44 protein-coding genes, 2 pseudogenes and 1 riboswitch are annotated in these 56,579 nt (G+C 35.7%); of the genes and pseudogenes, 25 read left to right on the top strand and 21 right to left on the bottom strand.

The features are described from left to right. Window positions 1-191: 191 nt before the first annotated feature. The 6 genes from JUJ52_RS10440 to JUJ52_RS23705 all read right to left on the bottom strand — a co-directional run bounded on the left by JUJ52_RS10440 (window position 192) and on the right by JUJ52_RS23705 (window position 8,250). On the bottom strand, window positions 192-2,930 hold the full coding sequence (locus JUJ52_RS10440) for a coiled-coil domain-containing protein (RefSeq protein ID WP_205389325.1): 2,739 nt from the start codon (window positions 2,928-2,930) through the stop codon (window positions 192-194). A gap of 15 nt (window positions 2,931-2,945) precedes the next feature. Further along, the gene (locus JUJ52_RS10445; RefSeq protein WP_205389324.1) at window positions 2,946-4,589 is read right to left on the bottom strand and encodes a coiled-coil domain-containing protein; all 1,644 of its coding nucleotides are present in this window, start codon (window positions 4,587-4,589) and stop codon (window positions 2,946-2,948) included. Next, window positions 4,576-5,316 carry a DUF6063 family protein gene (locus JUJ52_RS10450; RefSeq protein ID WP_205389323.1) on the bottom strand — a complete coding sequence of 247 codons (741 nt, stop codon included), beginning with the start codon at window positions 5,314-5,316 and terminating at the stop codon, window positions 4,576-4,578. Before JUJ52_RS10450 ends, JUJ52_RS10445 begins: the two co-directional genes overlap by 14 nt. After that, window positions 5,316-6,818 (bottom strand): replicative DNA helicase, encoded by a 1,503-nt coding sequence (locus JUJ52_RS10455; RefSeq protein WP_205389321.1) that lies wholly within the window; start codon window positions 6,816-6,818, stop codon window positions 5,316-5,318. Before JUJ52_RS10455 ends, JUJ52_RS10450 begins: the two co-directional genes overlap by 1 nt. Further along, a complete protein-coding gene (locus JUJ52_RS10460; RefSeq protein ID WP_205389320.1) occupies window positions 6,800-7,822 on the bottom strand; it encodes a Wadjet anti-phage system protein JetD domain-containing protein in 1,023 nt (340 codons plus the stop codon). Before JUJ52_RS10460 ends, JUJ52_RS10455 begins: the two co-directional genes overlap by 19 nt. A 281-nt stretch (window positions 7,823-8,103) precedes the next feature. Then, window positions 8,104-8,250 carry a transposase gene (locus JUJ52_RS23705; protein WP_228088945.1) on the bottom strand — a complete coding sequence of 49 codons (147 nt, stop codon included), beginning with the start codon at window positions 8,248-8,250 and terminating at the stop codon, window positions 8,104-8,106. Window positions 8,251-9,036: 786 nt separating this feature from the next. On the opposite strand from JUJ52_RS23705, the gene JUJ52_RS10470 reads away from it, so the two are divergent. The 7 genes from JUJ52_RS10470 to dltD all read left to right on the top strand — a co-directional run bounded on the left by JUJ52_RS10470 (window position 9,037) and on the right by dltD (window position 15,779). Next, window positions 9,037-10,779: a sensor histidine kinase gene (locus tag JUJ52_RS10470; protein WP_121604159.1), complete on the top strand. Its 1,743-nt coding sequence runs from the start codon at window positions 9,037-9,039 to the stop codon at window positions 10,777-10,779. An 81-nt stretch (window positions 10,780-10,860) separates the two neighbouring features. Beyond that, window positions 10,861-11,532 (top strand): response regulator transcription factor, encoded by a 672-nt coding sequence (locus JUJ52_RS10475; RefSeq protein ID WP_121604158.1) that lies wholly within the window; start codon window positions 10,861-10,863, stop codon window positions 11,530-11,532. A gap of 14 nt (window positions 11,533-11,546) precedes the next feature. Beyond that, window positions 11,547-11,693, top strand: a complete 147-nt coding sequence (locus JUJ52_RS10480) for a teichoic acid D-Ala incorporation-associated protein DltX (RefSeq protein ID WP_080668743.1) — start codon at window positions 11,547-11,549, stop codon at window positions 11,691-11,693. Between the two features lie 17 nt (window positions 11,694-11,710). Continuing rightward, entirely contained in the window at window positions 11,711-13,213 is a 1,503-nt protein-coding gene (dltA, locus tag JUJ52_RS10485; RefSeq protein ID WP_121604157.1) for a D-alanine--poly(phosphoribitol) ligase subunit DltA, read from the top strand. Next, window positions 13,210-14,367, top strand: coding sequence for a D-alanyl-lipoteichoic acid biosynthesis protein DltB (gene dltB / locus JUJ52_RS10490; RefSeq protein ID WP_205389318.1), 1,158 nt, complete (start codon window positions 13,210-13,212; stop codon window positions 14,365-14,367). Before dltA ends, dltB begins: the two co-directional genes overlap by 4 nt. A 15-nt stretch (window positions 14,368-14,382) precedes the next feature. Further along, a complete protein-coding gene (dltC, locus tag JUJ52_RS10495; protein ID WP_026682562.1) occupies window positions 14,383-14,619 on the top strand; it encodes a D-alanine--poly(phosphoribitol) ligase subunit DltC in 237 nt (78 codons plus the stop codon). Next, the gene (gene dltD / locus JUJ52_RS10500) at window positions 14,619-15,779 is read left to right on the top strand and encodes a D-alanyl-lipoteichoic acid biosynthesis protein DltD (protein WP_205389316.1); all 1,161 of its coding nucleotides are present in this window, start codon (window positions 14,619-14,621) and stop codon (window positions 15,777-15,779) included. The genes dltC and dltD overlap by 1 nt, the downstream gene beginning before the upstream one ends. A gap of 275 nt (window positions 15,780-16,054) precedes the next feature. On the opposite strand, the pseudogene JUJ52_RS10505 reads toward dltD, so the two are convergent. Continuing rightward, window positions 16,055-16,162 (bottom strand): annotated as a pseudogene (locus JUJ52_RS10505) (IS3 family transposase); the annotation flags it as partial. A gap of 724 nt (window positions 16,163-16,886) precedes the next feature. Between JUJ52_RS10505 and JUJ52_RS23380 the strand changes: the two are divergent. Next, a complete protein-coding gene (locus JUJ52_RS23380) occupies window positions 16,887-17,015 on the top strand; it encodes a hypothetical protein (RefSeq protein ID WP_255637620.1) in 129 nt (42 codons plus the stop codon). Window positions 17,016-17,571: 556 nt separating this feature from the next. Here JUJ52_RS23380 and JUJ52_RS23710 read toward each other — a convergent pair. Then, complete coding sequence (locus tag JUJ52_RS23710; RefSeq protein ID WP_374488420.1) at window positions 17,572-17,652, bottom strand: MFS transporter; 81 nt, start codon at window positions 17,650-17,652, stop codon at window positions 17,572-17,574. A gap of 178 nt (window positions 17,653-17,830) precedes the next feature. On the opposite strand from JUJ52_RS23710, the gene JUJ52_RS10510 reads away from it, so the two are divergent. The 5 genes and pseudogenes from JUJ52_RS10510 (at window position 17,831) to JUJ52_RS10530 (ending at window position 28,167) form a co-directional block, all read left to right on the top strand. Beyond that, entirely contained in the window at window positions 17,831-19,777 is a 1,947-nt protein-coding gene (locus JUJ52_RS10510; RefSeq protein WP_228088927.1) for a DUF2075 domain-containing protein, read from the top strand. Between the two features lie 139 nt (window positions 19,778-19,916). Beyond that, on the top strand, window positions 19,917-20,303 hold the full coding sequence (locus JUJ52_RS10515; protein ID WP_228088946.1) for a (deoxy)nucleoside triphosphate pyrophosphohydrolase: 387 nt from the start codon (window positions 19,917-19,919) through the stop codon (window positions 20,301-20,303). Window positions 20,304-20,331: 28 nt separating this feature from the next. Further along, complete coding sequence (locus JUJ52_RS10520) at window positions 20,332-23,229, top strand: DEAD/DEAH box helicase (RefSeq protein WP_228088928.1); 2,898 nt, start codon at window positions 20,332-20,334, stop codon at window positions 23,227-23,229. Between the two features lie 282 nt (window positions 23,230-23,511). Further along, window positions 23,512-24,862, top strand: a pseudogene (locus JUJ52_RS10525) (IS4 family transposase). Window positions 24,863-25,080: 218 nt separating this feature from the next. Then, complete coding sequence (locus tag JUJ52_RS10530; RefSeq protein ID WP_228088929.1) at window positions 25,081-28,167, top strand: AAA domain-containing protein; 3,087 nt, start codon at window positions 25,081-25,083, stop codon at window positions 28,165-28,167. A 783-nt stretch (window positions 28,168-28,950) separates the two neighbouring features. Here the strand turns inward: JUJ52_RS10530 and iolG are convergent. The 9 genes from iolG to JUJ52_RS10575 form a co-directional block, all read right to left on the bottom strand. Continuing rightward, window positions 28,951-29,961 carry an inositol 2-dehydrogenase gene (gene iolG, locus JUJ52_RS10535; RefSeq protein ID WP_228088930.1) on the bottom strand — a complete coding sequence of 337 codons (1,011 nt, stop codon included), beginning with the start codon at window positions 29,959-29,961 and terminating at the stop codon, window positions 28,951-28,953. A gap of 70 nt (window positions 29,962-30,031) precedes the next feature. After that, the gene (gene fba, locus JUJ52_RS10540; RefSeq protein WP_228088931.1) at window positions 30,032-30,895 is read right to left on the bottom strand and encodes a class II fructose-1,6-bisphosphate aldolase; all 864 of its coding nucleotides are present in this window, start codon (window positions 30,893-30,895) and stop codon (window positions 30,032-30,034) included. A gap of 90 nt (window positions 30,896-30,985) precedes the next feature. Next, the gene (iolE, locus tag JUJ52_RS10545; protein WP_228088932.1) at window positions 30,986-31,873 is read right to left on the bottom strand and encodes a myo-inosose-2 dehydratase; all 888 of its coding nucleotides are present in this window, start codon (window positions 31,871-31,873) and stop codon (window positions 30,986-30,988) included. 22 nt (window positions 31,874-31,895) lie between these two features. Further along, entirely contained in the window at window positions 31,896-33,812 is a 1,917-nt protein-coding gene (iolD, locus tag JUJ52_RS10550) for a 3D-(3,5/4)-trihydroxycyclohexane-1,2-dione acylhydrolase (decyclizing) (RefSeq protein ID WP_228088933.1), read from the bottom strand. A gap of 27 nt (window positions 33,813-33,839) precedes the next feature. Beyond that, a complete protein-coding gene (gene iolC / locus JUJ52_RS10555) occupies window positions 33,840-34,820 on the bottom strand; it encodes a 5-dehydro-2-deoxygluconokinase (RefSeq protein WP_228088934.1) in 981 nt (326 codons plus the stop codon). Window positions 34,821-35,001: 181 nt separating this feature from the next. Further along, the gene (iolB, locus tag JUJ52_RS10560; RefSeq protein WP_026682281.1) at window positions 35,002-35,820 is read right to left on the bottom strand and encodes a 5-deoxy-glucuronate isomerase; all 819 of its coding nucleotides are present in this window, start codon (window positions 35,818-35,820) and stop codon (window positions 35,002-35,004) included. A 90-nt stretch (window positions 35,821-35,910) separates the two neighbouring features. Further along, entirely contained in the window at window positions 35,911-37,368 is a 1,458-nt protein-coding gene (locus JUJ52_RS10565) for a CoA-acylating methylmalonate-semialdehyde dehydrogenase (RefSeq protein ID WP_228088935.1), read from the bottom strand. Between the two features lie 74 nt (window positions 37,369-37,442). Continuing rightward, window positions 37,443-37,832 (bottom strand): tautomerase family protein, encoded by a 390-nt coding sequence (locus JUJ52_RS10570; RefSeq protein ID WP_228088936.1) that lies wholly within the window; start codon window positions 37,830-37,832, stop codon window positions 37,443-37,445. Further along, the gene (locus JUJ52_RS10575; RefSeq protein ID WP_228088937.1) at window positions 37,823-38,647 is read right to left on the bottom strand and encodes a DeoR/GlpR family DNA-binding transcription regulator; all 825 of its coding nucleotides are present in this window, start codon (window positions 38,645-38,647) and stop codon (window positions 37,823-37,825) included. Before JUJ52_RS10575 ends, JUJ52_RS10570 begins: the two co-directional genes overlap by 10 nt. A gap of 481 nt (window positions 38,648-39,128) precedes the next feature. On the opposite strand from JUJ52_RS10575, the gene JUJ52_RS10580 reads away from it, so the two are divergent. The 5 genes from JUJ52_RS10580 to JUJ52_RS10600 all read left to right on the top strand — a co-directional run bounded on the left by JUJ52_RS10580 (window position 39,129) and on the right by JUJ52_RS10600 (window position 43,754). Further along, a complete protein-coding gene (locus tag JUJ52_RS10580; RefSeq protein WP_166530273.1) occupies window positions 39,129-39,896 on the top strand; it encodes a DeoR/GlpR family DNA-binding transcription regulator in 768 nt (255 codons plus the stop codon). A 118-nt stretch (window positions 39,897-40,014) separates the two neighbouring features. Continuing rightward, on the top strand, window positions 40,015-40,311 hold the full coding sequence (locus JUJ52_RS10585; protein ID WP_051388394.1) for a PTS sugar transporter subunit IIB: 297 nt from the start codon (window positions 40,015-40,017) through the stop codon (window positions 40,309-40,311). Window positions 40,312-40,325: 14 nt separating this feature from the next. Continuing rightward, complete coding sequence (locus JUJ52_RS10590; RefSeq protein WP_228088938.1) at window positions 40,326-40,631, top strand: PTS sugar transporter subunit IIA; 306 nt, start codon at window positions 40,326-40,328, stop codon at window positions 40,629-40,631. Window positions 40,632-41,103: 472 nt separating this feature from the next. Next, complete coding sequence (locus JUJ52_RS10595) at window positions 41,104-42,123, top strand: Gfo/Idh/MocA family oxidoreductase (RefSeq protein ID WP_026682386.1); 1,020 nt, start codon at window positions 41,104-41,106, stop codon at window positions 42,121-42,123. Window positions 42,124-42,161: 38 nt separating this feature from the next. After that, on the top strand, window positions 42,162-43,754 hold the full coding sequence (locus JUJ52_RS10600) for a solute:sodium symporter family transporter (RefSeq protein WP_026682385.1): 1,593 nt from the start codon (window positions 42,162-42,164) through the stop codon (window positions 43,752-43,754). A gap of 477 nt (window positions 43,755-44,231) precedes the next feature. Here JUJ52_RS10600 and JUJ52_RS10605 read toward each other — a convergent pair whose 3' ends face one another. Then, window positions 44,232-45,422: an MFS transporter gene (locus JUJ52_RS10605; RefSeq protein ID WP_228088939.1), complete on the bottom strand. Its 1,191-nt coding sequence runs from the start codon at window positions 45,420-45,422 to the stop codon at window positions 44,232-44,234. 64 nt (window positions 45,423-45,486) lie between these two features. Beyond that, window positions 45,487-45,586, bottom strand: a riboswitch (purine riboswitch). 247 nt (window positions 45,587-45,833) lie between these two features. Between JUJ52_RS10605 and JUJ52_RS10610 the strand changes: the two genes are divergently transcribed. The 4 genes from JUJ52_RS10610 (at window position 45,834) to JUJ52_RS10625 (ending at window position 51,343) form a co-directional block, all read left to right on the top strand. Beyond that, entirely contained in the window at window positions 45,834-46,127 is a 294-nt protein-coding gene (locus JUJ52_RS10610) for a PDDEXK family nuclease (RefSeq protein ID WP_228088940.1), read from the top strand. 45 nt (window positions 46,128-46,172) lie between these two features. Next, a complete protein-coding gene (locus JUJ52_RS10615) occupies window positions 46,173-46,835 on the top strand; it encodes a hypothetical protein (RefSeq protein WP_228088941.1) in 663 nt (220 codons plus the stop codon). A gap of 589 nt (window positions 46,836-47,424) precedes the next feature. Next, window positions 47,425-48,120 (top strand): ABC transporter ATP-binding protein, encoded by a 696-nt coding sequence (locus JUJ52_RS10620; RefSeq protein ID WP_166530268.1) that lies wholly within the window; start codon window positions 47,425-47,427, stop codon window positions 48,118-48,120. After that, a complete protein-coding gene (locus tag JUJ52_RS10625) occupies window positions 48,113-51,343 on the top strand; it encodes an ABC transporter permease (RefSeq protein WP_228088942.1) in 3,231 nt (1,076 codons plus the stop codon). Before JUJ52_RS10620 ends, JUJ52_RS10625 begins: the two co-directional genes overlap by 8 nt. 93 nt (window positions 51,344-51,436) lie before the next feature. Here JUJ52_RS10625 and JUJ52_RS10630 read toward each other — a convergent pair whose 3' ends face one another. From JUJ52_RS10630 to JUJ52_RS10640, 3 genes are all read right to left on the bottom strand, one after another. Next, window positions 51,437-52,387 carry a hypothetical protein gene (locus JUJ52_RS10630; protein ID WP_228088943.1) on the bottom strand — a complete coding sequence of 317 codons (951 nt, stop codon included), beginning with the start codon at window positions 52,385-52,387 and terminating at the stop codon, window positions 51,437-51,439. Window positions 52,388-52,508: 121 nt separating this feature from the next. Further along, complete coding sequence (locus JUJ52_RS10635; RefSeq protein WP_166530265.1) at window positions 52,509-52,832, bottom strand: hypothetical protein; 324 nt, start codon at window positions 52,830-52,832, stop codon at window positions 52,509-52,511. Between the two features lie 174 nt (window positions 52,833-53,006). Continuing rightward, a complete protein-coding gene (locus JUJ52_RS10640) occupies window positions 53,007-53,549 on the bottom strand; it encodes a hypothetical protein (protein ID WP_228088944.1) in 543 nt (180 codons plus the stop codon). 103 nt (window positions 53,550-53,652) lie between these two features. On the opposite strand from JUJ52_RS10640, the gene JUJ52_RS10645 reads away from it, so the two are divergent. From JUJ52_RS10645 to traF, 3 genes are read left to right on the top strand one after another with little or no spacing between them, the layout of a single operon-like run. After that, window positions 53,653-55,452, top strand: a complete 1,800-nt coding sequence (locus JUJ52_RS10645; protein WP_166530263.1) for an ABC transporter ATP-binding protein — start codon at window positions 53,653-53,655, stop codon at window positions 55,450-55,452. Further along, complete coding sequence (locus tag JUJ52_RS10650; RefSeq protein WP_166530262.1) at window positions 55,445-55,999, top strand: MauE/DoxX family redox-associated membrane protein; 555 nt, start codon at window positions 55,445-55,447, stop codon at window positions 55,997-55,999. Before JUJ52_RS10645 ends, JUJ52_RS10650 begins: the two co-directional genes overlap by 8 nt. A gap of 14 nt (window positions 56,000-56,013) precedes the next feature. After that, window positions 56,014-56,562: a conjugal transfer protein TraF gene (gene traF / locus JUJ52_RS10655; RefSeq protein WP_166530261.1), complete on the top strand. Its 549-nt coding sequence runs from the start codon at window positions 56,014-56,016 to the stop codon at window positions 56,560-56,562. The last annotated feature ends 17 nt before the right edge of the window (window positions 56,563-56,579 follow it).

The following is a 56,579-nucleotide window of genomic DNA, read 5'->3' on the forward strand; positions in this document are numbered from 1 at the left end:
TATCAAACTCACATTGCTTTTGTCCAATGACAAACAATACACGTAGTAACTTACAACACAAGGCAATGAGTGACTGTTGCTTTTTCAATCCTGTCATTCTTTGGTACACTTTTTGTCTTTTAGTGGTCTTTAGTATGTCAGAAGTGGGTCATTTCAATGGCTGTATCACCACATAACCCTATCAAACCCTATCATTCAAACAAATCTAACTGCTCTGCCTGCCCTAACCGATCAATAACAGCTGGCTCATGGTCCTGAAAATAAGCATGATGCAGCCATTTATCTGTTGTCATGACTTTTTTGCTTTCATCCTTTGACGCGCGTAATCGACAGCTATAAATAATCGGGAAGTAATCCTGCAGAAACTTGCCTTCTGCATGAGCTGTTAACGCAATGATTTGGAAGCCTAACTGCTCGGCGATGAAAAAGACTGGACTTAGAACATGATCACTTGATGCTTTGCCAAATGGATTATCTAAAATAACAGCACGGTCGGTTAAGTTGGCTTTTTTCTTTTCTGCTACATATTTTAATATGCCTAAGAAGAGCGTCATGTTTTTACTCCACTTTTCTCCTCCTGACCAGACATTGCTTTGCTCCCAGGAATAAGAGCGTGTAGAAATTTGATTATCATTGGTTACTTTACGGCAATGCACCTTCATCACATCGCGATCCATGACAACCTTGAGTAATTGCTTGGATTCCAGCCATTTTTCTAAATCCACACGAATCTTATTCATATCCTGATGCCCTTGCTCATTGTGGTATTTCTCACCATCTAATTGGTTAATGATCCACTCAGTATGATCACGAATGCGTAACTTACCGTCTTCTGGCTCCCATTTTGGAATCGAAAAGCTATAGATTGGCTTCCAGTTATCTACTTTCACTCTCGTTTTCTTTGGGATTTGCTCGAGTTCTTCAACTAATGTTTGCAAATGGGTATGAATTTGATTGATAAAAAGTTGAAGCTCTTCATCACTTTTGCGAATATGCTCATTGGCATATTTAGTGATTCGTTGAATGCTTGCGAACATATTCTGTTTAAAGGTGACGACTTCCTGATAGTCACGCTTCTGTTCGATTCCTTGAATCGTCATTTGTTGTAATTTTTTATCGGTAATTTTTGTTCGACAAAAGATACGGAACTGATCCCTAGCAAGACGGACAAGCTCGCTTTCGTCATCGACTAGCTGCTTCATTTCTTTTAGCTTATCTGTCGCTTGTTTGGCAAAACGGTTGCGCTGGTATTGAAAATCAGTTGCTTCTTGTTCCGTTAACGTAATACTCGCAATTCCTGGTGCGTTAAAGTGATACCCTTCTATAAAATTCTCCAATAGCCTCTCCGCTTCATCAAGACTAGCTAACTCCTTGTTCACACGCTTGAACTCTTGATCGAGATAAGCTTTTTGCTTTTTTAGCTCGTTTTGTTCTTGTTGTAACTGTTCGTTAACAACGTTTAAGTCTTGCTCAAATCGCACTACTTCGTCATCAGGGAATCGTTTATAAAAGTCTTTATATGCTTCATTTAGTAACTCTTGTTTGACATGTAAATCTCGTTCAGTCGTTTGATAGGTTGCTCTAATTTCGGTTAATTCACTTTTTGCTGTCTGTAATTGTCCGTGTAATCGGTCAATATACTGGTCACCATCAGCTGGGAATACTTCTGTTTTATCAACGGATGGGAAAGCTTGTTCAATTTCGTCCATCCGTTCTGTAGTCGTCTCGATCCGCTGCTGTTCGGTTTCTTGTTTCGCTTCCCATTCACCGGTTTGACGTGTGATCTTTTCTTTCTGTAGCTGTAATTCTTTGCGTTTTGATTTCAGACTGGTGATCCTTTCATCTGTGAACGTTGCTGGTAATGTTGCTACTTCCTGATATTGCTCTTCACTGGTGATTACTTCTTGTTTCATCTCTAGATCACGAATACGGTCGTTTAACAGATCGACATCTTCTTGATAACGAGTCATCGATCGTTTCGTCTGCTTGATTTTCTGCGCTAGTTCCTGTTGTTGTTCTTGGTATGTGTCAACTTCCTGCTGATGCTGGGAGATTTCCTTTTGGAAGCTTACATATTGCTGGCCATCTCGCAGTTTTGATTCGATTCCGGTGCGCTCAGCCTCTGCTTCTTCTGCTCTGTTATGATATTTATCGATGGTTGCTTGATGATCCGTAATTTGTTTGTCTGTTTGCTCGATCTTGGCTGCTAGATTTTCCTGCTCTGTTTGCAGACTGTGTAACTGCTCTTGCCAGTCTTCTACCTGCTGAAAAGGATATTTCCTTAAAAACTGGCGGAATTGTGTCAACGCTTGCTCCCAGCTTTTCAGCTCGATCTCAACGTTTTCTCTTGTTGTTGTGATCTCGCCAGCATGACGTTTTAATTGCTGTTTCCACGCGATAAACGTTTCGGAGTCTATGTTGTCACGCCAATGATTCGGGACGATCCAGTTGCCTTTTTCGATATCCGTTATAGCGGTTGCTTCTTCTGTCGTCACCACCATCACCGGCAAGATAAAGCGATCGGAAACCTGTTCTAAACGCTTGATTAATCGGGGCTTTGCCTTTGTCGTTGTCACCAAAATACTCGGCCATAACGTCGCCTGCTTTAACAATGCCTGCTGCTCTTCTGGTAGCTGATTGAGATAACTCACACCTGTTTCCAGATAATCGAGTTGATTCTTCCATAGTTCGATTTGTTCGGAGAGGAATGGATCACTGAAGAAAGTCTCTTGCTCCCCGTAGTCATCAACATAGCGTAACGCAACCCGCTCCTTATCCAACCATTTCTTGCGCTCGATTCGTTGTTTTTCAATATAGTTTTCGAGTTGACCTTCGATCGATTGTTGCTGTAAGTGAATACCTGCAACATCCTGCCAAGCACTTCTTAACATCGCCAGAGACTCGACCAATTGTTGCTCTTCATCTGACATCGCCTGTAACTGTTGTTAGACACGCTGTATTTGTAAAGCTTGTTCTTGGAAATCCTTTTGTAAGTGATTTCTTTCTTGCTGCTCTTCGTCTATTTCACGCGCCAATCGTTTTCTTTCTGTTTTCAAGTGAACCAATTCATCATCTAACACTTGGTAACGAGCTTGCCATTTTGGTAATAGCTCTTCAATTGTTTCCTGTTCTGGATTCGCGAGCAGTGCTTGACGCAAGCGATCACTATCTTTTTCACGAGTTTCGATAAAAGATTGAAGCTTGTTTACCTCGTTACTCCACTGTTGCTCCGTTTGCTCATGGTTGGTGAGTTGTTTCTCTAAGGTTTTGATTTGCTCTTGTAATGGATTCCTTTCCCGTTGTAAGTCTTGTTGTTGCTTGTTAATGTCATCGATTTGATCTTGATAGGCACCATGTAAGGCTTGCTCTACTTCTATCAGCTGATCCTTTAACATCTCGATATCTGCTTCCTTTTCGAACGAAGCAATTTGATCTTGGATAAAGGATAAGGATTCATTTGCTGCTTGTTGTTGTTCGGCAAATTTGGCATACCGTAATGCTGCGTGACGCCCTTCGATATCAGCTACCGTTGTTTTTTGTTCTTGCAAAAGAAGCTTAGCGTTTTGAAATTCTTTGTTCATTTGCTCTTTTTCTGCTTCTTTTGCGGCAACTTCGCTGGAAGCGATCTTCGCTTTATGTTGGTGCGTGTCATCCTGCCAGTTAGTTATTTTTGCTTCAATCGCTTCTTTTTCTGTTAAAAAGGTCTGTTTGTCTGCTTTGGTTTGTTCCCAGATTCCTTTGGTTCGTTGCTTCGCCTCGAGCAATTGTTGCTCTTTCGTATGGAGACGCTCAAAAGCAGTCGTATAGCCAACTAATTCATCCTGGATCTTCTGGTTTTCAGCAATCGTTTCTTTTAACTTTTGATAATTTTTAAAGCTTTCATACCGTTGCTCAAACAAATCAGCAAAAAGGGTAGGATTATGACCAGCCATCGCGCTTTCAACGGTTGGAATTAGCAAGCGATCAAACAGCTGATTCGTCGTTCTACACGCTTCAAAGAAGGCTTCAACACCACCTTCTGAACTATTGATTTTGACAATGTTCTCCCACTCGCTGGCAATAATCTGATAGTTGTCTTCAATGTATTGGCGATACTCTTTAATCGTGGCAAAGGTATTCGCTGACAATGATTTATCCTTCATCATACTATAGTAATCTTGCATTTCCCCGCGCTCAGTAGGACGCTTACCACCTTGCACCTCACGGACGAAAGGGATCTCCTCAATCGCATGGGGATCACCATGCTGATATTCGTAGACATAACGGAGCGAATCGACGCCATGCTTATTCATAAAAAGGGTGACAGCTGTCACGACGTAACGCCTTGGTTTGTCATTAATGATCCATTCGACCGCAATATGGGCAGGCGCGCTTTCTAATGTTAATGTTTTGCCGATTTTGCGACTAGCGAGCTCTGTGTGTGGTAGCATTGCCTGTAGTGCTGTTTGAATCAACACCGTTTTACCGCCACCATTTTCTAATAGAATTGCCCCATTGTAGCCATCAAATAAAAATAATTCATCATTATAACGTTTATTGCCTTCCTCATAGATGACATTGGCTAAGCGAATTTTACTAATCGTTGGCATCTGTATTCTCTCCCTCCATCTCATAGATAAATGTAAGGATTCCTTTGTTATATTCCACTTCCATAAAATAGCGCTGGATAATGGTTTGCGCTTTATCAGTTAAGGTTATTTCTTGATTTCCAAGGGCTTTGACTAAATCTTGATCAAGTAAAAAACGCTTCACAGTATCGATAAAGCTATAGCGACTAATCGTATTACCTGTTTGACGTTTGGCACTCTCTTTCACATCATTCATATCATTCCATTTATCGACTATTTGGCGCCAGTGATAGGAGAATTCACGCTCTTTTTCCTTTAAAACTTCTTCTTCTAAGGCCTGCAATTGCTCAATCCGTTCCTGAATCTGGTGCATCCACTCCTCGATCCGTAAGAAATCACGTGTCGGGCGTGCGCTTTGATAAGAATTATAGAAGCTACCAAACAAAATGATCGTCGTAAAATACAGTAAGTAAATATCTGCATTAGTAGCGCCAGAACGCAAATAATGGCGTTTAATCCAGTCATTACTAACATGAAAGCTCGACAATTTCGTCTCAGGAATTAAATATAAATGTTCACTCGTATTAACGATAACAGCATCTACTTCTTTTGCATATAAATCTAGTAAACTACGAATATCATCGTCGGCTCGATATAACTGGACCGCTTCTTGATCTGTAACAGACGTACGCGCTAATTTCGTATAAATACGAAAGGCTTCGATTACCTTTTCCTCACTGTAATGCACTATGACTCCTCCAATCGGATCACCATCTCTTGAATGGAATAACGTTTATAACGATTTAAAATGGCTTTCTCTTCGGTAATAACTAAACGATTATCACCAAGGATGTACAATGCTTCGGTTAATAGCGATTTACCATCCTCGTCATGCTCCATATCTCCACGCGTTATCGGTGAACGCTGATGTAAGATTAACCAAAATTCATAAAAAGACCTTGATGCGTACAGTTGGGCTTGATTGGTCTCGGTTAAATAGTCAAAAAAGGTAGATAGTCTGATTTCTCGCATCTTACTTAAAACAGATAATAATTCTTCCATTAGTTTTTTATATAGTTTTCTTAACGCTTTTGCTCTAGCATCGATTTCCTCATCACTTTCCGCTTCAGGCATTGTCGTCGTTTGATCTGCTTGTTGATCTTCGACAATAGTTTGATCAGCAAAAAGTGTTAGTGGTGACCAGGTTCGTTCTTCCTCTACTTTTAAGAACGGATGGAGCACACCTTTCATCGTTTCCAGTGGCAACGGCACCGAAATAATATGCGAGGTAATTTCATGATCGAAATTAAACGCTTCAATTCCCGTGTAATACAACGACTCTTGCGCTGTAATTAAGGTCGTATTTTTTAATGATAAGGTCTGTTCTAGTAGTCTCGAATGATCGTAGTGAACCGCCTCTAGCTCTCTAGTGATCGTCAAAATTAAATCATACGTTTTTTGTTCTTTGCGATGAATATCTTTCGCATAGAGCCTGTCCTTCGTTTCTTTCACAAATTGGCGCAACTCTTTAAATTCATCATCTTCACGCTGCAAACGACTGTAACTATCATTTAATAACTCTTTATAACGATCAAACGTTTCTTCTGAAACAATACTGCGTTGAATTTCCTGTTTGAGTGCCAGCATCCGCTCATCAATACTTTCCACTGCGACACGCATTTCATTGACTTGTCTTAATGCCCCATTGAACTCGCCGCGCTCTAATTGTTTACGAAGCATCAATTGATTAATCGATAATTGAAATTCACTATAGAACTCTTTTGTAGCAAAGACAAGTTCCAAGCCATCATCGTCTAACGCATAAAACTGTTCATTTGTCGTTGGATTAAAATTATTCGTTTTGAGAATCGAATATTCGAGCTGTTCGTCTTGACCTGTTTCCCAGTTATAGAAGGAATAGGTTCGCTTGACCCCTGTCCCTGGACGAAAATTATCGATCAGACTACTAGCAAGACGAGAATAATCACTTGCTTGTAACTGATACTGTTCTGCCGTCACTTCTTGAATAAAGGCAGCTAACTGCTTGACCCCTGTTTTATAGTGACGCATCACTTTTTGTTCAAAGAAAAATAGTAACGTTAATAGTCCTAAACCTTTCATATCAATTAACTTACCATTCTCATCCTTTTCCCGTTTACGTTCTAAATCCGTTAAGGGATCAAATAACGCCAGACGACGAATCCGTTCCTGATAGCCTGCTGTAATCGTTGCTATATCATGTCGTTCCAATTTGATCCCTCCCATATTTGTTGTAATTCCTTTGTTCTTAATGTTTCTTGTGGGTAATAATAGCCTTCAGCGAGTAATCGCTTGATTTGACGCTGCTCTTGTTGATCGAACCACTGTAAAAAGGCATCCTCTGCTCCCTCACGCTTTCTTTGATAGGCTTTACCTTGCGCAGGCTGTTTTGCCAAGCAAGCTCGGTAAAAAGGAAACGCTAAACGTAGTTCGATTTTGTTCGCCAAACTATGCCAGATCGATATCCCCTCACGGTCGATATCACCAAAATAAAAGAAGTGGTGGTCAGCAGTGATTGGATATTGCTGATTAAATTGCTCGATACTCTGTATGATCGTTTTGCCACTTCCATAAATCAAGGTGGCAAAGGCTGTTTGTTTGATGGCTGGCAATAGACCTTGATAGGTGGTTTTATTCTCAACAATTAAATGGAGTTGTTTGGGCTCTTGTACTTGATTGGGATTAATCGCATATTTTAATGGTTCTGATACAGGCATTATTTTCATTTTATCGAATAGGTGAACCCGTTCTAATAATTCTTTACCTTTTTTCTCAGTTATCCATTTCTCATCACCAGCAATCTCATAGCTTCTTTCTGGTGTTGGAATCGCTTCTGTAGGAAAACCATTTGTTCGTATATATTGATCTATTTGTCGTAAGTAGGGTAAATCCTTCTGCCACTGTTTCGGATCATGTTGATAGTAATAGTCAAGGTTTATTTCACGATGGAATTGAATACGGTACTGTTGTAAGAGGTGATGATGCGCTTGTTTTAACTTCGCTTTTTGAATACGATAATGCAAGGCGACAGAAGGTTTTCTAGGTGAACGCCCTTTGCTTTTCACCATCGCTAAAATGCCCGCTTCTTCTAAAGCAAGCACTTCTTCAGCAAAAGCTTCATAGCTATCGAAAAAAGGTGATGATAATTCTTGTAGTTGATTAATATCGATTGTTTTCTTTGGATATAAAGCAAGTGCTTCTTTTAGTTCTTTCATATTTTTCATCCTATGTGTTGAGATATGTCTTATTTTATCATATCGGGGGCAGGGGATGGGATGGGACAACTTTTGAGTTTTATTACTGAAATAATAAGGTAATTGGAAAATAGTGTGGAAAAATCAGCACCATAAATATCTTCATACACCCATTTATAACCAGTTTGTGACCAATCTGGGAATTGATCAGCTAACAATTTTCCGAAAATAACTTCAACCTCTCGAATTTCTTTTTAACTTTACGATAGCCTTGAATAAGCAAAATCTTTGCTCTAAGGGCTTCAAAAAAGTAACCACGACCAACAATGGTTCATTGTCTTAATTAAAAGATTCAAGGACTCTGTATAGGTGTTTATAATGGGAGAATTGAAATAGTTTAGTATCTCTTCTTCCCAATTATTCATTGGCTTAATTAGATCTTCAAAAATAGGTCATTAATTTTTTAGGAACATTTGAAAGCATGGCTTTATTTGAACAAGGCATATGGGTATACGGAAGAGAATTATTTGGAGGAAATCACTAAAACAGCGAAGCAAAACTATAAAAAGAAAGTCGAGCGAAAAGAAAAGGTGAAGAGTACTTTACTCCTCACCGACTGCAAAAGATGCAAAAAAGCCTGGAATGCAACCTTTGAGACATTTTAATATACGGGAAAGCCGTATGCCTTAATATGGCATGTACGGTTTGATAAGGGGGAAGATATGAGAGTGTTTTCCCTACTTTATTGTATAGGGATAATCTAAATTTATTTCTACATTTGTTCAAGGACGCAGGGTTTCCTATAGCTTCTTTTTATTAAGGAAATAGGTCTTACCAGGATATCGGAACCGAAAAATATATCTAGGATAGATGCATCGAGTATAGTCATTTGCGCATGTTTCTCAATACCACCAGCCTTGTGGAATATTTGCAAGCTGCCAGGTGCGTATGAGTTGTTTCGACCTCATTAGTGAAAGGAGAATTAACGCAACATGAGCTGATCCGCGTATGCAATAAACAAGCTATATCACTAAGATATTGAATTGCCTTTTTGTAAATTCATATACTGATTATCTTTGCTCACGATAGCCCTCTATTCTGGTCATATGCAGGTACAAAAAAGATTCCGCAACTTGAAAAAAATGTGTACGATATAGAGGGGGTATGTGGACACATAAATAACATACCCATAGCTTAAGTTATTAAAAAACGCTTATGAAATAAAGGAGTATAACATGAGAAAACGCGGTATCACCGTTAAATTATTCGCTGTGACAGCTTTATTCTTTTTGGTGTTTTACGCCATGATTATGATATTTCAGTTATTATTTTTTGATCGATTTTATCAGCATCATAAAACAAAAGAAGCAGCAAAGCACATACATCAGTTAGCAGAAGCTTATGAGAAAAATTCCTGGAGCGAAGAGGAACTGACAAAACAGACACTCTCTTACATGAGAGAGACCAAAAGCCCGTTGACGATTGTGGACGCAGAAGGTTTTCAGCTGGTGCAGGATCCGTTTAACATTATGCTGGAAACAGAAGACGGCAAAGTTGTGGAAATATCGCTTTCCTTACTCGTCACAGATTACGGAAAACAGCTGCGCGCATTACATATCGCAAAAGGAGATACATTGATTGTGCAAGGAGAAGCAGATGCCATGGTTCCTTCCGTCATTTATCCATCTGTTATTACAAAGAATACGTCTAGTGTCGGTGAAGATCTGGTCGATAATGAAGTGACAATCGAAGGGGAAGTAAAAAGCATTTCGCTGCCTAAGGCTGGGATGTGGAATAGGGGGATCGGACTTCTCTATGATGCACTGGTGGAATGGTTCCCGCTTGAGAAGGCGCAGATAAAGCAGCTTTCTAAAGGGGAGAGCCTGCAGCTGGACTGGGTAGAGTCATGGAGTGGAAAACATAATTTAGTACTAATTGAGCCGTTTGAGAAAGATGGAGAAATGCAATTTATGTTCTCTGTCACATCTCTTCAGGAAATTAGAGACACTAATGAATCACTTCAAGTATTTTATGTATATATAGGAATCGCAGGCTTTATACTCATCCTATTGCTGTCGCTATTCTACTCACGTCTTGTTAGCAGACCGCTGATTAAGCTGAATGAAATGGCAAAAAAAATGGTGCATCTGGACTTCTCATCAGCAAAGCCGATTAAGCAGAAGGATGAACTTGGGAGCCTTTCAAACAATATGCTGGTTATGGCACAAAATCTCGATGTCGCATTAAATGATTTGAAACAAGCGAATGGAAAGCTAAAGCAGGATATGGAAAAGCGCGAGCAGATGGAGAAGGAGCAGCGCGAGTTTTTTGAGCATGCATCACATGAATTAAAGACACCGCTCAGCATTGTCAAAAGCTTCGCAGAGGGGCTGCAGGATGGTGTCAGTCCGGATAAGCGAGATCACTATATTGAAGTAATTATTGAAGAGTCGGACAAGATGGAAGTGCTGATCAAGGATATGCTGGATTTGGCTAAGTTGGAAAACGGTGCAATCCGATTAAGAAAAACATCTTTTCTACTTAGTGAAATGATTGAGAGCTTGGCAAATAAACTATTTTGTATCGCGAAAGAGAAAAATGTCATAATTGAAATCATGCCGAAGAATGAACAGCCTGTTTTGGCGGATTATGAGTGGATGGAACGAGTAATGCAAAATCTCCTTATCAATGCTGTCCGGCACAGTGAGAGCGATTCTGTCATTTCGATTCGAATCGAATTAGATCAAGAAAACGGTGACAGTGTATTCTTAATTGAAAACAAAGGCAAGCAAATACCGGAAGAGCAGCTGGATGAGATCTGGAAACGTTTCTATCGGACCGAATCCTCTCGAAGCCGAATGACAGGCGGTACAGGATTGGGGCTAGCTATCGTCCAGCAAATTCTAGACCTGCATGCATTTCATTACGGAGCGGAAAACATGCCTGACGGTGTGCGTTTCTATGTTCGTTTCAAATAATGGGATAAATTACTTATTAGGACACATAAAAGACATATAACCTTGTTAATTTATGTATATAGAGTGGAAGGAAGATTCACGATGGGAAAGACAGTGTTGCTTGTCGAGGATGAAGTAAGAATCCGGGAAGTTGTAGCCGATTACTTCAAACAGGACGGCTGGGAAGTGTATGAAACGGATAATGGTAGCAGTGCTATCGATTGGTATGATGCGGTTTATCCGGATTTAGTCATTCTCGATATCATGATGCCGCAAATGGATGGATTTGCTGTTACCAGGCAGGTGCGAAAGAGATCTGGCGTACCAATCATTTTGCTGACAGCGAGATCTAGTGACGATGATAAAATTCATGGGTTTGAACTTGGAGCCGACGAGTATGTAACCAAGCCATTTAGTCCGAAAGTGCTAGTCGCACGTGCTAATTCTTTAATGAAACGCGCAACCGAACATTACCTGCCCACTGGTCATATGATCAGCTTCGGTCAAGCAATCGTTAATATGAAGTCCCATCAGCTTCAGCTTGAGGGCAAACAAGTAGAATTGACGCCAAAAGAATATGAATTATTGGTGTTCTTGCTTCACCATAAAAATAACGTCCTTTCACGTGAGGCAATTTTGAATCACGTATGGGGGTTGGACTTCGATGGTGATAGTCGCGTTGTCGATACACATATTAAAAAGCTGAGAGCTAAGCTAAGCTGTGAATCACATCACATCAAGACTGTTATTGGAACCGGCTATAAATTTGAATAAAAGGAAGAGAAAAGATGAATAAACTCAAGCAGCTGTATGCGCACACTGGTGTCCGTTTTGCTTTGCATACTTGTTTTTATCTGGCAATTCTTGTCACCTTGTTTTTGATGTACGGCTTCCATACGGCTAATACAGGCAACTATATCTATAATGATTTCTAAATGGAGAAGATAATAACATGAAACTTTTAACACGTATTGCACAGCATGCGGCAAGCAACCCGGAACAGACGGCATTTCGTACAGAGGACCAGGTGCTGAACTACGAATTGCTTTGGGACAGGTCGAGCAGACTGGCAAGCTTCATACATGCCAGACAGCTTGGACGGCAGACACCAATTGTTGTATATGGTCATATGGGAACCGATATACCGGTATCTTTCCTCGCCTGTGTGCAGGCTGGCCACCCTTATATACCGGTAGATGCATCCATTCCAATGGAACGGATGCGCTATATCGTGGAAAAATCCGGTGCAGAATTAGTAATTAATACAACAGATAGCAGCCTGGAATTTGATAATATCGCTGTTTTACACGTGTCAGCACTGCAGCTGGAAACAGTAGAGCCTATTGGTGATCAATATTGGGTCCAGCCTGATGAAGTTTTTTATATCATTTATACATCCGGCAGTACGGGAAATCCAAAAGGTGTTCAAATAACCGCTGCAAATCTGCAGTCATTTACTAACTGGATGACAGGTGACTTTCCGTTAGAGCAAGGAAAAGTGTTCTTGAATCAGGCACCGTTTTCATTTGATTTGTCTGTCATGGACTTTTATCCAGCGTTGCAAAGTGGCGGTTCGGTTCATGCATTGGAGAAAGATGTAATCAATAAGCCAAAGCTTTTGTTTGAGAACTTGAGTCGCTCGGCATTGCAAATTTGGACATCGACGCCATCCTTCGTACAAATGTGTTTTCCGAATCCGGACTTTAATGAAAAAATGCTTCCTGAGCTTGAGGTATTCCTGTTCTGTGGTGAGGTACTGCCGTTAGCTGTAGCCAAAGAGCTGAAAAAACGTTTTCCGAGAGCGAGAATCTTTAATACATACGGACCTACAGAAGCAACGGTTGCTGTGACGTCTGTTGAAATTACGGAAGAATTGCTCGCGAAAGAGAAGGCATTGCCGGTTGGCTATCCAAAGCCCGATATGCGTATTCTCGTTGTGGACGAATCGGGAAATCTGTTACCTGAAGGTGAAAAAGGGGAGCTTATCCTTGCAGGGCCAAGTGTGTCAAAGGGCTATCTGGGTGAGCCGCTGCTGACAGAAAATGCATTCGGCATTATAAACGGAATGAACGCCTATCGTACTGGAGATGCCGGCTTTATTCAGGACGGCTTGGTGTATTGCCAAGGCAGACTGGATTATCAAATCAAGCTGCACGGCTACCGGATGGAGCTGGAAGAGATTGAATTCCACCTTAATCAATCTGATTATATTAAGGCTGCCATTGTTATCCCTCATGCGCCAAACGAGGAAATTGAATACTTGATTGCGGCAGTGGTACCAGCCGATCATGACTTTGAGAAGGAATACAAGCTGACAGCTGCTATTCGAAAAGATCTTGCTTTGCGCTTGCCGGCATATATGATCCCGCGGAAGTTCACGTATCATACTGCTATTCCAATGACGATGAATGGGAAAGTAGACCGTAAGAAAATGAAGAAAGAGGTATTCGCATGACCCCGTATAGTTCTTTCCTTTTCTTTATCATTCTAGGTATTTTGCTACTGCCGACGATGATTCTCGGCACAATGGGTAAGCGGCTGCGGTATTACAATGTGTTCGTCACCATTGTTGTATTGGCTATTATATTTTCAGGAGGGGACGCAGGCTTCTTCTCGTTAGTAGCCTTCACCATTCTTCAGGTTGTACTGGTCAAAGGCTATATTACTTATCGACAGACAAAGAATAGCAGCCTCGTATTCTATGTAATAAGTTTTCTATCGATCCTGCCTTTGATTTTATCCAAGGTTTTGCCGATTTTAGCAGTGGATAACTGGGCAAGCTTTCTGGGTATTTCCTATCTGACATTCCGAGCTGTTCAAATCATTATTGAAACAAGAGATGGATTGATTAAGGATCAGCTCTCGATTTTTCAGCTTGTCAATTTTATGCTGTTTTATCCAACAATTTCATCAGGTCCGATTGATCGCTTCCGCCGATTTCAAAAGGATGAAGAAAAGCATTGGACACCGGAGGAGTACAAGGAACTGCTTTATAAAGGGATTAACAAAATCTTCCTTGGTTTTTTGTATAAATTTATAATCGGCTACAGCATCAATACGTACTTCATTATGAATCTAGAATATATAGCGGATTACAAGTTTATCTATCATCTGTTGTATATGTACAGCTATAGCTTGTACCTGTTCTTCGACTTTGCCGGCTATACGGCGTTTGCAGTCGGAGTCAGTTATATGATGGGAATCCGGTCACCGGAGAACTTTAATAAGCCATTCATCAGCCGCAACATCAAGGATTTCTGGAATCGATGGCATATGTCACTGTCGTTCTGGTTCCGTGACTATGTGTTCATGCGCTTCGTCTTTTTAATGAAGAAGAAAAAATGGATACAGAACAAAATGCTCGTCTCGAATCTAGGTTATATTCTGCTGTTCCTGCTAATGGGAGTATGGCATGGTTTAGCGATTCAGTACATCATTTATGGAGCATATCATGCCTTGATGATGGCCGGATTTAATTTCTTCGAGACCTGGAATAAAAAACATAAACGCTGGCCAACAGGAAGAGCGATGACAATTGTGTCTATCGTTATCACTTTCCATGTCGTTTGTTTCGGTTTTTATCTGTTTTCTGGCAGACCATTTCAATAAAAGGGGAATATGAATATGAATTTTAAAGAAAAAGTACTACAGGTTATTGCAGAAGTTTGTGAAGATGATGTTGTGAAAGAAGAGCATGATTTGGATATATTCGACGCAGGACTGATTGATTCATTTGCGACAGTAGAATTACTTGTTCAATTCGAGGAGCAGCTTGATATCAATGTACCGATTACGGAGTTCGATCGAGATACATGGAATACACCAAATGCTATCGTTGATCGTCTGAATGAGTTGAAATAATGAAGAAGAAGTATTTTTTTGGACCAATCATTCTTGCATTGGTCCTGTTTGCCGGGGTAGTACTCGTACCCGTATCATGGCTTGCTAAGTTAGTTCCGGAGGATCGTTTGGAGGAATCGGCTACCAGTCTGGAGTCAAATATGTTCCAAGGAACATATTTGCAAAGTGAAATGCTCAAACATTCGACGTATGTTCCAATCTATGGTTCTTCCGAATTGTCGCGCTGGGATCCATTCCATCCATCAAATTATTTCGAAATGAATGCCGCTGTCTTTACACCTTATTTAATAGGAAAAGGCGGGATGACCTCTATTATTCATGATTTAAACTTTGCCACGCATGCTGATCAATTGAAGAACAAGCAGATGGTCATCATCGTATCGCCGCAATGGTTTGTAAAGCATGGTACAGACGAGCAGCATTTTACACCCAACTATTCCGCTCTGCAAGCCTACCAGCTTCCTTTTAATAAGGAAGTGGACGAGCAAGTGAAACGAAAATTGATGCAACGCCTGATAACGTATGATGCGGTTAAGAACGACACGATACTTTATCAGCTTTATGATGCTTATTTGAATGACAAAAAGGTTAAGTTTAATATTTTTTCAGTTTCTGCAAAGGCTTATATATCCTTACTTAAGAAAAAGGATCTGTATTTCACACTTCTGAAGGATAAACCAACTAATCGGCATCAGTCAAACGAAGTGAAGGACAAGACGTGGGAAGAACTGCAGGCACAAGCTGATGCTTATGGCGAGAAACGGACACAGCATTCCAAATTTTATATTGATGACAACGTGTATAAGTATAGGAAGCATTATATCAAGGGAATGAAAGGAAAGAATAAAGGACATTCCTATGCAGAATCACTTGAGTATGAAGATTTCCAGCTGATGCTTGATATTCTCAAGGAAGCTAATGCCGACCCTCTTTTTGTCATTATACCTGTGAATGGGGCGTATTATGACTACACAGGCTTCCCCGAAAAAGGACGGCAAGAATACTACACTCGTATAAAGAAGCAAATTAATGATAGTGGCTTTACTTACGCCGATTATTCCGACCATGAATACGACCCTCATTTTATGCGTGATACGATTCATATTGGCTGGAAAGGCTGGGTTTATTTAAATGAGGATATGCAGAAGTTCCTTGAATAGCACTAGGACGATTCACCTAATAGGTGGATCGTTTTTGGTTTGCCCAGCATGGGCGGACTCTAAGGAGGGAAGTCTTCAGTACGACCTTGTAGCGGTACGTACTTAGTCAAAAGTAAGGGTGTCCATGGGTGACGTGGAATTTGCAGGAAGCTCGAGGCAAACCTCAGGTCTGACGAATAGAAAGCATATAGGAGGCAACGTATGAGGATAAGACTGACAAAGAAGTTATAATTCAATTGCTACTATGGTGTGTCAACACTAAATCGAACAAATTTTTATAGGTTGATTAACTTGTATTCAGTAGGTGTTAAATAATTTAGTGATCCGTGAATTCGAATGTGGTAGAATCAATGAACATAATTAAAAAGTTCAAGGGCAAGTTCGTGCGGTTAGTAGAACCTTGTTCTTTTTTGACTATATAATCCTTTCATGTGGATTTTGTACATAATAAATTATTGGAATTTTCTATATTAAGTTTATGAGTTTAAACTAAATGCGGGAAATCATTTTAGCAAATCTATTGAAAGACAAGGGAGCATCACAAGGATGTAACATCTATTATTCGTAATTGTGAAAAAGCCCACTCCTATTAATCAGGTCTGACCTCAATAAATTTTTACCTTTGATAGTTGTCCAAAGGAGTGCCCCTACATTAATTCTATGCTCTACAACTATTTTCCCCTATAAAGTGTTTAATCTATTTTTCATTTATTTTCTTAATATATATGTATCCAGTTAACATTAATACTGCTAAATAAATTGCTTCTATCTTTATTTCTCCGCCTCTAATTAGAGAGTAAAAAAAGAGATTACGCCTATAATAAAAAAGAAACCCGTCAAGTTTTTTAACATTCTATTATATTTTTAAAAAATCTCGTTGGTTTTATTCATATATTAATCATCTTCCTTTTATTGATTTTGATTCCAGCATTAAAGTATACAGGGGTTTTAGTATACACCAATATGATAATCATTATGAATTCCATAGCTGCATTTGGCAATTGAATTTTAGAGTATTCTTAATAATATTTTTAATTATATCAACAAAAAAATACAAAATAGGAAAATAACACTAGATAAATAGACTAGAAAATGGTGATGATTAAAGTGGAAAAGCAGATTTTAGCTTATAATCAGGAGTTCAAAGAACTAGATTCTACAGATTTACAGGAAGGTATTTGTAATAATATTGAGCAGGAACGTTCAGAGGTGTTCAATAATATAGCAAAGAACTAGAATTTATAAAAAGAGAACTTAATAGAGAAGGTGGAAGAAGAAATCAAGAGCCAGACAGGCCATAAAAGAAAACTAAAAACAGGAGGATAAAACTATTTGATGATGTTAAATCAAACAGTAGAGAAACGATTGAAAAAGAATGAGAGAGTATAATATAGGGATAGCACTTAATGATCCATATAATTGAAAAGGCCATTTCTCCTAATACATCATGGGTTGGTGGGAGGATGCAACGAAATATCAAAGTTGGCAATTCAATGTAAAGCCGGTGCAGTTGATACTACTTGTGTAAGGATACGGTTTGGGGAAACAATTCCCTATGTTAATTGGAAGCTATCTAATATAGTAGCCATAAAAATTAGAATCGAAATCTCAAAAATTACAAAGTATGCCTGAATTGTAACTATAAATAAAAGAATGCACAAAGGATTGAACCGCCTGTTAACAGCATTGTTTTTTAACCAGTACTATCAACCAGAATAATGGATAAAGCCATAAAGATAACATTAACTATACCTACAATAACAGTTTGAAACATAGAAATAGTCGTTCCTACTCATAATTGTTCAAAGATGAAAGGAGAATAGTAAAGAATAACGTTAATCCCGATTAACTGCTGGAAAATAGCAACAGCAATACCAACAAATTATCCAGTTTAGATTAGACTTTACAATTTTAAGGTGTGTTTTTGTAAAACTATAGAAATTCAACCTACCGGTAATGGGAATTATTGGTGATAACTAGTACAATGTCTGATAAAATAGGATTATAGTCACATATAATTTTTACATATGGAGAAAAAATGAGGGATAACAATGCTAGTTTATGAAGCTATAAAATCCGAATTTTTGGAAGATGTTTTTCATGACGAATTAACGAATAATATTATTAACAATTTCCAGTCTAAAATAGGTACGGTGAATAAGAGCGAGGTTCGATCATGGGATAATTCCATGCAGTATATGTATCGTGTCTTAATGGATGCTGACATACCAGATACTGCCGGGATTGCGATTGAATATAAGGTTCCTTATTCCTCTAAGAGGGTAGATTTTTTGATTACTGGAAAAAGAGATCAAGAAGAATCAGTTGTTGTAGTAGAGCTGAAACAATGGGATAAGGTAGAAAAGGTTCAGGGAAAAGAAGCAATTGTTAAGACTAGGTTTAATCATGGTCTTGCTGAAACAACCCATCCTTCTTATCAGGCGTGGTCTTATGGATCGTTAATTAAAGATTATAATGCCACAGTACAACAGGAAGAAATTGATATTTATCCCTGTGCCTACTTACATAACTATATAGTAAATGGAGATTCTGACCCATTAACAGATGATATTTATAAATATTACATAGATCAGTCTCCGGTTTTTGCAAAGGGAGATGCAAAGAAACTTCGAGATTTTATAAAAAGGCATATTAAATATGGAGATAATAAAGAAACTCTCTATAAAATTGAAAAAGGAAAGATACGTCCATCAAAATCATTACAAGATGCTTTAAATTCGATGCTGCAAGGAAATGATGAATTTGTAATGATTGATGAGCAAAAAGTTGTTTTCGAAGAAGCCTTAAGGTTAGCAAATGAAGCTAAACGAACAAATACAAAGCAGGTGTTTATTGTAGAGGGCGGTCCGGGAACTGGAAAATCTGTTTTAGCAATAAATCTATTAGTAGAATTAACTAAAAAAAGTATGGTAGCCCAATATGTAACGAAAAATTCTGCCCCACGTAATATTTATGCTACGAAACTTAAAAAGGATTTTAAGAAAACCCAGATAGATAACTTGTTTAAAGGATCAGGGAGCTATGTTGATGCACCAAGTAATGAATTTGATGTATTAATAGTAGATGAAGCACATCGGTTAAATGAAAAGTCCGGAATGTTCCAGAACTTAGGTGAAAACCAAGTCAAGGAACTTATTAATGCAGCCAATATGACGATTTTCTTTATTGATGAACACCAGAGAGTGACTCTCAAAGATATTGGCAGTGTTGATTTAATTAAAAAATACTCGGCTGAAAACAATGGAGAAGTACACCAGTTAGAATTGGAGTCTCAATTTAGATGCAATGGCTCTGATGGTTATTTAGCATGGATTGATGATGTCTTACAAATTAAACATACTGCGAATACCAACTTTATAGGAAAAGACTATGATTTCCGTGTGTTTGACGACCCCAGCGATCTTTTGGAATGTATTCGTCAGTTAAATAAAGATAAAAATAAAGCAAGAATGTTAGCAGGATATTGTTGGGAGTGGCCAAAAGAAACAAGAACCAAATCAGATACTCCTGATATAGTTATTCCCGAAAAAGATTTTGGAATCAGCTGGAATCTGGACAATACATTAACGTGGGCTATAGATGATGAATCGGTAAATGAAGCAGGTTGTATCCATACATCGCAAGGTTTGGAGTTCGATTACGCTGGTATTATTATTGGTGATGATTTATTTTACAAAGATGGTAAGGTACATACAGACTATACGAAACGAGCAAAATCTGATAGATCACTATTTGGTATTAAAAAGATGATAAAAGAAAAACCCTACGAAGCGGAAAAAATAGCTGATAATATTATTCGCAACACATATCGTACTCTATTAACACGTGGCCAAAAAGGCTGTTTTGTTTATTGTACAGATCAGAAATTAGCGAACTATTTGCGACGAAGATTGGAAAGCGTGGTTGAATACGATGCAAATGAATTTTTTGGTGAAAAAACACGAGTGGCAGAGGATAGAGGAGAATATACCGAGTAAAGACTATTTTACGAATCAATAATTTAATCGCATTTTTGTTAGAGGATTACTGGAAAGAGTTCTAAATAAAATACTTCTATTATTTAGTTGGTATAATTGATAGTAGAAATATGATTAGTAGGAGAGAATTCAATTGGAAATGAAAAATATATATGTAGTCGGAGCAGTGATAGTCAAAGATGATAAAATTCTCTGTGCGCAAAGAGGTGAATCAAAGTCATTATCATATAAATGGGAATTTCCTGGAGGGAAAATTGAAATATATGAGACGGCAGAACAGGCATTGAAGCGAGAAATTAATGAAGAAATGAAATGCGATATCAAGGTTGGAGATCAGGTGGATTATACTGTATATGAGTATGACTTTGGAATTGTACACTTAACCACATACTACTGTACCTTGCTTAAAGGGACACCTGTACTAACTGAACACCAATCTATAAAATGGCTGTCTAGAAAGGATCTTTCAACACTTGATTGGGCACCTGCAGATATTCCAACAGTAGAAAAACTAATCAAGATGTAAAAGATTGGTTATCAGAGGGGAGAGTTGTATGAAAGATTTTCTTCGTGATTTAGAGAGTTCCTTATATAAAGGTTTTATTAACAGAGAATATGGAAAGTCAGATATTTATAAACCTAGATTATTATTTAATAATGTAAGAAAGAACGAAGATGTTTTAACAACCTTAGTGCAAGAGCTTAATAATTGCCATTCTTTCATATTTTCAGTGGCATTTATAACAGAAAGTGGGCTTGCTACATTAAAATCACATTTACTTGATCTAAAAAGGAAAGGGATAGAAGGTAAAATATTGACTTCTACCTTCCTTAATTTTAATCAACCAAAAGTCTTTAAAGAGCTGATGAAAATAACTAACGTTGAAGTTCGATTAACTGATTTAAAGGGGTTCCATTCCAAAGGATATATTTTTGAGCACAATATACATTATTCACTGATTGTAGGGAGTTCTAATTTAACTGCAAATGCTTTGAAAGAAAACTATGAATGGAATGTGCAGTTAAATTCATATAAAAATGGAGAATTAATAAAACATTTCAAAAAACAATATGAGGAAATTTGGCAAAATTCTATTTCTTTAACAAATGAATGGATTAAATCTTATGAAGAAGTTTATAAACCGATTGACTACCGATCTGCAACAAAAGTAATGGAATTATCTCAGGAATATAATACCAGCTCTTTAAAGACTACAATAACAATTAGTCCGAATAAAATGCAAAAAGTAGCATTAGAGCAAATAGAATCTGTACGAGAAAATGGGAATAATAGAGGATTAGTTATTTCTGCAACAGGAACAGGGAAAACCTATTTATCAGCTTTTGATGTTCAACGTGTGGCACCTAAGAAAATGCTATTTGTTGTACATCGTGAACAAATTCTATATAAAGCTAAATCTGATTTCCAGGCTGTTTTAGGTGGATTAGATAGAGACTTTGGAATCTTATCTGGTTCAAGTAAACAAACTAGTGCTAAATATTTATTTACTACAATACAGACTATTTCAAAACAGAGCACCTTGGAGCAATTTGATCCAAAAGCATTTGATTATATTTTAATTGATGAAGTACATAAGGCAGGAGCATCCTCCTATTTAAGAGTAATAAATTATTTTAAACCAAAATTCATGTTGGGAATGACTGCAACTCCAGAGAGAACAGATGATTTTAATATATATGAGCTCTTTGATTACAATATTGCTTATGAGATTCGGTTACAAGAAGCTTTAGAAGAAGATATGCTTTGTCCATTTCATTATTTTGGTGTAACTGATTTAGAATATAATGGTCAATTAATTGATGATACTACAATCGTCTCTAGATTAGTAATGGATAAACGAGTAGAGCATATTATAGAAAAAATTCATTACTATGGGTATTCTGGAGAACGTGTAAAAGGACTTATGTTTTGCAGTAGAAAAGAAGAAGCCATTAATTTATCTCATGCTTTTAATCAAAGAGGATATCGAACAGTTGCGTTAACAGGTGATCATTCGCAAGAAAAAAGAATGCAAGAAGTGGTCCGATTAGAAAAAGGTTCCTTAGATTATATTATTACGGTAGATATTTTTAATGAGGGAATTGATATTCCAAGTGTAAATCAGGTAGTTATGCTCCGTCAAACGCAATCAAGTATCATTTTTATCCAACAGTTAGGGCGTGGTTTGAGAAAACATCAGTCAAAGGATTTCGTCACAATCATTGATTTTATTGGTAATTATAAGAATAATTATATGATACCTATAGCTCTTTCAGGGGATAAATCTCAGAATAAAGATAATATTAGAAGGTGGGCAACAGGGACGAGCTATATTAAAGGGGTATCGACTATTAATTTTGAAGAGATAGCTAGGAAGCAAATTTTTAAATCAATAAATGCAAGTAATTTAACTACTTTAAAGATACTTAGAAATGCTTTTATAGAATTAAAGAACCGCCTAGGTTGTACACCTTATTTACAAGACTATATAGAAAATCATTCCATTGATCCTACTGTAATAACTGGTAAGTTTAATAACTATTATATGTTCCTTATAAAAATGAAAGAGGATATTCCCGTTATCGACACGTATGAACAAAGTGTATTAACTATGCTTTCAAAGGAAGTCCTTGATGGTAAGCGTAAACACGAACTTCTACTGATAGATCAATTGCTAGAAAAAGGATTATTGAAGCATAGACAGTATATCCAGGTGTTACAAAATCAGCATTGTATTGTTGATGAGAAAACAATGAAATCTGTTCATCGAGTTATTGATTTGTCCTTTTTTACACGAACAGATCAAAAGAAGTATGGAAATAAACCAATAATTGAAGTGACCTATGATGGAACTTATAAATTTAACTCAATTATAATAGAAAGCTTACAAACCAACTCGTTTTTTAAAAAGTTAGTAAGAGATGTAGTAAATAGTGGCCTTAAACGAAGTAAGAAATACAAATTGGATAGTTCCCTTACACGATATGAGAAGTATACGAGAAAAGATGCATGTAAATTATTAAACTGGGACAATGATGAAAGTTCTACGTTGTACGGTTATAAGCCAAAGCATCAAACTTGTCCAATATTTGTCACTTATCATAAAAATGACGGAGTAGAAGCTAGTATAAATTATAGGGATGAGTTCATAAATCCTGAAGTATTTAAATGGTATACAAGAAGCAAGCGCACCTTGAATTCGGAAGAGGTAAAAAAGATAGTCCATGCTAAAGAAATGAATATGGAACTTCATTTGTTTATAAAAAGAGATGACGATGAAGGAAGTGGCTTTTACTATTTAGGTCAAACACTTCCAGATGAAAACACAATTATACAAGATAAGATGTTAAATGATATTGAGAAGGAAATTCCGGTTGTTCATATGAACCTGGTTTTAGAAAAGCCTATAGATCATAAATTATACCAATATATTATATCTGATAATGTATAGCTCAAAGTAATACGGTTTATTAGTTTTTTAGTTCTTAACCAAATATGTAAGGGGTTTAGTGTTTTTGATGGTTAACTAGTAATTAGAATAGTAAAGGTAAATTCTTTAATTAATAACTCAACTTTCGCAGCTAGAAAAATGCGTATAATATAACTAGCTGTAAAGCGTGTTACGGTTCAAGTATGTACATTGACAAATGAAATAGGCATAAAAAAACACCTCAACATTTGGTATAGTGTAATTGTCTAGAAAAACACTATCAACAGAAGAGGTGTCTCCTTTATGATAGCGAATAATGACCAAAATAATCAACTACCAAATGAACTTTTTTCAACCTTTAAAGAATTAGAACTGTTTAAACATCTTAGAAAAGCTGGTATTACGAAGCCTCTGGGCTTTACTTGTGTCTATCTTTTCCAATTAATTTTTTGTTTGATCTTCGAAAATAAGAACTGGTATCAAGTACTTCAAAGCAAGAAAGCGAAAGATTGTCGAGAAAAAAATACCGTCTATCGTTTTTTAAACAAGTCTACTTTTGCCTGGATAAGATGCTTACTATATCTAAGCACAGATACGATTGAAAAAGTAACACACCTAACGAATCACGATCGACCAAAATTATTGATTGTAGACGATTTCTTCATATGACCGTAATCGCAGTAAATCAGTTGAATTATTAGCTCGCTGTTTTGACCATGCCTCCCCAAAAATGCGCTTTTATAAAGGGTTTCGTATGCTTATTTTTGGGTGCCACTTTCATGCCAGTAGACTTTTCTTTATTAAGCTCGAAGAAGAGCCAAATTAATGGAATTTCATCAAAGGTTGATAAGCGTAGTTCCGGTTATAAACGAAGAGTAGAAGCATTACAAACCGCACCTGAGCAAATACCACGTATGGTGGAACGCGCGATGAATGCCGGTATTGATGCTTCCCATGTGTTGATGGACTCTTGGTTCACGTACCAGCCTCTCGTTAAGGAAATAAAGGACCAAGGACTTGATGTCATTGGCATGGTGAAGAACTTGAAACAGCGTTACCTTGTGAATGGTCAACGAGTGAGCTTAAAGGAACTTTATCATTTAGCGAAACCGACAGATGGAAAGAAAAGCATTCTTCGCTCGATTCATACAACTTAAGCGAATGGCGTTCCTATTAAAGTTGTGTTTGTTCGCAATCGTAATAAAAAGAGTGAATGGTTAGCTATTTTAAGCACATATTGTACACTCAGTGATCAAGAGATCATTCGTATTTATGGGATGCGATGGGACATTGAAGTTTTTTCAAAACATCAAAATCTCTTTTGAAACTCCAAAAAGAATTCCAAGGTCGTTCGTATGAAGGCTTAATTAGTCATACAACCATCGTATTCGCACGATATATTATTCTCTCGTGGCAAAACCGATGTAGCACAGACGCGCGAATACTTGGCGGCATGTTTTATGCATTATGTGATGAAGTTAATGATCTCGTTTGGGCTGTGGCAATACAACAATTAACCGAGCTTCATGAAGCTGCTTTGAAAAAGAGCAACAAGAAAGTACAAAAACCAATAAAGAGTCAACTACAACACTGGATTGCAGGCCTACCCAATTATATCAGGGCTTATCTGCCTATTTCAGTCTGCGAAAGTTGAGTTATTATGATAAAGAAAATCAATGAAAATGTAGAATAAATGATATAAGGTCGACAAAATAGATTACCCTTATTACATCAAAACATTATCATTTGTTTGAAAGACATTTAGTTGAAATCTAATTTTGTCTATGAAAAATTCTGCATTTTTATTTTGCAATACACAAAAGTAGCTTATAGACCAAATTTTCTGTAAATGGATGATGATGGGGGGAGAATATGAATAGAAGGAAAGATATTTTAAATGCTTGGATTACGATAGAGCAACTATCCGAAGGTTCTATTAATAAAAAGGACAAATTGCTAAAGCCTTTACATACAAAGGAGGAAGACTGGAAAAAGTTTTTTTCAGACTTTTTAACTAAACAAAAGGAAAAACAAAATTTATCCGATAAGTTCTTTAAGAAGTCGGGCTTAGTATTATATTTTGATATTTTTAATTTTCAAGAAGTTGTTGATATATTGAGGAAGAAATACAAGATTGCTAAAACCGACGAAGAAGTTAGTAACTCTGACAAATTCACCTTGTCTATATATTTTGATAACCAATTAAATTTTATAGCAGACAAATTGTTCTTTACGATGAGTGGTTATATCCGACAATATGGTAAGTTACCTGAAGAGTTTTTTAAAGTTGAAAACTCATTTAGAGAAGATTTGAACAGGAAATTTGATGAGGATTTTAATATTACAATTGCTGAACTTTTACAAAAGTATCATGTTTCCACAGAAAACTTTCGCTATGCATTTGTGAAAAATTTGGATAATGGAGATGTAAACCTACATTCGTTCTTTATTGAAGATCTGAACAAAGCAAAGACAATAACTAATAAAAACTTGAATCGATATTTTAATGGCTTTTCTGGGGAAAGGCAAAATCTAGATGGTAAAAAAGAATCAACTCATTTTAGCTCACATATTTTCGAGACAATTTTACAACCTAAATTTTATCCGTTGGGACGTTTTCCAAGTAATCCTGATTTTGCGCTTTCATTCATGCAACAGGTTGCGGTAAATCTAGCTTTAAATGATAAAAATGATATTCGTAGTGTCAATGGGCCGCCAGGAACAGGGAAAACAACGCTGTTGAAAGATATTTTTGCTGATTTAGTAGTACAGCAGGCAGCGGAAATTGCACAGCTTTCTAATAAAAGTATTCCAGGTGGTCTAGTTTATTGGCAAAGTGCTAAACTTGGCGTTTTACCACGTTCCATTTCAGATAAGAATATTATTGTTGCAAGTTCAAACAATGGGGCAGTCCAGAACATTGTTAAGGAGTTACCAAAGAAAGAAGAAATTGCTGACGATTTTCAAAAACAACTAGCGGAAGCGAATTATTTCAAAGATGTTTCTAATTCTAAATTAACTGGTGAAGGTTTCGGGAAAAATCGTGAGATTAAAAATGAGCTTTTAAATGAGGAAAATTGGGGTACGTTCTCGTTAGAAGGTGGAGCGTCAACAAACATTAACAGGTTACTTTTAAACATCGAAGCAATTGAAAAAGATTTAGAAGAAAATTATCAAGCGAATACAGGTGTGTTTCAAGAATTCTTACGTCTCTATGATGAATTAAAAATTGAAAGAGAAAAAATTCAAGAATATAGCGAGAAAATGTATTTTCTTAAAAAATTAAAAACCCAGCATAAGGAGCAATCCATTACTTTTGAACAAGAAGAAAAGAAGAAACGAACAAATTTGATTTCACAGGAAAAAGAAGCGAATCGTGAACTTGAAAGACTGAGACAAGTAAGTGTATATCTGCAAAAAGATTTATTGAATGTCTCCAGTGAAATTAAAAATTTAACTAATGTACAAGCTCAAACTGAAAGGAATTATGATGTAGTTACTTCACAAAAGCCAAGTTTTTTATGGTTCCAGAAAATATTTAATAAATCAAAAGTTGAGCAGTATTTCAAAAAACTTAATAATACGAATGATCATTTAAATCATCTTTCTCAACAAAAAACTAAATTGTTGAATGACCGCATGCAACTCGAAAATAGGTTAAAGGAAAATGTTACAAAAAGTAAGTATGCTCAAAAACAAATTCAGGATACAAAAGCTGACTTCGATCGATGGATGAATACTCAACAAAATGATTTAAAAAAATTGGAACAAGAAATTGCGTTATTGGAAAAACTCAAATTTCAAAGAGGCATAAAGGAACTGGATTTTTCACTATCATATGATGAACTTCAGAAGTCTAACCCATGGTTTACGAAGCAGTTCCGTATTTTACAATCAGAGTTATTTATTTCAGCCTTAAAAGTTAAAAAGCAATTCCTGTATGAAAACAGAAAGAATTTGAAAGCGGCAAGGATTATTTGGAATAAGCAGTCTGAATACATTGGAAAAGAGAATGGACATCAGTTAATTTCAGAATCATGGCAATGGTTGAATTTCACCATCCCTGTTGTCAGCACTACTTTTGCTAGTTTTGGTAGAATGTTTAAAAATCTTAATGAAAATTCAATTGGTAATCTATTCATAGATGAGGCTGGTCAAGCACTACCACAAGCTGGTGTTGGCGCAATTTTTAGAAGTAAAAAGGTAATGGTTGTTGGGGATCCATCACAAATAAAACCAGTAGTGACGTTAGATTCAAATGTTCTGACCTTGATTGGAAGATATTACAAAGTTGATGAAAAATTTGTCTCTACTGATGCGTCTACTCAAACAATTGTGGATGCCACAAGTCAGTATGGTTTCCAAAAAAATGATGTTGAATGGATTGGTATACCACTTTGGGTACACAGACGCTCGAACTATCCAATGTTTACGATTTCAAATGAAACATCGTATGATGGGTTGATGGTACAAGGTAAATCAGAAGATGAGTCACAAGGAAAATCACAATGGTATGATTCAGCCGGAAAAGCAAATGACAAATTTGTTAAAGAGCAAGCTGACTTACTGAAAAGTCTGATTGATAAACGTTTGCAGGAAGATCCAAATTTAGCGGACGAAATCTATGTTATATCCCCATTTAGAAACGTGGCTTATAAACTGGCACGAGTTTTAGATGAAATTAACTTCACGAAACGAGAAAATGAGAAAATAACAAATATTGGAACTGTCCATACTTTTCAAGGGAAAGAAGCAAGAATTGTCTATTTTGTTCTTGGAGCGGACTCTAATAGCAGTGGGGCAGCAAGATGGGCTGTTTCTGATCCGAATATGATGAATGTTGCAGCTACACGAGCTAAAGAAGAGTTTTATGTTATTGGTGATAAGAAATTGTATGCATCACTTGGTAGTGAAGTAGCAAATAAAACGATTTCGATTATTGACGACTATAATAGGTAATCAAATGAATATAATATATTGAATTTGCAAATAAACACTGAAGTTGAATTAGATTTTATCTTAAACATATGGAGTTAGATAAGGTAGTTGTTTTCGGAATTAAATTCTGCATACCTAGCATCTTCTTACAGTGAATTTAATAGAGAAATTACAAGGTTACTTGAAAATGATAAAATTTTCAGTCGAAAATATAAAGAAATCTTACAGGATGAAAAACTAAAGATTCCAAGTATGCTAGAACAAGTTGATGATATTAACGATGAAGAGTAACTGTGACGTTACAGTTACTTTTTTCGTATGAAAAAATAATTGGAATGGTTCTAATTCTCAACACTTGTAAAATAAAAAAACTCATTTGATACATCATGGACAACCATATCACAAGTGATGATAAATAAGAAAGTACATCTAAATAATTAATGATCCATGATCGACATGCAATTTTGAAATATAATCAAGGAAAATCGGAAGTTATGGGCAAAAGGGTATGATGTTAGTACAGTAGGACTTTATCAAAAAAAGTCGCAAAATACATTCGAGAACAAGAGTTCAAAAAAACGATTTCGAGACAATCTAAACAAGCGAGCATATGTAGATCCATTAAAAAAGAGAGGAGAATAAACGGTTGATGGTCAATTCAAAGGTCCCTTTAGGAGTTCGTTGGTAAAGTGCCCTCATAGGACGAAATTAAAACCGCCCGTAAAAACAGGCGGCTAGTTACTTCAGTTCCCATAGTTGAGTTTTATACCATCCATGAGAAAGTATTGTATCTAGTATCTAAACTTATTGAAGCTCACTTAATTCTACCGTGCGATTTTCCTTCCAGGAAATTTTAGCAGCCTTTGCTAATAACTCAGCCTGTAATCCATCCTCGAATTTAGCTACAACGGGTTTATCTTCTAAAATAGATTGTGCAAAATCATGAATCTCAGCGATGTATCCTTCATTATAACGCTCAAGAAAGAAATACATTGGCTTATCTTCTGTAACAGAAGCATTTGTGCTTACTTTAACATTTGTCGGCTTCTGATTTTCAACTTGGACCATTCCGTTGTTGCCGAATACTTCGATCCGTTGATCATATCCATATACTGCTTGGCGACTGTTATCAATAATTCCCAGCGAATCATCTGCAAAGGTAAGTGTAATAATTGCCGTATCAACATCATCATTACGTGAAAAACAATCATTCACCAGAGAAGAAGCCTTTACTGAAATATTTTTAACATCCTGTCCAGATAAGTAGCGGATCATATCGAAATCGTGAATTGCCATATCGATAAATAACCCCCCGGAGCGTTTTATATATTCTTCTGGTGGAGCTTCTGGGTCACGAGAAGTGATTTTAATAACATGTGGTGTACCAATGTCACCATTGCGAACAACATCATGTGCTTTTTTGAAATGTGTATCGAAGCGACGGTTAAATCCTACTTGGAATTTTACGCCTGTTTGTTTAATCACTTGTAAGGTCTCTTTTGTTTTCTCGATATCAAAGCTGATGGGCTTTTCACAGAAAATATGTTTATGGTTTCTTGCGGCTTTTGTAATAAAATCAATATGTGTATCAGTGCTTGAGCAGATAAACACAGCATCAATTTCCGGATCATTCAGAATATCATCCACATTCTCTGTGATAATAGGAACTGCTTTTAAATAGTCTATATCGCTTAAGTGATTAGTGTCTACATCTGAGATTGCTTTTAGCTGATAATGCTCGGATAGAAGAATGTTTTTGGCATGCAGCTTTCCGATACGTCCGGCACCAATGATGCCTACAACTACTTTTGACATAAATTAATTCCCCCAAGTCGGTAACTGTCTATATGTAGAGGCAGTCATGTTATTTATGAAACGTTTATTTCTATTGTAATGCTTTGTTGGAAGTACCAAATAAATGTATTTTCTCTGCTACTACCCTTTCAATGGCACTCATCCCTGTTTGCATGATTTCCGGGATATTATGTGAATCTGGATGTAGTTCCAAATATTTACGTACTGCTTTTGTCCAAGCTTGATTGCATTCGGTATTTACATTGATTTTTGCATGACCATATTCAATTGCTTTAACAATTTGATGTGAAGGTATTCCAGATCCTCCATGCAGGGCTAATGGAATTTCATTTAAATTTGTGGAAATCTCCTGCATTAAATCAAACGCCAATTTAGGCTCGCCTTGATATATGCCATGAACAGATCCAAGCGCTGCTGCAAGCAAGTCTACTCCAGTTTCTTCTACAAGCTGATAGCATTCCTTGGGATCTGCATATTTAATACCAGAAGTTATTCCGTCCTCTGTACCTCCTACAGAACCGATTTCTGCTTCAACAGATACATTCTGCTTTTTGGCGTAATCGACAACTTCTTTCGTGTTAGCAATGTTTTCTTCCAAGGGCAACTTTGAACCGTCGTACATTACCGAACTGTATCCTGCGTCAACTGCTTCTATACAGCGTTCTACAGATAGTCCGTGGTCGAGATGTAGAACAACAGGTACAGTGATTCCCATTTCTTCAACCATTTTTTTAGTTGTGGAAGCAATCAATTTAAATCCGCCAAGATAATCAACAATTCGATCCGTAGAAGCTAGAATAACGGGAGACTTTTCTCTTTCTGCTACACGTAGGGTTGCTTCTGCCCATTGGAAATTATTTATGTTAAACTGGCCAATAGCATAGTGCTTTTTCTTTGCTTCAGGCATCAGTTCTTTTAATGATACAAGCGACATACTTTAACCTCAATTCTTGATAGACTATATCCAGATGTCCACTTCAGCATATGGATTTGACGTGAACATCCTCTTAACGATAGTTGTTACTTAGTTTAAAATGTTTTCATCAATGTACTTCCGAGCCATTATCGCATATTCAAGTGGATGGGCAATTTCCGGGTCTTGCTCAGCTTCAACAACAATCCAGCCACAGTAGTTATGTTCTTGTAGCTTATCAAAAACTTTTTTAAAGTCGATACCGCCATCACCTGGAATGGTAAACATTCCAGCAAGAAAAGCGGATTGGAACGATGTACCGTTTTCTTTGCTAGTTTGCATGACATTATCACGAATATCTTTAAAATGTACATGTTTAATTCGGTCAATATGTTTCTCTAATAATGGCATATATTCTTTATCAGAGGCATAAATATGACCAGTATCATAAAGTAAGTGAACCAAGGCAGGATTTGTGTTTTCCATTAAGCGGTCCACTTCTTTTAATGTTTGGACAACGGTTCCAAGGTGATGGTGATAGACAAGCTTTAAACCATAGCTATTTGCTATTTTACCAAGGACATGAAGGCCGTTCGTAAGCTGCTTCCATTCTTCATCTGAAAATGTTGGCTTATTAGCAAAAACATTTTGTGCTAACCCTTGAATACTGTAGGTTTGCTCGGAAACGACAGCAACGGCTGCATTAACTTTTTTTAAATAGGTACAATGCTTATGAAAAGCTTCAGATGCTTTCTCGATACCATCTCGAACAATAAAGCTGGAAAACCATTGACCAGCAATTTTTAAGTTACGAAGTTCAATTTCTTTTTTTAATGTTTCTGCATCAGGAAAGAAGCCTCCAACCTCGGTACCTTCAAACCCTGCTACAACAATATCGCTTAAAAGGTGAGATAGTGTGTTAGCTTTACCAATTTCGGGTATATCATCATTACGCCATCCGATTGGGGCAATCCCCCATTCAATATCCTGTTTCCCCATAGATCATCACGTCCAACTTCGATTAATATTGTCTTGCATTATCGCGAACTTGCTGTGTTTTTGCGTAAGCTCTTTGTACGCTTTCTCTTTCTGAAACTTCAGCTACACCTACATTCCACCAACTGCCATCGTAACCATCTGTCATTGTTTTTGGCAGCACTTTTATTTCAATTAATGTAGATACACTTTGCCTTTTTGCGTCTTCCATAGCTGTAGTTAAATCTTCCAAATTATTTACAGAATAGGTTTTCAAACCATATCCCTCGCCAATTTTACTGTAATCAATATTCATGATTTCGTTATGCAAATTACGGAATTCTGTTCCTGTACTTCCATTTCCGTGATCCATTTGCAAATTATTGATACAGCCAAATCCAGAATTATTGAATAGCAAAAGGTTGATTTTTTTATCATATTGAAGTGCTGTCACAATTTCAGAATGAAGCATTAAGAAGCTTCCATCTCCAACAACAGCATATGATTCCTTGTCAGGGTTCGCTAATTTAGCTCCTAAAGCTCCGGCAATTTCGTAACCCATACAAGAATAGCCATACTCTAAATGGAACGTATTCGTCACATTAGCATTCCATAGACGCTGCATATCACCTGGAAGGGAGCCTGCTGAAGATACAACAATTGCGTCGTCATCGACTATATCGTTGATTTTAATCAATGCGGCTGTTTGTGTTAGTTCCGTTTTTAGAGCATCTGCATACGCATTTAAAATCTCTTGACTGAAATGCTCCGAAATTTCTGGTGTGAAATTATCTCGATGGAATTCGATTCCAGCTAAGCGATTGCGTTCCTTCTCCCACTCAAGTCTTAATGCATTCATTTCTTCAGCGTAGCTTGATTGATAGTCACCAATATGTTTGTTAATTAATTGCAGTGTTGCTTTGGCATCAGCTACAACTTGAAAACCATCAAATTTATATGCTTGTCCTCGATTTACATTGATATTTAAAAATGTTGTATTATCAAAGTCAAACAATGTTTTTGATGAAGTCGTGAAATCTGAATACCTCGTACCGATTCCGATAATTAAATCAGCATTCATTACCGCTTTATTCGCAGCAGAAGTACCTAAAATACCATTTCCACCAAGATTATTATTGTGAGTAAACGCAACGGTTGATTTTCCAGCGTGTGTTTCTACAATTGGAATATTCGCTTTTTCGGAAAGCTCAACTAATTCATCTCTCGCTTGTGAATACTTAGCACCGCCACCAACTAATAGAACTGGACGTTTACTTTGAGTAATGGAGGATATTGCTCCATCTAATTCCCGTTGCGTCGGCAATTTGCGATCTACATAGTGAACCCGTTTATTAAAAAAGCTAGTCGGATAATCATAAGCCATTGCTTCAATATCTTGAGGCAAACAAATGGTTACAGGTCCGGTTGTTGCTGGATTAGTTAATACTTCAAACGCTCGTAACAACGCGCTCATTAGTTGTTCTGGTCGATCAATACGGTCCCAATATTTTGAAACGGCTTTGAATGCTTCGTTGGTGGTTATATCTGTACTATGCTCATGCTCTAATTGCTGTAGAACAGGGTCTGGCTGTCTTGTTGCAAACGTATCTGCCGGTAAGAATAATACCGGGATATTATTTGCGAAAGCAGTTCCTGCCGCAGTTAACATATTCGCTGAACCTGGACCTGCGGATGCAGAAACACCAAAAATCTTTTGGCGAAGATGCTGTTTGGAAAAAGCAACTGCTGCATGAGCCATCCCTTGTTCATTCTTTCCTTGATAGCTTTTTAGATGACCTGGATTATTTTCAAGAGCTTCTCCTAAACCTAAAACATTTCCATGTCCATATATGTGGAAAATACCTTCAACAAAAGGTGTTTCAATACCATCTATAGAAATAAATTGTTGGTTTAAAAATTTTACTAGCGCTTGTGCAGTTGTTAGACGGATTCTTTTACTCATTTGTTCAACCTTCCTTTCTCTTGAAGTTTAAGAACGCTCGCGAATAAGCTGTTCAATTTCTTCTACAGTCGGCATTGCTTCGGAAGAGCTATGCTTGCTGACTACGATAGAAGCAGAAGCACTGCCAAATTTCAAAGCAGTTTCATAGTCTTTTCCTTTGATAAGCGCATAAAGGAATGCAGATGCATAGGAATCTCCGGCACCAAATGTTTTTAATACCTTTGTTTTGTATGCTTGACCGCGGTGAACTGTTCCATCTGGCTCGTATGCATAAGAACCATCAACACCATGCTTGATAACAACAAGCTCAGTATGATGCTGGAATAAGTGATGAACCGTTTTTTCGTTATCACCTGTAGAATTAAGCTTTTCCATTACATCGTATTCGTCACGTGTACCGATAACGACATCGGATTGCTCAGCAACAAGAGAATAGTAAACAGCTGTTTCTTCAGTTGATTTCCATGTATATGGTCGGTAGTCTAATTCAAATATGACTTTTACATCATTCTTTTTAGCGTATTGAATGGCTTGCAATACCGCTTCACGAGAAGGGCTTTGTGCAAGTGCAGTGCCAGAAACAAGAAGCATTTTTGCTTTTTTAATATAATCTTCATTTACTTCTGTAGAATCTAAATAAAGGTCTGCTACTTTATCACGATACATTAAGATGCTACATTCTTCTGGACTTAGAATTTCTGTAAACGTAAGTCCGGATTTATGTCCATCGGTATCAAAAACGATATTGGAAGTATCAATTCCTTTATCCTGCATATATTGCTTGATAAAGTTGCCATGCTGATCCTGTGAAATTTTTCCGATAAATCCAGCTTTCAGTCCTAATTTTGAGCTGCCGATAGCTATATTAGCAGGTGAACCGCCAACGTATTTTGTAAACGTCATTGTTTCTTCCATTGGACGGTTGTATTCGTTTGCATTTAAGTCAATAGCTGCACGGCCAATCGCGATAATATCGAATTCTCTATCCTGGTTAAATGTGAGTGACATGATTTTCGCTCCTTAAATTGTGAATTTTCATAGAGGAACCGTCCGCGTCCTATTTTATAAAAATAGAAAGAGGGAGGGACGATTCAAAATCTATTAATCCAGAAAACCTAAACTATGGCATGATTTCATTTTCATTCTGGTATAGCCATGTCCAGCTCCAAGCGCTTTCCGCTTTTGGTTTTTAATCTCTATCAATAATCCATTCGTGGTCTTTTTCGTTATGAAATTTCCAAATACGTTCTGGCCCCGCCATGACATTTAAATAGTAGGAAGCATAGCCATCTGGAACGCCGACTGGATGATAGCCTTTCGGAACAAGGACAACATTTGCGTTTTCTACAGCCATTGTTTCATCTAAAGAACGATCCTCTGTGTACACACGTTGGAAAACAAATCCTTGTGGAGGGTCCATCTCATGATAATAGCTTTCTTCCAAGAAGGACTCTTCCGGGAGATTATCCTGATCATGCTTATGCGGAGGATAGCTTGACCAGTTAGCTGTTTCTGTAAATACTTCTACAACAAGCAAGCTGTTTGCAGAAGGGTCAGAGTCTGGCAAAATGTTGTGTACCTGACGTTTGTTATGATACTTGCCTCGATGCTCTACCCCATTATCCTCAGCTTTAATCAGCTTTGTCGGCAGCTCTTTATCGGATGGGGCAAAGCATAGTGCTACACGAGCTTTTGTAACGGCTGTAATCGTAGCTGTTTTATTGTGGGAAATATAAACACTGTCCGTTGGTTTTCGTTCAAATACACTGTCACGCGTACCGATTTCCGAGAAGCTTTGATATCCATCTGTGACAGTGATTTTTCCTGTCAGTGCCACAACGCAAAGTTCTAAATTAGTCAGCTTTTCATCATAGCTAGTATGAGGTTCTAAATCAACAACTTTAAAACCGACATAATGAAGATCGGAATTTTTCTCTGTCACTTCATGAACAAGCGTCACGCCGTCTGCTAGTTTATTATTTTCAGGTTTTCTTAGTAAATGACTCATAACGGACTCCTTTCAATATGGGCTGAGGCCGGGGTAGTGGGATAACAAGCCCTAACCTCATGTTAATACTGGAAAGCTGGTATTCTCTTTTTATGAAAAATCAGGTTCAAGATAACGAGCTGTTACTACCTTCTTACGCGTATAGAAATCTACACTGTCTTTGCCATTAGCATGCAATGTACCATAGAAGGAAGACTTCCATCCAGAGAATGGGAAGAATGCCATTGGAGCCGGCACACCTAAGTTGATTCCTAACATCCCTGCATCGATATTTTCACGGAAGTAGCGTACGGATAACGCGCTTGTAGTGAATAGGCAAGCACCGTTAGCGAATTCAGATTGGTTAGCGAATTCAACAGCTTCTTTCAAGTTTTTCACACGTACAATAGATAGTACGGGAGCAAAAATTTCATCTTTCCAGATGGACATATCTTGAGTTACCCCGTCAAAAATAGTTGGTCCAACAAAGTAACCGTCTTCTAATTGTTCATCGCGGCCGTCACGAATTAATGTAGCTCCTTCTTCAATACCTTTTTCGATGTAGCCAAGTGTACGTTGTTTTACTTCATCGCGAATAACTGGTCCTAAGAAGATGCCTTCATCCAGGCCATTACCCATTTTAATGTTGTCAGCAGCTTCTTTTAATTTAGCGATAAATTCATCTGCAACAGAATCTTCTACTGTTACAACGGCGCAAGCCATGCAACGCTCTCCAGCTGAACCGAATGCTGCGCTAATTACTTCTTTAGTTGCTAAGTCTAAGTCAGCATCTGCTAGTACAGTAGAGTGGTTTTTCGCACCAGTTAATGCCTGAACGCGTTTTAAGTTTTCACTTCCGCGTTTGTATACATATTCTCCAACAGGCTTAGAACCTACGAAGGATACTGCTTTCACAGCAGGGTGATCTAAAATATCATTAACCACATCATGTGCACCATTAACAATGCTGAATACACCCTTCGGAAGACCAGCTTCATCTAATAATTCTGCAAGTCTAGCTGCAAGAATAGGTGTCTTTTCAGATGGTTTTAAGATGAAGGAGTTACCTAAAGCGATTGCCATTGGGAACATCCAGCATGGAACCATCATTGGGAAGTTAAATGGAGCAATCCCGCCGACAACCCCTACAGGATAACGATAGTTTGTAGCTTCTACATCTGTTGCGATTGTTGCAAGTGAATCACCCATCATTAGGGTTGGCGCACCAGCAGCAAATTCTACGTTTTCAATACCACGTCCAACTTCACCTAATGCTTCACTAACGCTCTTTCCGTTTTCTTGTGTAATTAATTTAGCTAATTCTTCTTTATGTTCCTCTAATAGGTTTTGATATTTAAATAAGATACGAGCGCGTTTTGCTACAGATACCTTTTTCCATTTATCTTGAGCTGCCTGAGCGGATTGTACGGCATCTTCGAAATCTACAGAAGTAGAGATTGGTACCTGAGCTAATACCTCTTTTGTAGCTGGATTATAAACATTTTCATAGTTATCAGTTTTACTTTCGACCCACTCACCGTTAATAAAGTTTCTAAGTTTTTTAGACATTTGATATCCTCCTCTTTATTCTTACAACTTCTAATACTAGCAATCTGAAAGATAGATAGCGCCTTCATAAATCTCTAGATATCACCTGTTAAGAATTGGGCTTTTCCAAAGCCAAAGCTCCATTCTCCAGCTCCGTTTGTAACAAACGTTATCATTACATCCTTCGAATCAATCTGGCACTCAGACTTTAATTTGTCAGTCAAAATCCGATAAAAGTCTTGCTTCATTTTATCGGTTCTTTGCGTGCTGATTACAGTAAACAAAAGTACATTACTACTTCTACTAAATCCTAATCCAGTATCTTCTAGTATCATTTCATATGGTTCATGTTGAGTAACGATTTGATAGCGATCTCCCTCAGGAACTTGAAACGTTTTCAATAAAACATGATGCGTTACATCCATAATCTGTTTGATTTCTTCAGGCTTTTTACCCTTTATTAAATCAATTTTTACTAAAGGCATTTCTTTACTCCTTTATTCGGATTTGCAGTCACTAGCTCAACTTTATTATTCGTACAATATTCGACATACTTGTTATTTGGTAATCGATCAGTAATGAGATAATCCAATTGATTTAAGTCGCAATAAGTAGTGAGGGCGACTTTATCAAATTTTTGGTGATCAACTAATAAAAACTTCTGATCAATTTGTTTAGCAATATAGGATTTTAACTCTGTTTCCTCAGGAATTGAACTTGTAATACCATTTTTAATAGAAATGGCAGTTGCAGCTAAAAAAGCTTTGTTGATATTGTATTTTTTAATAATTTCCTGTGCCTGAAGGGTTGTGAAAGATTGAGATCTTCGATCGAGCAATCCTCCGAGACTATAAACGGTAAGATTCTCAAAAGGAATCGTTCTCAGAATAATGTCAATATTATTAGTGACAATTGTAATCGTTTTTTCTTGAATATGTTCTATCATTTCCAATACCGTTGTACCTGTGTCTATAAAAATAATGTCACCTTCTTGAACATATGTAGCAGCTTGTTGTGCAATTCGTTGCTTTCCTGCTAGATTTGTTTCTTTCCGGTAGGTGAAGGAAGTTAAAGGTTTTGTTACTTCATTATTTTGTGATTTTTCTTGTACAGGATTTTTTACAGCTGCACCACCGTGGACTTTTATGATTTTTCCAGATTTTATTAATTCTTGTACATCATTACGAATTGTATTTTTAGAAACAGCGAACTTATCAACGAGTTCATCGTAGGAAGCTTGTTGCTTATGGGTAATATATTCTTCCAATTTAGCGATGCGCTTAGATTTGATGTTGATCACCTCTTTTCTTGTCTAAGATTATAGCACATAAAATACAAAAAGTTAACAATAATATTACCAAAACTTTATATAAAGTTAGATAAATTATGTGTATAAGTTTTAAGTTTGGTTGTCTATGGGTATAGTAGTTTTCGTGCATTTGATTCATTAAATATGACTTGGAACTCTCGGATTATATAATGTAGAATAAGACTATCTTTATAAATGTAAACGGATTTGTAATAAGAAGAAATAAGTTTAAAGTAGGATTGCTGACTTAGTAGGTAGTAATAGAAGTAAATGGTGAAGACTATGATTAAAAGCTTATTGGAAAGGAAGTAAATACCAGGGGGATTGAATTACGATGTTTTATTCATTGGTGAAAATGATTTGATTTGTGCATAAATTATTAAAAAGTTAATATATAGTTAACATGAATATGATTGCACGAACTTATCTTAGCATTGTGGAAGATGAAAAAATAAAGAAGGGAGCACTTAGTATGTTAAAAGCACAACGAGTAAATGCCATACTCGAATTTGTGAAAGAGAAAGAGTCCGTATCACTTGATGAGTTAGTGGAACGATTTGATGTATCAAAAAATACAATTAGGCGAGATATACAAGAACTTGTTGATGGAGAAAAACTAGTGAAGGTGTACGGTGGAGTTTCAATAGCAAAACCTTTAACAGTTCCTTATCAAGATCGTAAAATAAAGCAATTTAATGAAAAACAACAACTTGCTAAATTAGCAGCAGAATTTGTTGAAGAGGGAGATATTATTTTTATTGATTCTGGTACAACTACTGTAGAGATGCTAGAATTTATGAAACATAAAAATATTACCATTGTAACCAATAATTTAGATTTCACATTGGATGCCAGTGCATATCCGAATTTACATATTTATTCAACTGGTGGTGTTTTCGAACGATCTACAAGGTCATATGTTGGAACAGAAAGTGCAGAAGTAATTCAAAAGTATAATTTTAATAAAGCTTTTATGGCTTCCACCGGTATCTCTTTAGATAAGGGGATAACAAACTCTTCGCCTTTAGAGACACAAGTAAAAGCAAAAGTGATTCAGAAAAGTGAGCAAGTATTTATACTCGTTGACCATACAAAATTTGATAAATATGCATTAACTACCTATTGTGATTTTAGTGAAATTGATTATTTAATAACAAATCAAGAACCACCGATAGAGTACATTAAACACAGTGAGCATAATCAATATAGCGTTTTATACCCCAGTCATATTAGTGTATAGTGAAAAGTTGACTTAGCTTTAGGCAACAAATTAGTAAGCTCTTACAGTAAAATATCACGTTTTGTATGCTTAAGATTTGTGTGGATAAAAATAATAAATTACAGGAGTGGTGATAATTTTGGATAAAGTAATTGTAGTCTGTGAAGCTGGGATAACTACGAGTTTATTAGTAAAAAAATTAGAGGATCTTGCTAAGGAAAAGGGGGAGGATTATGATATTCAATCCAAAAGTATGGAAGAAGGGTTAGACTATCTGAAACAGAATAAAGTTGATGTTGTATTATTGGGTCCACAAGTTCATCATGTAGCTGATAAATACATCGAATCGACAGATGCTAAAGTGGTTAAAATCTCTGTAAGTGACTATAATACAATGAATGTCTACAGCATTTATGAGCAAATGAGTGAGTTATAAGGATGTTAATTGATGTGCAAGTATTCATGCCTTTAATTATGGAAGCTTCACAAGCAAAGACATTCGCTTATAATGCATTGGAGTTTGCAAAGGGAAGAGATATCACAGGATATGAAGAGGCGATTTCTTATGCAAAAAAGCATTTGATAAATGCACATAATAAACAAACGGAGTTACTTCAGTTAAATTCTAGAGAGCAGCAAGCTGATATCAATGTTTTTTTAATACATGCGATGGATCATGTGACAAATGCTCAAATAATTTGTGATATGGCACAAGAATTAGCAGAGCTTCACTTGAAAATGGCAGAAAAAGTATAAAGCTTATGATGTAGAAGAGGCTGAGATAAAAGAATGAAGAAACAGTAAAAACGAACGATAATTATTCAAAATTAATTATCGTTCGTTTTTTGATTATAATCATTCAATTAGCACCTGAAATAGGCGAGACTCCTGCGGGAACAGCACGATCCACTTGGTAAAGTTTTTTTCTTTACCAAGTTAGCTGAGGCCGTGCCCCGCGGAAAGCGAGTATATTTTCACGGTGCGGCGTGATAACATGATTATTCGTGTTTTGAGTAAAGAAGTTGTGTTTTATCTCAGGTTCTTTTATGGAAGGTAATTTGTATAGTATGAAAGTAATTCTACTATAATTCAATTATATCACAAAAAATAACAAATAATTGACCAATATTTAACTAATACTTGACTAATTATTACATGTTGTACTAATATATAACAAAGATATAACTAATAATAACATTTAACTAAAATTATTATAGGAGGAAATAAAATGGAAACGCTTAAAATAGGTGTAGCTGGATTGGGAAGGTTGGGTTTAATTCATGCAGAAAATATATATAACATGAAAGGAATAGAATTAACAGCAATCTCTAATCTAGATGAGAAAATAAACAAAAAAGTGAAAGAGAAATATAAGGTTCCTTATACTTACACAAGCTATGAGGATATGCTGGAAAATCCAGAATTAGACGCAGTTTGTATTGTAACCCCGTCTGGATTCCATACAGAACATATAAGATTAGCATTAGCAAAAAATTTACATATATTTTGTGAGAAGCCAATTGGTTTAGATGTAGAAGATATTAAAAATACGATTAAAGTTATTGAGAAACATGATCGTATTTTTCATTTAGGGTTTATGAGAAGGTATGACGAAGACTATTTATACGCTAAAGAATTGATAGATAATGGAGGAATTGGAGATATCTCACTAATTCGTTCATATAGTATTGACCCAATTCAAGAATTAGATAGTTTTGTAAACTTTGCAAAAAAGAGTCCTAGTGGTGGGTTATTTCTAGATATGAGTGTTCATGATATTGATGTAATTAGATGGTTAACTAATTCGGAAATTTCAACCGTTTGGGCTACCGGTAATAATAAAGCTGCTCCTGAATTGAGTGAAGTGAATGAGTTAGATATGGGAACGGTGACTATGAAATTAGAGAATAATGTAACCGCTTTACTTGTGGCGGGTCGTACCGCTTCACATGGGTACCATGTAGAGACAGAAATCATTGGGACTAAGGGAATGATTCGAGTTGCCGCAGCACCTGAAAAGAATAAAGTGACAGTATTTAACGAGCATGGTACAGTTCGCCCGTCCTCACAACATTTTCCTGAGCGATTTGCACGAGCATATGAGAATGAAATAAAAGATTTTGTACGTTGTATTCGTGAAAATAAGTCACCGGAAGTAACAAGTCTTGATGGATTACGAGGAACAGAAGTGGCTTTAGCCTGTCAAAAATCGTTCAATGAAAATAAATTAGTAGACGTTAAATATTAAGAAATATCTGAATAAATCATTTGTTAGGGGGGAAAGAGTTGAATCTATTTAGTATTTTTAGTTTTGTGTTAGTATTGGCGTTCATTTACTTATATGCTTATTATCGCAGTAGAAGCATAGATAAAAAAGATTCAGAGGGGTATTTTCTAGGTGGCCGTTCTCTCGTCGGAACAACTGTTGGTATGACTATTATTATGACAAATCTTTCTACTGAACAATTAGTAGGTCAAAATGGTCAAAGTTATGTAGCTGGTATGGAAGTTATGGCATGGGAGGTAACAGCTTCTGTAGCCATTGTTATGCTAGCTTGGGTTTTCTTGCCGAAATATTTTAAATATGGTGTAAATACGATTTCAGATTTTATTGAGATTCGCTATGATACGTTTACAAAAAGAATAGTTTCCATCCTCTTTATAGTTACTTATGTAGTAAGTTTTATGCCAGTTGTATTATATTCCGGTGCATTAATTTTTAATGATTTGTTTGGGATTGAAGAGCATCTTGGTGTTAGTAACATAACTGCAGTTGTCATTATTTCTACAGTTATTGGCTTGGTAGGTGTTACGTATCTGTTTGTAGGGGGACTTTCACTTATAGCACATAGTGATACGCTGTATGGAATTGGTCTCCTTCTTGGCGGATTGACAATTGCGGTTTTAGCAGTTATTGCTTTAGGGGAAAATAGCTTTTTCCGTGGTTTAGATATATTTTTAAATAGTTCCCCTGAAAAACTAAATGCATGGGGAGCTCTAGATTCATCTATCGTACCATGGCCAACTTTATTTTTAGGAATGCTATTTAATAATTTGTATTTCTGGTGTACAAACCAAATGATTGTGCAAAAAGCACTTGCAGCTAAAAACTTAAAGGAAGCACAAAAAGGGGCAATGTTCGTTGGTTTCTTTAAAATTACAGGCATGTTATTCTTAGTTATTCCTGGTATTTTAGCTTACAATATGTTTGGTGAAGGAATGCAAATGGACCTTGCTTATCCTGCATTAGTAGCAGAAGTGTTACCTAATTGGGCTGCCGGATTTTTTGGGGCAGTAATATTTGGAGCAATTATTAGCTCTTTTGTAGGGGCGCTAAATGCTACTGTTACTTTATTCAGTTTAGACTTCTATAAGCCGGTTATTAATAAGCAGGCAACAAACCATCAAATAGCAAAAGCAGGAAGAATTCTAACGGTTGTAATTGGGATAATAGTTGTTTTGATAGCACCTTTTATTTCACTTTTCCCACAGGGATTATATGCAGTAATCCAAGAGTTCAATGGATTATACAGTATGCCACTTTTAGCTATCATTCTAGTTGGTTTCTTTTCTAGAAAAACATCTGCTACTGGGGCGAAAGTTGCATTACTATTTCACATTATTGTTTATGCGCTTTCAAAGGTAGTGATTCCTGATGTACATTATTTATATGTCTGGAGCGTTTTGTTCCTATTAGACTTAGGTATCCTATATTTCTATAGCCAGTTGAAGCCGGATCAAGAGGACTTTCAATTTGATAAATATAAAAACAAAGTTGATATTACTCCTTGGAAACATTCTAAGTGGGTAGGTATTTTAATACTGGTTATTGTAGTAGCATCTTATATTGTTTTTTCTCCACTTGTATTAGCGAAATAAATATCTAGAAAGCAAACATTTTTTATGGATATAATGTTTGCTTTCTATTTTTGTCAAAGCTTCGCGTTTTTCTAGCTATTCTACCTAGTTTCTTTCTGTTCTAATGGAGCTTATTTTATCTTCCTTGAACAGCTCGCTCTATACAATGGTTTAAGAGAAAGCTATTTTAGAAGAAAGCATTCGTGTTTGTTTGGATCAAGGAAGGTTTTAATAGGAAGCCTAGTGAGGAATGGAAAGTGATACTTACCTTCATTTGTTCTTTATTAACTCAGTAGTTCCGGTGGGTTAGAATATGCTGACTCTGAATTGTCCCCTAATAATCCAAGGTAAAGAACAATTGGATATATTTAAAATACTATATCTATAAAAGAAACCAAAATGTAATACTAACGTTTGGTTTCTTTTATTTTAAATCTAGATGCTATGGAAAACGATGACTAAATGGTCTTTCTAATAAAGATTAGCTTAACCCTACCATTACCCTCGATCACTCACCGTATCACCAACCATTGCCCCTTCTTCACCCTTCTTTTTACTTGTTAAAGAAAAAGCGGCAAACAGTAAGGATACAATCACAAGTGCGCCACCGAAGTAAGCTGCATTGGTAACTGTTCCAGTATGATTTAATACGAGTCCCCCAGATGCGGACCCGATAGAAATGCCGATTTGCAGTGCAGAGTTATTGAAGCTTTGCTGAATGTCGGATGTTTCCGGATCTGTATCAATCAAATAGCTTTGTTGTGGTGGAGATAGACTCCAGCTCAGTGCTCCCCAAATCATCATCACGGGGATGAATAGAACAAGGGAGAAGGTCGTTAATGGTAATAAGAATAGCATCGCAGCAAAGGTCGTGATTACGAAAATGATACTTTTCTGCGGACCAACCGAATCAGATAGGTACCCTCCAAATGCTCCTCCGCTAACTGCTGCAATTCCAAATAATAGATAACAAATACTTATCCAATATGCATTCATATGGAGCTCAGTCTCTAGAAATGGTGTGAAGTATGCATACAGCGTATAATGTCCTGCTAGCATAAATACTGTTGCCAAATGGGCACTACCAATTTTCAAGCTAGCAACAGCTTTTAACTGTTGTTTGAGTGGAACTGCTTTTCTACCTGGAATTTGTTCTAAGAAGATGGAAATAAGCACAAACGAAATAATAGATAAAATGGCAATGCCAAGGAAAATCACACGCCATCCGAAGTTATCGGAAATGAGTATTCCTAATGGCACACCCATGACAAGGGATGAACTAATCCCCATATAGATAAGTCCAAGCGCCTTTGCTCGATGTTCTGTTGTAACAATCTTGGCAGCAATCGTTAACGATAGTACTACAATCAGTGCTGTACTCATCGCACTTAAAACCCTTGCAATCATCATAAATGTAAAATCAGGGCTGAAATACGTCATGATATTACTGATGAAAAAGATACCTAAGGAAATAAGGTATACTTTTTTACGCTCCAATTTACTTGTTAGAACAAGTAATACTGGACCAAAAACTGCATAAATAAGTGCGAAAACGGTAATAAACTGTCCAGCAGAGCTAAGAGAGGTATTTAAATCCTCTGCAATCGTAGGAAGTATTCCACCAACGATCAGTTCAACAAGTCCAACCGCAACAGTGGATAATGCTAATATAAAAACTTTTATATTCATATTCTGTTTTTCGTCCTTTCTCATAGATAGTTACTTAGGAAACAAAAAAATCCTGATTACAAAAAATGATAGACTCATTTTCTGTAATCAGGATTTTATGGTTCCTGGTAGAGACCCCCAAGCCATATTCTTGAGGTTATACAGTGTACGATTTATTTTTAGTGAACACTTAAATAGTTTACTAGGAGTTAGAGAAGTTTTCAAGTGTAAGATTATTCTAGTATAATTTTAATTAGTATGGATGGAAAAGAGAATTAAGCGCATAGAACGCGTTTAAATTGTCTAATCAACGTGACGATAATATAAGCGGCAAATAAAATAATTAGAGAAATGTATACATAACGTAACGAACGATACAAGTAATTCTACAATTACATCGATTTGGTTAGTATAGTGAAAGGGCTGATTAGAATGTTCTATCCTTTAGAATTACAAAATAATACGTTGAATATTCCGAATTTTGAGGTTGAGAAAACTACATTTAAAGATCTAGGTTTAAGAGAAGCTCAATTAGAGGAATTTTTAGCTTCTAATCTAGAATTGTTAGTAGAAGATGATGAAAATTTATTATTAGTCGGACAACAAGTTCGTAATATAAGTAGTGGACGCACAGATTTAATAGCTGTTGATGAAAATGGAAATCTTGTGTTAATCGAAATAAAACGTGATCTGGATGACATTAAATCTCGAAAAGAGCCTTTTTAATTTCAGGCGATCAGATACGCAGCGACTCTTGCAAAGATAAATAATGTGGAAACGCTGGTAAATAAAATTTATGCACCATACATTGAGAAAAAAAGAGAGATCTCACAACAAGGACTAACTGCCGTAGAACAGGCTCAGCGTAATTTGAATACATTCTTGGAAAGTAACGAATCAAAAGGAATATTTAACAAAAAGCAGAGAATCATTTTAGTAGCTTCACAGTTTGATGATCAAACTTTATCTGCGTGTGCATGGTTGAGTAACAATAATGTTGATATCTCTTGTTTTACAATTGAACCACTCAAATTTGCAGATCAACTTTTTATTGATTTTACTAAGATATTGCCAGTACAGAGGAATGAGGATTTCTATGTAGATTTGGCAGAATCTAATAGTAGTATTAAAAGGGATAATTCAAATCGAATAAGTAAAAAAAGATATCTGCCTAGAATGAAGGAACTATTTGAGTGGGGGATACTATCACCAAATCAAAAAGTATCTATTAAAAATCAAGATAATTCAGATGCAACTGTAGTAGATGAAAAAACGGTTTCATTTAATGAGAATATAATGTCTTATAATCAATGGGGAAAAGTTGTAACAGGCTGGAGTGCAATGAGTGTATATGAATGGATTATTCCAGAAGGACAAACAAAAACGCTTCATGAACTTCGTTTAGAAAGATTAGATAACAGACAGTGGGATTAGTGAAAAATTCTAGATAAGGATAGTAAGCGTTTTTTTACTCCAACAACGCTTCTTACCTGTAAATATGAAAATAAGCATTGGGAGGTTAATATCAATGCTTATTTTTTTCCTCTTATTTACCACGGTGAACCGTACCTCAAGTAAAACCGATATTTGTTTTATATTATAGAAAATTTATGGTAAATGAAGGGGAAATATTTTGTGTTTTGTTTACATGCTCACCAATCAAGGAAAGAACTAAATTTATAAAGAAAATATGAAGCCATACCTGATTCACCTATGGGGGAATAATTCCAAGTTGACTTTGGTCATACCAAAACATAGAAAACTCATGATACTAAAGAAGTAAAGCTCAACTATATGGCCCTTGTTTCATCTCATTCTTAATATAAATACAAAGAATGTTTACACAGATCTAATGAACACACTTTGAAACGTTAAGGGAAATTACTAGTTAATATAAGTTGTTGTTATTTTTTTAGGGAACTCATTTACATTATCTGCTATAAACAAGGTATGTATTTGTTTTATTTATGTTATAGTTAGAATAAATTAATTATAAAGAAAATTCTATAAAGGGGGAATTGGTTTGGCTCATGAGATAGAATGTATAAACGTGAGCAAGGTATTTCAAGGGGATGGTATCAGTACATTTGCTTTAGATAATATTAACTTACAGTTTAAAGAAGGAGAATTTGTATCAATTGTTGGTCCTTCAGGCTCTGGTAAGTCAACTTTACTTAGTCTGTTAGGTGCGTTAGACCTTCCGACTAAAGGAAAAATAAATTATGGAAACAATCCAATAAATAAATTAAGTCAGAAAAAACTTGCTGATTTTCGATTTAAAAATATTGGATTTATATTTCAACAATTCCATCTATTACCTTATCTTACATCTATAGAAAATGTTATGGCTCCATTATTTTCACGCAAAATAAGCTACGATAAAAAAGAGCGTGCAGAAGGATTGCTATCTCAAATAGGTTTGGAAGATAAATTTAATTCATTACCCTCCCAGCTCTCCGGTGGACAGCAACAGCGTGTGGCAATTGCTCGTGCTTTAGTTAATGAACCAAATTGGATTCTAGCAGATGAACCTACTGGAAATCTAGATACTTATACTGGTGAAATTATTTTTGATCGTTTAATTACTCTGAATCAAGAAAAAGGGTGCGGTGTAATTTTTGTAACACACGACCCGAATTTAGCATCACGAGCAGAGCGCATTATTAGAATGAAAAATGGGAAGCTAATCAGTGATACTAGGAGTGAGTCTTATGTTTAGGTTCATTTGGAATTCCTGGTGGCGTAACAAGGAACGCTTCTTATTATTGATTATTGGCGCTCTTATCGTAAGTATTGGTCTTAGTTATTTAGTGGGTATTACCCAAGCATCAAACGCAACAATAGTGGATGAACTACAACAGAGATGGAAATCATCATACCACATTGTTGTACGTCCGCCCGATTCTCGTAGTGTGACTGAAGAACAAAACTTATTAGAGCCAAATTATCTCAGTGGACTTTCTGGTGGTATAACGCTCAACCAATACAAAGAAATTAAGAAAATGACAGATATTGATGTAGCAGCTCCTATTGCTATGATGGGATATATGCAAAATTCTACTCAACTTAATCAAGTTAACTATTCAGAACCAGGTATTTATCGTATGACAATAAAAGAAACAACTAATACAGGTGTTAAACAGGAAGTAGATGAAAGTAACATTTATTTTACGGTAAATTGGGATGTCCCAAAAGATACAAGTGAATATGGTGTTACTAGATTTTTAGGGGATTTATCGTATGGAACGAATGTATTAATTGCAGGTATTGATCCGAAAGCAGAAGCGGAACTAGTAGGTATTAATCATGCAATTGTGAATGATAGTGAGTATCTTAATGAGAAAGATTCTGTTAAAGCTGAAGAAGTCATTGATGGAATTAAGACAAATAAAATACCGGTCATTATAAGTAACCAAGAATATGTAGACGGTAAAATTAATTATACAATTGAAAAACTCGAACTACAGTTTGGAGATGACCCTACTTCTGTAATGGAAAAAATTAAGGAAAAAGGTGGGAAATCTTATTTAGAAAAAGTTGCTGGGACTGAAGTTGATCAATTTAACTATACCACTAAGGAAGCCCATCAAAAAGTTGTCAAGCAAATTAGTGACAATATTAATTCTAAAGATTCTAGCTGGATGCCGTATAAACCCTCTTCAGTAAATTACCGAGAAGTAACTAGCCCATACGTTGAAAGGTGGCCATTTGCTTATGAAGTAGAGCCGTATATTGTACCAGAAGATTCATTACTTGCTGTTAATTATGCCTATCGTCCAATATCTATGTTTGGTGACGAAAGTTCTTCTTGGCCGAGAATTCAATTAGACTTTAAAGGGGTATTTGATCCAAGTAAATTAAATGTATCCAAAGATCCTTTAACAGAACTACCGATGGAAACTTACTTTCCTTCCAAAGCGCAATGGGTGTTAGATGATAATGGGAAACCAATTAATCCTCCAAAAAAAATGAAACCATTAAATAATCCATACGGTTTTTTAACAAAGCCACCTTTAATGCTTACTACACTGCAATCTGCTGCCGAAATATTAGGAGATGAACCCATATCTGCAATTCGTCTGAAAATAAAGGGTGTAAAAGAATTAAATAAAGAAAGTGAACAAAAGCTACAGGCAGTTGCGAAAAGAATAGAAGATAAAACAGGTTTGTTAACTGATATTACCTTAGGATCGTCTCCACAACCAGCACTCACCCATATTCCAAAAGTAGGAAATGAAAAGAGTATCGGTTGGGTGGAACAGCCTTGGATTAAACTAGGATCATCTGTAACCATTTTTCAGGAATCTAAAGTAGGGATGTCGGGTGTTATTGCAAGTGTTATTATTGTGGCAATTGTATATGTGTTTTCATCAAATATTATTATGATGTATGCAAGAAAAAAAGAGTTTGCAGTCTTGCTTTCCATTGGGTGGAGACCGAATCAATTAAGCAAATTACTCTTTATTGAGGCAACACTAATTGGTTTATTTGTGTCGATAATTAGTTGGCTTATTCTTGGGCTGATATATGTAATGCATGATATACAAACATCAGCTATTCGCTTATTTCTTATTGGCATAATGGGTATTACTATATATGTAGCGGGGGCTATTATTCCTGGGTTATTAGTGAGAAAGGTTCCTCCATTTGAAACGATGAAAGCGGGAGAAGTATCCACTCATAAAAGACATTTATTTAAAACTAAAACAATTCTTAGTATGAGTTTCAAGAACCTGCTTACAAAGTGGAAACGAAGTATTTTATCAGTAATATCTATCGCATTGCCAACAAGTCTGTTAATCTTCTTCTTGTTTGTCACTTTTCATTTACGTGGAACTATGTTTACGACATGGCTAGGTGAGTATGTAGCATTAGAAGTTGGGATGATGCATTATGTAGCGATGGGCGTTGCAATTGCAATCGCTATTTTAACTACCACGGAAATTATTTGGCAAAATGTAGCGGAAAGGCAACCTGAACTTGCGGTTCTTAAAGCAGTTGGATGGCAGAACAGAACAATTCGATTGTTAGTGCTAATTGAAGGTGCAATAAGCGGATTAATTGCTGGGTTGCTTGGAATAATTTTTGCCTTCGGAATGGTATGGGGAATATATCATCAGTTTCCAATTGAAAGAATACCATTCTTTCTCCTTACTATTTTTATTCCAATTACTACCGGCATAGTAGGGGCAACATTACCAGCAAAAAAAGCAGTAAAAATACAGCCTTATGAAGGGTTGACTGGTGGTGTTGTCAATTCAAAGAAAACTGAAAAAAATTTCCGGTATGTGTTTAGCACAATGGGTATTTGTCTATTTATAGGTATTATTGCTTTGTTGGCGCAAGCGATCCCTGATGTACAAGAATCAACTAATAATAAGCAATCAAAAGCTTCAGATGTGAAGGGAACTTCGGGAGAAGTTAAAGAAGTTTTTTCATCTGACCATAGCCAATCGGAAATAGATACAACTATAGAAAAATCTAAAAAAGAGTCTTTGCAAAGTATAGTTAAAAGTGCAACAAAGGTTTTTCATTTAGGTAAAACCTATCAAGATGGAGATAGAAGGTTTACTTTTACATTATTGGAGGAGGCTCCAACAGATATTGAAAAGAAAAGTGAGGATACAAAATTCATAACTATATCCTCTGAATTAGTTAGAGATAAAATACCTTTAGCAACGGTTATTGATTATCAACCGCATATAACGTACCGCTTGGTTGATGACAAAGGTTTCGAATATGAGCCAGTAGATTATCAAGTTTTAGAGTCAGAAAATTGGAAGGGAAGAATACGATTAGGATCACCTGGAAAAGTTAAGTTGTCACTGACTTATGAGGTACCTAAAGATACTAACAATTTGATATTGAAAGGTTTTCACAGATTTTGGGCAAAATCAGGTATTCTTGTGGTAAAGATGACTGGTAAAGTAGAGCAGGATTAAAAATATAGCATAAAATGAATCTCCAATGATATTATAATAGGCTGGTTCTTGTCCAGCCTTTTTAGGTTTATAGAACAAAGATTAAGACTAATATTATGTATATTTTAAGTAGAAAGTCTTTAATTGATTATGTAGATCGTCATAGTTATCCAAGTTTTGTACTAAAGCCATGTTCGTCCGTGCATTCAATTTTTTTAATTTGCATTGTGTTCTACTATTAATATAATTAAATTCCTTTAAATTTTTAAATATATTATCAAGTTTTTGCAACCCATATTTACTGAAAAGGAAATAAACTAATAGAAAACCTTGGTTATATATTTCATGACCAGATCTATAGTCAAGTTTGTTTAATTCTGATAAGGATAAGAGAGTATAGCCAACATCCTTTAGAACTTTTTTTACATAATTTTCCGAATTACTCGCAGAAAAATTAATAGAATTACCTTTAAATATAAAAGATTTTTCTAATAGAACAGCTAGTCCTTCTTGTAGCCACAGTGAAGCATTATCATTAGTGATATTTGAAAGCATTTTATGTGATAGTTCATGAGTTAGCATTTGTAAAAAAATTTTTGTCTTTTCTTTCGTATAATGGGGTACCAAAATTTTAATAGATTCTTTTTCTTCACTCCAACCGTACGTTGTAAAACAGGGTATGGAAGTTGAGATTTGATCTAAAGTGCTAAATATTTTAATTTTAACCTGATTTGGATTCCATTTAAATAATTTATTGTAATTATCTATAATTCTATTGCCATAATTTATTGCTAATAAAGCCTGGTCATGAACGTCTTTAAAGTATTTTACGTCTATATTCTGGCTTTTAACATTTAAAAAAGGGTAATCATCTAGTATCCATTTACTATGAGAACTATCTTTTACTATACGGTATACTACACTATAATCTTTAACCCTTCCAGACGGTCTAGTAATTTTTAAATTAAAATATAGCAGTCCCTGCTTCTTATTACATAGTTTAATTTTATGGACCGAAGTTTCAAAAATAAAGAACTGCTTTTTTTGAGCTACTACTTCCTCCATCCATCTATGTTGCTCCTCGTAAAAAATAGAGTTTAAAGAATTCTGGAAACTCATAAATGTATCGATATCATTATTGTTTATGCTTTTTATTAAACCAGAAAAGTGTTTTTTAATCTTGTATTTAACTTGTTTTCTCTTTGTAAATAAATTCAGAAGCCATCTTGCAATAATATAAATCCATATTCTTTTTACCATTATTTAGCATTCCTTTCTCTAAAAATAAGACTGCCGACTTTTTTATCGGCAGTCTTATTTTTGCTTGCTCGTCAGACGGATTTAAAAAGTTAACAGGGACATTCTGCAACAAATTCTGAGCATACTGTGCCATCACGCCCATCATATACTTCTCTGCACAATGCATCTCTCTTGAAAATTCTAAAGCAATCATAGTCATAACAGCAATAATCTTTACTCTTACGAAACGCAGCATCTCCACATGGTACATATTGCATAATCTTCACCTCCTATTGAGGAATTATATTAATAGTTTTATTAAAACTACTAAAAACTAAGAAACATATTATATATAATTATTGAATGTTCAAACTATTAAAAGAGAATCTTAAGGGGAAAATTGTTAATTGTCAAGATTTGATTCAGGTATCCCTTACTATAATAGTTATAAAAAGTGAATTGCTTTATATGGAACTGGAGTAGCATTTTCTGCAATATAATTGTGATTTATTTTTACAAAAGCTGGCATAAACTTGAGTTTTAAAGTTTTGTATAGTGACTGATTTACTAGGTAGACCCTAAAAGAATTATTGTATAACATTACTAATTCTTTCGCTTTATCAACATCTTGTTCCTTAAAAATAACAAAGTAATTATCTTTTTGGTTACTGTTGAAGAATTCTTCAAAGTTAATACTACATTGAAGACAACTTTTATCCAAAAAAACTAAAATACTATCATTGTGAACCAAATTGTGTAGTTCAATATAAGAATTATCCCAAGGGTCCTTAAGTATTAGATTAGGAATTTTAATGCCTTGGGCAAACCCACTAGAATTAATATTTAATTCTCGCTGCTCAAATCTTTTTTCTACAGAATCAATCCATTTCTTATATTTAGACCACCAAGTAAGTAATCTATACAGTAGGTAGATAACCATAACAAGGCATATTAAAATTAAAAAACTGTTTATAAAATTAAAATACAATTTATCACACCACACAGTAATTTATTTACAATTCTTACATTTCATTTTATACTATTATTTAAAAGAGTCAACCTATTCTGAAAAAATATTGGAGTGTAATATTTTGCGAACTAAACAAATTATTTCATCTTTATCCTTCAGTTATAAAAGTGTATGGGGTGTTAGTAGAATAGGTCTAACGGTAATTCTAACTACCAAAATTATTCTAGGATTTCTACCTTTACTTAGTGTATGGCTTTTTGAAAATTTATTTGATAGTATTTTGGCTGCTGTAAAGGAAAATGCATTTTCTATAGAAATTATGTTATATCTAGCGGGTCTAGCGGGGACGGTATTTTTTGCTTTTGCATTTAACAAGTTTACAGATATAGTAAGGAGTATTTTAATCTATAAATTTGAAGTGAAAATGAAAGGAAAACTTTTTAATTCAGCTAAAGATATATCGTATATTAACTATGAAGATCCACGATTTCAGAATAGTTTTTTACGTGCTTTTACTGGACAAAAAAATATTATCAGTGTGGTTGATAGTAGTACAACTATTATTCAAACTACGATTTCCCTCATATCTGTCTTAATATATTTAATAAATATTAGCAAATATTTTTTAATTCTTTTATTTGTAATGGTTATTCCATTAATCTTTATTGAAACTAAATATGGCAAACAAAGATTTAATTTATCTAAAGGGTTAGTTGAGAGAGGACGTAAGGAAAATTACTTTGAAAGTTTATTAATAAGACGTGAATCCTTAAAAGAAATTAGAATAAATAATCTTGAGAACTTTTTTATCTTAAAATGGCAAACAAGTTATATAAAAAACGCAAAAGAAAAAATAAAACTTGATATCAAACAAACAAAGTGGTTATTTCTTGCAAATTTACTTCTTTTCATTTCATTTATTGGTTCAGGTACCTATGTATACTATTTAATGGTAAATGGATTATTAACAATTGGTGCATTAGCAGCTGTTTTACAAGCTATACAAAGATTACAAGGAATAGTCCCCAGTTTTACAGGGAGTTTATCAAATTTCTATGAGTATACTTTGCATGTAAGAGAATTTATAAATTTCCTGCCGCCAATTAATAAATGCATTGAGGAAAAAGAGACGATTAATTCATTGGAGTCAATCGAAGCTACCAACTTAACGTTCTATTATCCAGATAAATTAGAGCCTAGCCTTGACAATTTAAATCTTAGTATTAAGAAAGGGAAGAAAACTGCTATTATAGGAGGTAATGGGGCGGGAAAAACCACTCTAGTTAAGTGTTTGACAGGTCTATATGATACAAATGATATGATAAAAATAAATACTGAATATGATATATCAAAAATTATAAAAAAAAGCTATTGGGATAAAATTAGTGTGCTTTTTCAAGATTTTAATAAATACGACCTTACAGTGAAAGAAAACATCGGTATGACTAATCTTGATAAGTTAGAGAATAAGGAAGCAATCGCTAAATATATGAAATATACAGGTTTACATACTTACGTAGAAAAATTACCTTTGAAATATAACAGTGTACTTGGAAGGCTATTCAATGGTGGCCAAGAATTATCTGGCGGGCAGTGGCAAAAATTAGCAATAGCAAGGGCTTTATTCAAAGAAGGGGATATTCTTTTTTTGGATGAACCAACTTCTGCACTCGACCCTGAAAGTGAGCTATTTGTAATTGAAAATCTTTTTGAAGTAATCGGAGATTTAGGAGTTGTTTATATTACCCATCGTATCAATGTGGCCATGCTCGCAGATGAGATAATTTTGATGGAAAACGGTAGAATAATTGAACAAGGATCACATGAAAGATTAGTTAAACAGAGGGGAAGATACTTTGAGCTTTACAATAAGCAAATTGAACAACTAAAAAAGAGGAGGGGTGGTGTTTCGGTTGGGTGATTTTTTTATTTCTATAGGTAGTTATTTAATTTCGATTATTTTTATTGCTTCTTTTATTGATAAGATAACAAATTGGAAAATTTTCAAAGTAAAGGTAGAAGAATATAGAATAATACCAAATCGTTTAATTAAACCTTTAAGTACAATTTTTATGGCTACTGATGCTTACATAGGTTTTATGTTTTTATTAAAAGAAATAGGTCTATTGAATATACTGTTATTAGTTTTCATATTGATAGTATATACTACAGCTATATTAATTAATTTGTTTCGAGGTAATATTTATATTTCTTGTGGATGTGGTGGCGTTCTTGAAAGCGACAAACTATCTACCTTACTTGTATATCGTAATATAGTATTGATAATTTTAGGTATTTCTTTGTTGAAAATGAATGATTTTCTAAACATTAACTCGGACAGCTACATTGTTCTTCCTTTTTTAGTTTCTATAGCAATCCTATTATTATATGGTGTCGCTAAAGTATTTATCGAACATAATATAATGATTAGAAAGTTACGTGCTAGGTTAGTATATTTTGAAGAATAACAGGGGGAGTTTATATGATCATGGATGTTATGATAACGGTGATTCTCGTCTTACTTATAGCAGTTCTAGGTATTCTTTATTACATGTTAAAATATAACAGTAATTTTCTAAAACAGATTCAAAGTATAAAGGGGATTCAATTTAATACATTGGATATAGGTGAAGAATCTCCTCTCTTTAGAGTGATGGATGATAATGGGAAAAAAGTTATTGCAAAACAGTTATTCTATAATAAGAATACTTTAATATTATTTGTGAATTCTAAGTGTCCAATTTGCAAATCAATTTTAGGTAAAGTGGACTTAATAAATGATAATTACGATCTTAACATAATTGTGATAAATAATGATGAGTCTTTAGATGATTCGCTAATTAAAAAGTTATTACCACTTTCCATCACTTACATTAGATCAGTTTATATAACGACAGCGTATCATGTCTATACTACTCCAATGGGAGTTCTTATAGAAAACGGGAAAGTTAAACAGTACAGTAAAATATCGGATTTTTATGTACTTAATAATATGTTGGTTTCTGAGAAAGGAAAACAAATAGCAAATTAAACAATTAGTTAATCATA

Source organism: Virgibacillus sp. AGTR (genome assembly GCF_016919725.2).
Lineage (GTDB): Bacteria > Bacillota > Bacilli > Bacillales > Amphibacillaceae > Virgibacillus > Virgibacillus salarius.

What these genes read in the sequence shown, in the direction of transcription:
- JUJ52_RS10530 (WP_228088929.1), top strand. Translation starts at nt 25,081, where the DNA reads ATGAATAGAAGGAAAGATATTTTAAATGCTTGGATTACGATAGAGCAA.
- JUJ52_RS10605 (WP_228088939.1), bottom strand. Translation starts at nt 45,422, where the DNA reads ATGAATATAAAAGTTTTTATATTAGCATTATCCACTGTTGCGGTTGGA.
- dltD (WP_205389316.1), top strand. Translation starts at nt 14,619, where the DNA reads ATGAAGAAGAAGTATTTTTTTGGACCAATCATTCTTGCATTGGTCCTG.
- JUJ52_RS10440 (WP_205389325.1), bottom strand. Translation starts at nt 2,930, where the DNA reads ATGTCAGATGAAGAGCAACAATTGGTCGAGTCTCTGGCGATGTTAAGA.
- JUJ52_RS10480 (WP_080668743.1), top strand. Translation starts at nt 11,547, where the DNA reads ATGAATAAACTCAAGCAGCTGTATGCGCACACTGGTGTCCGTTTTGCT.
- JUJ52_RS10515 (WP_228088946.1), top strand. Translation starts at nt 19,917, where the DNA reads ATGAAAAATATATATGTAGTCGGAGCAGTGATAGTCAAAGATGATAAA.
- JUJ52_RS10565 (WP_228088935.1), bottom strand. Translation starts at nt 37,368, where the DNA reads ATGTCTAAAAAACTTAGAAACTTTATTAACGGTGAGTGGGTCGAAAGT.
- JUJ52_RS10445 (WP_205389324.1), bottom strand. Translation starts at nt 4,589, where the DNA reads ATGCCAACGATTAGTAAAATTCGCTTAGCCAATGTCATCTATGAGGAA.
- dltB (WP_205389318.1), top strand. Translation starts at nt 13,210, where the DNA reads ATGACCCCGTATAGTTCTTTCCTTTTCTTTATCATTCTAGGTATTTTG.
- JUJ52_RS10510 (WP_228088927.1), top strand. Translation starts at nt 17,831, where the DNA reads ATGCTAGTTTATGAAGCTATAAAATCCGAATTTTTGGAAGATGTTTTT.
- JUJ52_RS10460 (WP_205389320.1), bottom strand. Translation starts at nt 7,822, where the DNA reads ATGAAAGAACTAAAAGAAGCACTTGCTTTATATCCAAAGAAAACAATC.
- traF (WP_166530261.1), top strand. Translation starts at nt 56,014, where the DNA reads ATGATCATGGATGTTATGATAACGGTGATTCTCGTCTTACTTATAGCA.
- JUJ52_RS10635 (WP_166530265.1), bottom strand. Translation starts at nt 52,832, where the DNA reads ATGTACCATGTGGAGATGCTGCGTTTCGTAAGAGTAAAGATTATTGCT.
- JUJ52_RS10470 (WP_121604159.1), top strand. Translation starts at nt 9,037, where the DNA reads ATGAGAAAACGCGGTATCACCGTTAAATTATTCGCTGTGACAGCTTTA.
- iolB (WP_026682281.1), bottom strand. Translation starts at nt 35,820, where the DNA reads ATGAGTCATTTACTAAGAAAACCTGAAAATAATAAACTAGCAGACGGC.
- dltC (WP_026682562.1), top strand. Translation starts at nt 14,383, where the DNA reads ATGAATTTTAAAGAAAAAGTACTACAGGTTATTGCAGAAGTTTGTGAA.
- JUJ52_RS10570 (WP_228088936.1), bottom strand. Translation starts at nt 37,832, where the DNA reads ATGCCTTTAGTAAAAATTGATTTAATAAAGGGTAAAAAGCCTGAAGAA.
- fba (WP_228088931.1), bottom strand. Translation starts at nt 30,895, where the DNA reads ATGTCGCTTGTATCATTAAAAGAACTGATGCCTGAAGCAAAGAAAAAG.
- JUJ52_RS10475 (WP_121604158.1), top strand. Translation starts at nt 10,861, where the DNA reads ATGGGAAAGACAGTGTTGCTTGTCGAGGATGAAGTAAGAATCCGGGAA.
- iolD (WP_228088933.1), bottom strand. Translation starts at nt 33,812, where the DNA reads ATGAGTAAAAGAATCCGTCTAACAACTGCACAAGCGCTAGTAAAATTT.
- dltA (WP_121604157.1), top strand. Translation starts at nt 11,711, where the DNA reads ATGAAACTTTTAACACGTATTGCACAGCATGCGGCAAGCAACCCGGAA.
- iolG (WP_228088930.1), bottom strand. Translation starts at nt 29,961, where the DNA reads ATGTCAAAAGTAGTTGTAGGCATCATTGGTGCCGGACGTATCGGAAAG.
- JUJ52_RS10610 (WP_228088940.1), top strand. Translation starts at nt 45,834, where the DNA reads ATGTTCTATCCTTTAGAATTACAAAATAATACGTTGAATATTCCGAAT.
- JUJ52_RS10625 (WP_228088942.1), top strand. Translation starts at nt 48,113, where the DNA reads ATGTTTAGGTTCATTTGGAATTCCTGGTGGCGTAACAAGGAACGCTTC.
- iolE (WP_228088932.1), bottom strand. Translation starts at nt 31,873, where the DNA reads ATGGGGAAACAGGATATTGAATGGGGGATTGCCCCAATCGGATGGCGT.
- iolC (WP_228088934.1), bottom strand. Translation starts at nt 34,820, where the DNA reads ATGTCACTCACATTTAACCAGGATAGAGAATTCGATATTATCGCGATT.
- JUJ52_RS10595 (WP_026682386.1), top strand. Translation starts at nt 41,104, where the DNA reads ATGGAAACGCTTAAAATAGGTGTAGCTGGATTGGGAAGGTTGGGTTTA.
- JUJ52_RS10630 (WP_228088943.1), bottom strand. Translation starts at nt 52,387, where the DNA reads ATGGAGGAAGTAGTAGCTCAAAAAAAGCAGTTCTTTATTTTTGAAACT.
- JUJ52_RS10520 (WP_228088928.1), top strand. Translation starts at nt 20,332, where the DNA reads ATGAAAGATTTTCTTCGTGATTTAGAGAGTTCCTTATATAAAGGTTTT.
- JUJ52_RS10580 (WP_166530273.1), top strand. Translation starts at nt 39,129, where the DNA reads ATGTTAAAAGCACAACGAGTAAATGCCATACTCGAATTTGTGAAAGAG.